Origin of the sequence: Kitasatospora sp. NPDC089509 (assembly GCF_044749365.1) — a bacterium.
Classification (GTDB): domain Bacteria; phylum Actinomycetota; class Actinomycetes; order Streptomycetales; family Streptomycetaceae; genus Kitasatospora.
In genome coordinates, this window is the sequence record NZ_JBIVHS010000021.1 from 1 (window position 1) to 56692 (window position 56692).

The 56692-nt window shown below is 74.6% G+C and carries 49 protein-coding genes (1 of these 49 cut by a window edge); 20 read left to right on the forward strand and 29 right to left on the reverse strand.

Translation table 11 applies throughout. The features are described from left to right. The first annotated feature begins 370 nt into the window (after positions 1–370). On the forward strand, positions 371–1798 hold the full coding sequence (locus tag ACIP4P_RS32740; protein ID WP_400924704.1) for an ABC1 kinase family protein: 1428 nt from the start codon (positions 371–373) through the stop codon (positions 1796–1798). Between the two features lie 145 nt (positions 1799–1943). Here the strand turns inward: ACIP4P_RS32740 and ACIP4P_RS32745 are convergent, their stop codons facing one another. The 4 genes from ACIP4P_RS32745 to ACIP4P_RS32760 form a co-directional block, all read right to left on the reverse strand. Beyond that, positions 1944–2345, reverse strand: coding sequence for a hypothetical protein (locus ACIP4P_RS32745; RefSeq protein WP_400924706.1), 402 nt, complete (start codon positions 2343–2345; stop codon positions 1944–1946). Next, entirely contained in the window at positions 2342–2710 is a 369-nt protein-coding gene (locus ACIP4P_RS32750; protein WP_396243565.1) for a WhiB family transcriptional regulator, read from the reverse strand. Before ACIP4P_RS32750 ends, ACIP4P_RS32745 begins: the two co-directional genes overlap by 4 nt. Positions 2711–2879: 169 nt before the next feature. After that, a complete protein-coding gene (locus tag ACIP4P_RS32755) occupies positions 2880–3338 on the reverse strand; it encodes a hypothetical protein (RefSeq protein WP_350511890.1) in 459 nt (152 codons plus the stop codon). 306 nt (positions 3339–3644) lie between these two features. Continuing rightward, positions 3645–5912: an ATP-dependent DNA helicase UvrD2 gene (locus ACIP4P_RS32760; RefSeq protein ID WP_400924709.1), complete on the reverse strand. Its 2268-nt coding sequence runs from the start codon at positions 5910–5912 to the stop codon at positions 3645–3647. 232 nt (positions 5913–6144) lie between these two features. Here ACIP4P_RS32760 and ACIP4P_RS32765 point away from each other — a divergent pair, with 232 nt between their 5' ends. Beyond that, positions 6145–6402: a mycoredoxin gene (locus ACIP4P_RS32765; RefSeq protein ID WP_350506166.1), complete on the forward strand. Its 258-nt coding sequence runs from the start codon at positions 6145–6147 to the stop codon at positions 6400–6402. Positions 6403–6427: 25 nt separating this feature from the next. On the opposite strand, the gene ACIP4P_RS32770 is transcribed toward ACIP4P_RS32765, so the two are convergent. The 6 genes from ACIP4P_RS32770 to ACIP4P_RS32795 form a co-directional block, all read right to left on the reverse strand. Continuing rightward, on the reverse strand, positions 6428–7267 hold the full coding sequence (locus tag ACIP4P_RS32770) for a GntR family transcriptional regulator (protein WP_350511889.1): 840 nt from the start codon (positions 7265–7267) through the stop codon (positions 6428–6430). 302 nt (positions 7268–7569) lie between these two features. After that, complete coding sequence (gene nudC / locus ACIP4P_RS32775) at positions 7570–8511, reverse strand: NAD(+) diphosphatase (protein ID WP_350511888.1); 942 nt, start codon at positions 8509–8511, stop codon at positions 7570–7572. A gap of 91 nt (positions 8512–8602) precedes the next feature. Beyond that, positions 8603–10006, reverse strand: a complete 1404-nt coding sequence (locus ACIP4P_RS32780) for a dipeptidase (RefSeq protein WP_400924713.1) — start codon at positions 10004–10006, stop codon at positions 8603–8605. Between the two features lie 229 nt (positions 10007–10235). Beyond that, the gene (locus tag ACIP4P_RS32785; protein ID WP_400924715.1) at positions 10236–13160 is read right to left on the reverse strand and encodes an FtsX-like permease family protein; all 2925 of its coding nucleotides are present in this window, start codon (positions 13158–13160) and stop codon (positions 10236–10238) included. After that, positions 13157–13921, reverse strand: coding sequence for an ABC transporter ATP-binding protein (locus ACIP4P_RS32790; protein WP_400924717.1), 765 nt, complete (start codon positions 13919–13921; stop codon positions 13157–13159). Before ACIP4P_RS32790 ends, ACIP4P_RS32785 begins: the two co-directional genes overlap by 4 nt. A gap of 176 nt (positions 13922–14097) precedes the next feature. Then, positions 14098–14727 carry a PadR family transcriptional regulator gene (locus ACIP4P_RS32795; protein WP_350511884.1) on the reverse strand — a complete coding sequence of 210 codons (630 nt, stop codon included), beginning with the start codon at positions 14725–14727 and terminating at the stop codon, positions 14098–14100. Between the two features lie 67 nt (positions 14728–14794). Here ACIP4P_RS32795 and ACIP4P_RS32800 point away from each other — a divergent pair, with 67 nt between their 5' ends. Beyond that, a complete protein-coding gene (locus tag ACIP4P_RS32800; protein ID WP_400924719.1) occupies positions 14795–15766 on the forward strand; it encodes an endonuclease/exonuclease/phosphatase family protein in 972 nt (323 codons plus the stop codon). A 19-nt stretch (positions 15767–15785) separates the two neighbouring features. Here the strand turns inward: ACIP4P_RS32800 and ACIP4P_RS32805 are convergent, their stop codons facing one another. The 4 genes from ACIP4P_RS32805 to ACIP4P_RS32820 form a co-directional block, all read right to left on the reverse strand. Continuing rightward, positions 15786–16973 carry a PP2C family protein-serine/threonine phosphatase gene (locus ACIP4P_RS32805; protein WP_400924721.1) on the reverse strand — a complete coding sequence of 396 codons (1188 nt, stop codon included), beginning with the start codon at positions 16971–16973 and terminating at the stop codon, positions 15786–15788. A gap of 193 nt (positions 16974–17166) precedes the next feature. After that, the gene (locus ACIP4P_RS32810; RefSeq protein WP_400924723.1) at positions 17167–20379 is read right to left on the reverse strand and encodes a UvrD-helicase domain-containing protein; all 3213 of its coding nucleotides are present in this window, start codon (positions 20377–20379) and stop codon (positions 17167–17169) included. 32 nt (positions 20380–20411) lie between these two features. Continuing rightward, positions 20412–23789: an ATP-dependent helicase gene (locus tag ACIP4P_RS32815; protein WP_400924725.1), complete on the reverse strand. Its 3378-nt coding sequence runs from the start codon at positions 23787–23789 to the stop codon at positions 20412–20414. Positions 23790–23842: 53 nt separating this feature from the next. Continuing rightward, the gene (locus tag ACIP4P_RS32820; RefSeq protein ID WP_400924727.1) at positions 23843–24220 is read right to left on the reverse strand and encodes an MGMT family protein; all 378 of its coding nucleotides are present in this window, start codon (positions 24218–24220) and stop codon (positions 23843–23845) included. A 134-nt stretch (positions 24221–24354) separates the two neighbouring features. On the opposite strand from ACIP4P_RS32820, the gene ACIP4P_RS32825 reads away from it, so the two are divergent. Next, on the forward strand, positions 24355–27102 hold the full coding sequence (locus ACIP4P_RS32825) for a flippase-like domain-containing protein (RefSeq protein WP_400924729.1): 2748 nt from the start codon (positions 24355–24357) through the stop codon (positions 27100–27102). A gap of 91 nt (positions 27103–27193) precedes the next feature. Here the strand turns inward: ACIP4P_RS32825 and moeZ are convergent, their stop codons facing one another. The 5 genes from moeZ to ACIP4P_RS32850 form a co-directional block, all read right to left on the reverse strand. Further along, positions 27194–28372 (reverse strand): adenylyltransferase/sulfurtransferase MoeZ, encoded by a 1179-nt coding sequence (gene moeZ / locus ACIP4P_RS32830; RefSeq protein WP_400924731.1) that lies wholly within the window; start codon positions 28370–28372, stop codon positions 27194–27196. A 231-nt stretch (positions 28373–28603) separates the two neighbouring features. After that, the gene (locus tag ACIP4P_RS32835) at positions 28604–29611 is read right to left on the reverse strand and encodes an NAD-dependent epimerase/dehydratase family protein (RefSeq protein ID WP_400924733.1); all 1008 of its coding nucleotides are present in this window, start codon (positions 29609–29611) and stop codon (positions 28604–28606) included. A gap of 93 nt (positions 29612–29704) precedes the next feature. Continuing rightward, the gene (locus tag ACIP4P_RS32840; protein WP_400924735.1) at positions 29705–30787 is read right to left on the reverse strand and encodes a hypothetical protein; all 1083 of its coding nucleotides are present in this window, start codon (positions 30785–30787) and stop codon (positions 29705–29707) included. Then, a complete protein-coding gene (locus tag ACIP4P_RS32845) occupies positions 30787–32463 on the reverse strand; it encodes a glycosyltransferase (RefSeq protein ID WP_400924737.1) in 1677 nt (558 codons plus the stop codon). The genes ACIP4P_RS32840 and ACIP4P_RS32845 overlap by 1 nt, the downstream gene beginning before the upstream one ends. 344 nt (positions 32464–32807) lie before the next feature. Beyond that, positions 32808–33710, reverse strand: coding sequence for an alpha/beta fold hydrolase (locus ACIP4P_RS32850; RefSeq protein WP_400924739.1), 903 nt, complete (start codon positions 33708–33710; stop codon positions 32808–32810). A 221-nt stretch (positions 33711–33931) separates the two neighbouring features. Here ACIP4P_RS32850 and ACIP4P_RS32855 point away from each other — a divergent pair, with 221 nt between their 5' ends. The 3 genes from ACIP4P_RS32855 to ACIP4P_RS32865 all read left to right on the forward strand — a co-directional run bounded on the left by ACIP4P_RS32855 (position 33932) and on the right by ACIP4P_RS32865 (position 35427). Continuing rightward, positions 33932–34591 (forward strand): TetR/AcrR family transcriptional regulator, encoded by a 660-nt coding sequence (locus ACIP4P_RS32855; protein WP_350511872.1) that lies wholly within the window; start codon positions 33932–33934, stop codon positions 34589–34591. Positions 34592–34725: 134 nt separating this feature from the next. Continuing rightward, positions 34726–34953 carry a DUF3107 domain-containing protein gene (locus ACIP4P_RS32860; protein ID WP_350511870.1) on the forward strand — a complete coding sequence of 76 codons (228 nt, stop codon included), beginning with the start codon at positions 34726–34728 and terminating at the stop codon, positions 34951–34953. A 147-nt stretch (positions 34954–35100) separates the two neighbouring features. Beyond that, on the forward strand, positions 35101–35427 hold the full coding sequence (locus ACIP4P_RS32865; RefSeq protein ID WP_400924742.1) for a hypothetical protein: 327 nt from the start codon (positions 35101–35103) through the stop codon (positions 35425–35427). Positions 35428–35438: 11 nt separating this feature from the next. On the opposite strand, the gene ACIP4P_RS32870 is transcribed toward ACIP4P_RS32865, so the two are convergent. Continuing rightward, on the reverse strand, positions 35439–36167 hold the full coding sequence (locus tag ACIP4P_RS32870) for a ferritin-like fold-containing protein (protein ID WP_350511868.1): 729 nt from the start codon (positions 36165–36167) through the stop codon (positions 35439–35441). Positions 36168–36864: 697 nt separating this feature from the next. On the opposite strand from ACIP4P_RS32870, the gene ACIP4P_RS32875 reads away from it, so the two are divergent. From ACIP4P_RS32875 to ACIP4P_RS32895, 5 genes are all read left to right on the forward strand, one after another. Beyond that, positions 36865–38958, forward strand: a complete 2094-nt coding sequence (locus ACIP4P_RS32875; protein WP_400924744.1) for a DEAD/DEAH box helicase — start codon at positions 36865–36867, stop codon at positions 38956–38958. 156 nt (positions 38959–39114) lie between these two features. Further along, a complete protein-coding gene (locus tag ACIP4P_RS32880) occupies positions 39115–39993 on the forward strand; it encodes an alpha/beta fold hydrolase (protein ID WP_400924746.1) in 879 nt (292 codons plus the stop codon). Between the two features lie 360 nt (positions 39994–40353). Beyond that, on the forward strand, positions 40354–40512 hold the full coding sequence (locus tag ACIP4P_RS32885; protein WP_350512075.1) for a hypothetical protein: 159 nt from the start codon (positions 40354–40356) through the stop codon (positions 40510–40512). A gap of 320 nt (positions 40513–40832) precedes the next feature. Then, entirely contained in the window at positions 40833–41471 is a 639-nt protein-coding gene (locus ACIP4P_RS32890; protein ID WP_350511866.1) for a DUF6758 family protein, read from the forward strand. Between the two features lie 57 nt (positions 41472–41528). Continuing rightward, positions 41529–42389 (forward strand): PHP domain-containing protein, encoded by an 861-nt coding sequence (locus ACIP4P_RS32895; RefSeq protein WP_400924748.1) that lies wholly within the window; start codon positions 41529–41531, stop codon positions 42387–42389. A gap of 71 nt (positions 42390–42460) precedes the next feature. Here the strand turns inward: ACIP4P_RS32895 and ACIP4P_RS32900 are convergent, their stop codons facing one another. After that, positions 42461–43102, reverse strand: coding sequence for a suppressor of fused domain protein (locus ACIP4P_RS32900; protein ID WP_400924750.1), 642 nt, complete (start codon positions 43100–43102; stop codon positions 42461–42463). Between the two features lie 503 nt (positions 43103–43605). Between ACIP4P_RS32900 and corA the strand changes: the two genes are divergently transcribed. After that, entirely contained in the window at positions 43606–44727 is a 1122-nt protein-coding gene (corA, locus tag ACIP4P_RS32905; RefSeq protein WP_400924752.1) for a magnesium/cobalt transporter CorA, read from the forward strand. Between the two features lie 13 nt (positions 44728–44740). On the opposite strand, the gene ACIP4P_RS32910 is transcribed toward corA, so the two are convergent. After that, positions 44741–45670 carry a DMT family transporter gene (locus ACIP4P_RS32910; protein ID WP_400924754.1) on the reverse strand — a complete coding sequence of 310 codons (930 nt, stop codon included), beginning with the start codon at positions 45668–45670 and terminating at the stop codon, positions 44741–44743. A gap of 138 nt (positions 45671–45808) precedes the next feature. On the opposite strand from ACIP4P_RS32910, the gene ACIP4P_RS32915 reads away from it, so the two are divergent. The 4 genes from ACIP4P_RS32915 (at position 45809) to ACIP4P_RS32930 (ending at position 49641) form a co-directional block, all read left to right on the forward strand. Beyond that, complete coding sequence (locus ACIP4P_RS32915) at positions 45809–46348, forward strand: hypothetical protein (RefSeq protein WP_400924756.1); 540 nt, start codon at positions 45809–45811, stop codon at positions 46346–46348. 147 nt (positions 46349–46495) lie between these two features. After that, complete coding sequence (locus ACIP4P_RS32920; protein ID WP_400924758.1) at positions 46496–47785, forward strand: magnesium transporter MgtE N-terminal domain-containing protein; 1290 nt, start codon at positions 46496–46498, stop codon at positions 47783–47785. Between the two features lie 90 nt (positions 47786–47875). Further along, complete coding sequence (locus tag ACIP4P_RS32925; protein WP_400924936.1) at positions 47876–48424, forward strand: DUF1003 domain-containing protein; 549 nt, start codon at positions 47876–47878, stop codon at positions 48422–48424. Between the two features lie 56 nt (positions 48425–48480). Next, positions 48481–49641 (forward strand): Mrp/NBP35 family ATP-binding protein, encoded by a 1161-nt coding sequence (locus ACIP4P_RS32930; protein WP_350511859.1) that lies wholly within the window; start codon positions 48481–48483, stop codon positions 49639–49641. Between the two features lie 64 nt (positions 49642–49705). Here the strand turns inward: ACIP4P_RS32930 and ACIP4P_RS32935 are convergent, their stop codons facing one another. The 4 genes from ACIP4P_RS32935 to sigE form a co-directional block, all read right to left on the reverse strand. After that, positions 49706–50383, reverse strand: coding sequence for a hypothetical protein (locus tag ACIP4P_RS32935; protein ID WP_350511858.1), 678 nt, complete (start codon positions 50381–50383; stop codon positions 49706–49708). Positions 50384–50583: 200 nt separating this feature from the next. Then, a complete protein-coding gene (locus ACIP4P_RS32940; RefSeq protein WP_400924761.1) occupies positions 50584–51018 on the reverse strand; it encodes a sec-independent translocase in 435 nt (144 codons plus the stop codon). Between the two features lie 119 nt (positions 51019–51137). Continuing rightward, positions 51138–52058, reverse strand: a complete 921-nt coding sequence (locus ACIP4P_RS32945) for an anti-sigma factor family protein (protein WP_400924763.1) — start codon at positions 52056–52058, stop codon at positions 51138–51140. A gap of 101 nt (positions 52059–52159) precedes the next feature. Further along, positions 52160–52888, reverse strand: a complete 729-nt coding sequence (sigE, locus tag ACIP4P_RS32950) for an RNA polymerase sigma factor SigE (RefSeq protein WP_400924765.1) — start codon at positions 52886–52888, stop codon at positions 52160–52162. Positions 52889–53176: 288 nt separating this feature from the next. Between sigE and ACIP4P_RS32955 the strand changes: the two genes are divergently transcribed. After that, positions 53177–53809 (forward strand): O-methyltransferase, encoded by a 633-nt coding sequence (locus ACIP4P_RS32955; protein ID WP_030287423.1) that lies wholly within the window; start codon positions 53177–53179, stop codon positions 53807–53809. Between the two features lie 93 nt (positions 53810–53902). Here ACIP4P_RS32955 and ACIP4P_RS32960 read toward each other — a convergent pair whose 3' ends face one another. After that, positions 53903–54070 (reverse strand): DUF3117 domain-containing protein, encoded by a 168-nt coding sequence (locus ACIP4P_RS32960; RefSeq protein ID WP_188303543.1) that lies wholly within the window; start codon positions 54068–54070, stop codon positions 53903–53905. Between the two features lie 295 nt (positions 54071–54365). On the opposite strand from ACIP4P_RS32960, the gene ACIP4P_RS32965 reads away from it, so the two are divergent. After that, positions 54366–55166 (forward strand): enoyl-CoA hydratase-related protein, encoded by an 801-nt coding sequence (locus ACIP4P_RS32965; protein ID WP_400924767.1) that lies wholly within the window; start codon positions 54366–54368, stop codon positions 55164–55166. A 55-nt stretch (positions 55167–55221) separates the two neighbouring features. Here the strand turns inward: ACIP4P_RS32965 and ACIP4P_RS32970 are convergent, their stop codons facing one another. After that, positions 55222–55824: a DNA-3-methyladenine glycosylase I gene (locus ACIP4P_RS32970; protein WP_400924769.1), complete on the reverse strand. Its 603-nt coding sequence runs from the start codon at positions 55822–55824 to the stop codon at positions 55222–55224. After that, positions 55821–56231, reverse strand: coding sequence for a DivIVA domain-containing protein (locus tag ACIP4P_RS32975; protein ID WP_400924771.1), 411 nt, complete (start codon positions 56229–56231; stop codon positions 55821–55823). Before ACIP4P_RS32975 ends, ACIP4P_RS32970 begins: the two co-directional genes overlap by 4 nt. Before the next feature lie 180 nt (positions 56232–56411). Between ACIP4P_RS32975 and folP the strand changes: the two genes are divergently transcribed. Then, positions 56412–56692: the beginning of a dihydropteroate synthase gene (folP, locus tag ACIP4P_RS32980; RefSeq protein ID WP_400924938.1), read on the forward strand. The gene runs 532 nt beyond the window's last position; the window shows 281 of its 813 coding nt (coding positions 1–281); the start codon lies at positions 56412–56414; its stop codon lies beyond the right edge, outside the window.

A 56692-nucleotide genomic window follows, 5' to 3' on the forward strand; every position in this document is an offset into this window, starting at 1 on the left:
ATCGGCCGCTGGGGGGGGTGCCGGGGCCCTGGCACCGGGGGCCCGGGCGGGGGGGGGTTGGGGGGGGGCGGGCCGGGCGCCGGGGGGGCCCCCCGGGCCCCCCCCGGGGGGGGGCCCCCCCCCCGGGCCGGGAGGAGCGGGAGCCGCGGTTCCGGAAGGTGCGGGCACGTGAGGTGGGTGCGTGGGCGGCGGGTGAGGTGGGAGGAGGAGGGCGGGTGGGGGGTGGGGGGGGGAGGGGCGGGCCCCCGGAACGTCAACAGCGCGGCCCGGCCCCCGTGAAATACCGGCGGACGCAGCCCGCGAAGCGGGCACAATGGCCTAGTGATGGTGAGCCGTCCGGTGTCGGGGGGCCAGGGGAATGGAGGCCCGGGTGAGCGATCTTCCGCGCAAGGCAGTGACCCGCACGGCACGGCTCGCCGCCCTGCCGCTGGGGATAGCCGGTCGTGCCACGCTCGGGCTGGGCAAGCGCATCGGCGGCCGGTCGGCCGAGGTGGTGACGGCCGAGCTGCAGCAGGCCACCGCCGATCAGCTGTTCAAGGTCCTCGGTGAGCTCAAGGGCGGCGCAATGAAGTTCGGGCAGGTGCTGTCCGTCTTCGAGGCCGCACTGCCCGAGGAGGTCGCCGGCCCGTACCGGGCCGCACTCACCAAGCTGCAGGACGCCGCTCCCCCGATGCCCGCTGCCAAGGTGCACACCGCGCTCGCCCAGCGGCTCGGCGACAGTTGGCGCGAGCTGTTCCTGGAGTTCGACGACCGTCCGGCGGCGGCCGCATCGATCGGCCAGGTGCACCGGGCGGTCTGGCACGACGGCAGGCAGGTCGCGGTCAAGGTGCAGTACCCGGGAGCGGGCGACGCACTGCTCGCCGACCTCTCCCAGCTGAGTCGGGTCGCCTGGCTGCTCGGCCCGCTGATCCCCGGGCTGGACATCAAGCCGCTGATCACCGAGCTGCGCGAGCGCGTCTCGGAGGAGCTGGACTACGAGCTGGAGGCCCAGGCCCAGCGTCGGCACGCCGAGGAGTTCGCGGGCGACCCGGACATCGTGGTGCCTGGCGTGGTGGCGCAGGCCGACCAGGTGCTGGTCACCGAGTGGATGGACGGCACCCCGCTGGCCGAGGTGATCGCGAACGGCACCCAGGAGGAGCGTGACCGCGCCGGCCGGCTGCTGGCCCGCTTCCTGTTCGCCGGCCCGTCCCGGACCGGTCTGCTGCACGCGGACCCGCACCCGGGCAACTTCCGGCTGCTGAAGGACGAAGGCCCGGCCGAGGGCTGGCGGCTGGGCGTGCTGGACTTCGGCACCGTGGACCGGCTGCCGGGCGGGCTGCCCGCCCCGATCGGGGCCTCGCTGCGGATGGCCCTGGACGGGGACGCGGCGGGCGTGCTGAAGATGCTGCGCGAGGAGGGCTTCGTGAAGCCCTCGATCCAGTTGGACCCGGCCGCGGTGCTCGACTACCTGCGGCCGATCATCGAGCCGGCCGCGGTGGACAACTTCCACTTCACCCGGACGTGGATGCGCGCCCAGGCGGCCCGGATCGCGGATCCGCGTTCGCCCGCCTACAACCTGGGCAAGCAGCTGAACCTGCCGCCCGCGTACCTGCTGATCCACCGGGTGACGCTGAGCACCATCGGGGTGCTGTGCCAGTTGGGCGCCAAGGCGCCGTTCCGCGCCGAGATGCTGGACTGGCTGCCCGAGTTCTCCGGCGAACGGCCGACGAAGCCGACGAAGCCGGCGAAGGCCCCCCGGCAGGCCACGGCGGCCAAGCAGGCCAAGTCGGCGACGCAGGCCAAGCCCGCCCGCCCCTGACCCACCGACCGTCGCTCCCCGCCGGGGCCCACCCGGCACCCACCGACGACAACGGCCGCAGGCCGCTCCCCGCGAACGGGGGGCGGCCTGCGGCACGACGGGGGTCAGTCGGATCAGCGCGCTGACGCGCCTGCTGCGGGAGCGGCTACATCAACGCGACGGCGATCGCCTTGCGGGCCCGCAGCGAGGCCCGCTCGGCCCGCTGCCGGAGCTTGCGCGCCCGGGCGACCCGGCTGACGAGGCGTTGTTCCTCGGCCTCGTGGAGCCTGTCTTGCATATGGGCACGGGCCAGGGATTCATGCAGAAGTTGCATTTCGAGGGTCCTGTTCTGGATCTGAAGTTCGGTGGTCTGCTCAGCGCGGACGGTGGGATCGATGGCGGCGGGGGTCATGTGGTGGTCCTGCTCGTGGTGCGTGCTCGGGAATGGGATGGTGCGGGCTGCTGCGTCGGCCTTGGCGGCGGCGAGCTGTACGGATCGGCGGAGGGCGCTGTCCAGCGGGGGCTGCTCTCCCCGGCGGACGGCCCTGGCTTCGTGGGCCGGGTTCACGCCATGACCTCGGTCTTGCGCGGACGCCCACGCGGCCGCTTGCGGGCCACGACGACACCCTGGACGAACAGCTCGCCACCCCAGACGCCCCACGGCTCGCGACGCTCGAGGGCGCCGGCCAGGCAGACCTCCTTCACCGGGCAGGTGCCGCAGAGGGACTTCGCGTACTCGACGTCGGCGGGCGTCTCGGCGAAGAAGACCTCGGGGTCGAAGGCGCGGCAGGGGATGGGGAGACCAAGCGCCTCGGCCTGCTCGATCGAGTTGAGCTGCATGAACGGAACCTCCGGGGGGTCGGCCTGGTCGGCCTTGGTGATCTGGCTTGTCGGCGGTACGGACGGGATGGGCGGCGTGATGACCGTGGACACTGTGGGCGTCTTCTCTCGTCTTCTCAGTGGTTCCGGCCCAGTGGACTGGTGGTGCTGGGCCGGAGGCCCCGGAGGGCCTGGGTGGTCTTGCGTACCGGACAAAACAGAAGGGCCGCGGATCCCGGTGTGACGGGTTCCGCGGCCCTGGAGGTGCCGACCTGAGGCTGACTCAGGTTCGTTCTCTCCAGGGTTCAGGCCCGCGGAAGGCCCGCATCCGGACGGCCTTGGCGCCGTTGAAGGCGGCCATGGCCTGGTTAATCTGCTGCTCGTTCTGCTTCTGGGCGTTTCCGGCACCGAGGGCCTGCGCATAGTCGCCATGCATGGCGGCGATTACGACTGACTTCGGTGCCTGGAGCGGTCGCTCATCGCACTCGGGACGCGACGCGGCGACCGACACCCAGCCACGGGACAGACCGGTCTCGACAACGGAGCCTTCGACACTCCTGCCGTCCGTGAGGCACAGATCAGTGTGTCCAAGACCACTGACAACGGAGGCGACGGAGACACCGGTGGCGTCGAGACCCAGACCGGTTCCACCGAGCTCGGCGAGCGCCCGCAGACGGGCGGCACGCAGGGAGGCAGCGACAACGGTCTGGCCAGTCATTTTGGTGATCATGATGTTTCCCACTGTCTTCGCCTCCTCTCGGCGTCTCGCGGAGCCTGGTTCCCCTGGCTCCGAATGTTCGGATGTCTGTCTCGGTATAGCTGTGTGGCGAGGGGGATCGGCACAGGTTTCACCCCGTGCGACCGCGTCCCCTTGACCGCTCCGGCAGGCTATTGCGCTCCCGGTACGCCGCGCAAACTATTTTTCACGCGAGTTCACGCGACGCCATCGACGGTACGGTCCGCGCGGTGTCGCACGGCCGTCGCCGCGACGTTCCGCAGCGGCTGTTGAAGTACCCCGAGCAGTCCCCTGGACCGCGCCCGTGCCGGCTCACGCCGGATCGACCGGACCGTCGTCCTCGACACCGTCCGGACCCTCCTCGGGCTCCTCCCCCGCACACAACGAGAGCACGGCTGCCCCGTACTTGTCCAGCTTCATGGCACCGACCCCCGAGATCAGGGCCAGTTCCTGGCGGCTGGCGGGCACGTCCTCGGCGATCGCCATCAGCGTCGCGTCGGTGAACACCACGTACGCCGGGGCGCCCTGTTCCTTGGCCTGCCGGGCCCGCCATTCGCGCAGCCGTTCGTACAGTCCCTCGTCCATGGTGGACGGGCAGCCCTCGCAGCGGCGCAGTTTGCGTTCGACGGCATCGGTGAGCGCCCGGTCGCAGACCCGGCACTTGACCGGGCCGCGGACCCGTCGGGCGGCCGAGCGCTCGCCGGACTCGACGCTCCCCCGGCCGCCGCGCGCGCCGATGCGTGCGCCGGGGGCGGCGGAACCGGGGCGCAGTCCGTCCATGAAGCGGCTGGGCTTGCGGGAGGCGCGGCCGCCCGGGGAGCGGGAGAGGGCCCAGGAGAGGCTGAGGTGTTTGCGGGCGCGGGTGACGCCGACGTAGAGGAGGCGGCGCTCCTCCTCGATCTGTTCGTCGGTCTTGGCGTAGATGATCGGCATGGTGCCCTCGGTGAGGCCGACCAGGAAGACGGCGTCCCATTCGAGGCCCTTGGCCGCGTGCAGGGAGGCGAGGGTGACGCCTTCGACGGCGGGGGCGTGCTGGGCCGCGGCGCGGGCGTCGAGCTCGGCGACGTAGGCGGCGAGGTCGGTGGTCAGGCCCTCGGCGGTGCGGGTGCGCTCGAACTCCTCGGCGAGCCGGACGAGGGCGGCGAGGGATTCCCAGCGGTCCCGGACGGCGCCGGAGCCGGCCGGCGGTTCGGGGGTGAAGCCGCGGCTGGCGAGGACGGCGCGGACCTGGCCGGCGAGGTCGGGGGCGCCGGCGGTGAGCGGGTCGTCGGCGGCGCGGGCGGCGCCGCGCAGCAGGACGCCGGCGTCGCGGACCTCGGGGCGTTCGAAGAACCGTTCGGCGCCCTTGAGCTGGTAGGGCACGCCGAGGTCGGCGAGGGCCTGTTCGTAGACCTCGGACTGGCCGTTGGTGCGGAACAGGACGGCGATCTCGCTGGCGCGCACGCCGGCGGCGAGGAGGTCCTTGATCCGGCGGCCGGTGGTCTCGGCCTCGGTGGGTTCGTCCTCGTACTCGGTGTAGACCGGTTCGGGGCCGGCCTCGCGCTGGGAGACGAGTTCGAGGCGGTGCCGGGCGGCCTCGCCGCGGGCCTGGGCGAGGAGTCCGTTGGCGAGGTGGACGACCTGGGGGGTGGAGCGGTAGTCGCGGACGAGCTTGACCACGGTGGCCTGGGCGTGGCGGCTGCGGAAGTTGAGCAGGTAGTCGGGGGTGGCGCCGGTGAAGGAGTAGATGGTCTGGCTGGCGTCGCCGACGACGCAGAGGCTGGCGCCGCCGTCGGGGCCGGTCCACTGGTCGAGCAGGCGCTGCTGGAGCGGGGAGACGTCCTGGTACTCGTCGACGGTGAAGTGCCGGTACTGGCTGCGGACCTGCTCGGCGATGTCCGGGCGGTCCTCCAGGATGGCGGCGGTGAGGAGCAGGACGTCCTCGAAGTCGATGCTGCCGCGGCGGGTCTTGGTCTCCTCGTAGACGCGGTAGACCTGGGCCGTCTCGGCGGGGTCGCGGGGGGCTTCGCGGCCGGACTTGGCGACGGCGGCGGGGTAGTCCTCGGGAGCGGTCTGGGTGACCTTGGCCCATTCGATCTCGGCGGTGAGGTCGCGCAGTTCGGTGCGCTGGACGCGCAGCCCGCAGCGGCCGGCGGCTTCGGCGACCAGCTGGACCTTGCGTTCGAGGAGCTGGGGCACCGGACCGCCGACGGCGCGGGGCCAGAAGTACTGGAGCTGGCGCAGGGCGGCGGAGTGGAAGGTGCGGGCCTGGACGCCCTCGGCGCCGAGCTGGCGCAGTCGGCCGCGCATCTCGCCGGCGGCGCGGGCGGTGAAGGTGACGGCGAGGACCTGGGCCGGGTGGTAGACGCCGCTGCGCACGCCGTAGGCGATGCGGTGGGTGATGGCGCGGGTCTTGCCGGTTCCGGCGCCGGCGAGGACGCAGACCGGGCCGTGCAGGGCGGTGGCCACGGCGCGCTGTTCGGGGTCGAGCCCGGCGAGCACGGCGTCGGGGCCGGTGGCGGCGACGGGGTCGGCCCAGGGGGAGCCGTGGGGACCGTCGTACGGGCTGCCGCTCAAGAGGTCTTCCTGCATGCGTTCCATCCTCTCAGCCCGGGCGGACAACCGGGGCTGGGTTGTCCACAGGCCCGGTGTGATCGCAGGATGATCGCTCCGCATGCTGTCCGGCCACGCCCCGCAGGGGCCGGCCGACCGTGGTCCGAAGTGCTGCCCGGTCGCGGCTCGAACCTTCCGACGGCATGCCGGAATGCCTGCCGCGCGGTGGACGTTGCGGCTGTGAGAACGTACGAACCCCTCTTCCGAAGGAGCCCCCTCGATGTCCGGCACCGTGACGATGTACAGCACGACCTGGTGTGGTTACTGCAACCGGCTCAAGAGTCAGCTGGACCGTGAAGGCATCGGCTACACCGAGATCAACATCGAGGAGGACCCGGCGTCGGCGGCGTTCGTCGAGTCGGTGAACGGCGGCAACCAGACGGTGCCGACGGTGCTGGTCCAGCCTGTGGGCGGCGGCGAGCAGGTCGTGATGACCAACCCGAGCCTGATCCAGGTCAAGAAGGCCCTGGCGGCCTGACGCGGCGGTACGGGGTCGGCGTGCCTCACGGCGCGTCGGCCCGGGCGGGGTCCACGGGGGTGGCGGGGGCGGGCAGGGTGGTGCGCGCGCCGAGGTCGCCGATGCCGTAGACGAGCCGGCTGCGGTCGGCGGAGTAGCGGGTCTCGATGACCCGGACGGGGCCGCGCCGGTCGTAGGTGACCCGGGTCTGGACCACCAGCGGGACGCCGGGGCCGCCCTGGAACCACTGGGCCTCCTCGGGGCCGGGCATCCGGGCGACGAGGTGGTCGACGGCGCCGATCTCGGTGCGGCCGAGGGTGGCGAGGACGGCTTCGTCGCCGCCGTCGACGGGGTCGGGTTCCATCAGCGGGGTGCCGGCGGCGAGTCCGGCCCGGTAGTGGCTCTCCTCGATGGAGTACGGCTCCCGGTCGAGCAGGCGCAGCTGGCGGCGGACGACGATGGCCTCGCCGGGGCGCAGTCCGAGGCGTTCGGCGATGTCCACCCGGGCCCGGACGATCATCATCTCGAAGTCGGTGCTGAGTTCGCGTCCGGCGTCGGCGGCTTCGCCGAGGTAGACGGCGGCGGGTGCGGCGAGGCAGTCGCGCGGTGCGGGGGGCAGGGTGGGCCCGTAGGCGCGGTGGTCGAGCACGGGGTGTTCGCGCAGGTAGGTGCCCTTGCCCTGGAGGCGGACCAGGCGGCCTTCGTTGACCAGGACGTCGACGGCGAGCCGGACGGTGTTGCGGGCGACGCCGTACTGGCGTTCCAGTTCGCTCTCGACCGGCAGGGCGGCGTCGGCGGTGAACTCGCCCTCGGCGATCCGGCGGCGCAGGTCGGCGGCGAGGCGCTGGTATTTGGGGGATTGGGCGGTGCCCCGGGGGATTGTCACCCGAGTGAATGTAGCGAGCGCGGTGACACGGTTTCAGCCGTTTCCGGCAATGTCGTCCGGGCGGGTCGGCGGTGGGGGTTCCGGGGTGCGCTGCGGTAGCAGAACTGGCCCGTCCGGCCACGAACAGCTGGTCGTGAGGGGTTCGGGAAGGGCTTGGAAAGGAATTCGGGGGCGCGCGGCATAAACCACGCGCCCCCGATGTCGCGGAACCGCCCGGACCGGCCGGTAAACGTCCGGGCGGACCGGTAAAACGCCCGAACCGGCCGGGAAACCTCCGGATCGGCCGGGAAATTCGTACAGGATTACCAGCGCGCCGCCGCGGGCAGCGGTTCGCCGTACCAGAGTTCGACCAGGTGGCGGGCGATCGAGATGCCGGAGGGCGGCAGGATCTCGCCGGCCTCCATCCCGGCCCGCAGTTCCTCGCGGGAGAACCAGCGCGCCTCGGCCAGTTCCTCGCCGTCCACGGTGATCTCGGTGCCGCCGGGCACCGCCTTGCCGGTGAAACCGAGCATCAGGCTGGACGGGAACGGCCAGGGCTGGCTGGCGACGTAGCGGACCTCGCCGACCCGCACCCCCGCCTCCTCCTGCACCTCGCGGGCGACCGCCTGCTCGATCGACTCCCCCGGCTCGACGAAGCCGGCCAGGGTGGACCAGCGGCCCTCCGGCCAGAGCGCCTGGCGGCCGAGCAGGCAGCGGTCCTGCTCGTCGGTGATCACCATGATCACCGCCGGGTCGGTGCGCGGGTAGTGCTCGGCCGCGCAGGAGGTGCAGCGCCGCACGTGCCCGGCGCCGGCCTTCTCGGTCGGGTGGCCGCAGCGCGAGCAGAAGCTGTGCAGCCGGTGCCAGTGCTCCAGGGCGACGGCGTGCACCAGCAGCCCGGCGTCGCGGTCGGACAGCAGCGCGCCGACCTCGCGCAGTCCGGCCGGGCGGGCGTCGCCGTCCAGTCGGCCGGGCAGGCTCTCGCCGGCCAGCGCGAAGTAGGAGACGCCGTCCTGGTCGGTGCCGAGGAAGTAGCGGTCCCCGGTCTGCGGCGCCTCGAAGGAGGGCAGCAGGACGAGTTCGGTGCCCTCGGCGGTGTCGACCACGAAGGCCTCGCCGCCGGCGATCGGCAGCACCCGGGTGGTGGGGTGGCTCCAGGCGGCGGCCAGCCAGGGCTCGTCGAAGCGGTGCTCGGCCGCCCGGTCCACCCCGGCCCTGGCGAGGGCCAGGGCCCGCGGACGCTCGGTCTCAGGCACGGTGCTCACGTCGTTCCATCCCCACGTGGTGAATCATCCGGATGAGTGATCTGACTGCCATGGTGCGAAAGCGGGCGCGCGAACGGGCTCGGAAGCCCGCTCACGCGCCGGGCCGGAAGTTCTCGGCCAGGTCGCCCCACAGGTAGGCGGCGGTCTCGACGCCCTTGGCCAGCAGGTCCAGTTCGACCTTCTCGTTGACCGAGTGCCAGCCGTCCGAGGGCACCGAGACGCCGAGGAACAGCACCGGCGCGCCGAGCACGTCCTGCAGGTCGGCCGCGGGGCCGGAGCCGCCCTCGCGGGTGAAGAGGATCTTCTGTTCGAAGGCCCGGCCCATCGCGCGGACGACGGACTCCAGTGCCGGGTGGTCCAGCGGGGTCAGGCAGGGCCGGGTGACCCCCGGGAAGACCAGCTCGTACCGGACGCCCTCGGGGACCCGCTCGGCGATCCAGGCCCGGACCGCCTCGCGGACCTGCTCCACCTCCTGCCCGGCGACCAGCCGGAAGGACAGCTTGAGGTGGGCCGAGGACGGCACGATGGTCTTGCCGCCGGGGCCGGTGTAGCCGCCCCAGATGCCGTTGACCTCGGCGGTCGGCCGGGCCCAGACCCGCTCCAGGGTGGAGTACCCGGCCTCGCCGCGGGTGCCGTACGACTTGGCGACGCGCAGCCACTGCGCCTCGTCGAAGGGCAGTTCGGCGAAGAGTTCGCGCTCGCGCTCGGTGAGCTCCACGACCCCGTCGTAGAAGCCCGGGATGGCGACCCGGCGGTCGGCGTCGTGCAGGCCGGCGGCCAGCTCGGCCGCGACCTGGGCCGGGTTGGGGACGGCGCCGCCGAAGGAGCCGGAGTGGATGTCGCTGTCCGGCCCGTACAGGTCGAGCTGGGCGTCGGCGAGGCCGCGCATGCCGGTGCACACGGTCGGCGTGGTCTCGGACCACATGCCGGTGTCGGAGATGACGACCACGTCGGCGGCCAGTCGGGCGGCCTCGCGCCGGACCAGGTCGGCGAAGTTCGGCGAGCCGGACTCCTCCTCGCCCTCGATCAGCAGCTTGAGGTTGACGGCCGGCGCGGTGCGGCCGGTGGCGTCCAGGTGGGCGCGCACGCCGAGGGTGTGGAAGAACACCTGGCCCTTGTCGTCGGCCGCGCCGCGCGCGTACAGCCGGCCGTCGACCACGGTGGGGGTGAACGGCTCGGTGTCCCAGCCGTCCTCCTTGGCGGCGGGCTGCACGTCGTGGTGCCCGTAGACGAGGACGGTCGGCGCGGACGGGTCCCCGGACGGCCACTCGGCGAACACCGCCGGCAGCCCGTCGGTCTCCCACACCTCGGCCACCGGGAAGCCGGTGTCGCGCAGCTTGGCGGCCAGCCAGTCGGCGGAGCGGCGCACGTCGCCGGCCCGCTCCGGGTCGGCGGAGACCGACGGGATGGCCAGCCATTCGCCCAGGTCGGCGAGGAAGGCGGCCTGGTGGCGGCCGATGAAGGAGCGGACGGCGCTGTCCGGGGTTCTCGTCATACCGACGACTGTAGTTCGCCCGTGCGGGTGCCCGCCCCGGCCGTCCGCTTGCCGGGCGCGGTCGGGGCTGTAACCTCCATCACCCCCGCCGACCTCCGCCACCCCCGCCGACCTCCGGCAACGTCCCGCGCCCCGCCACTGTCACCGCCACCGCCACCACCGACAGCCGACGGCCGGCACCCCCGCCACCGCGGAACGGCGGGCGGGGGTGCCGGGGGGCCGGTGCCGCTCAGCCGGTGCGGCGCAGCAGCGAGATCCGCGAGCGGGTGAGCACCGCCGCCAGGCCCGCCGCGATCAGCGGCAGCACCACGACGGTGGCGGCGACGGTGGGCCAGGGGAAGACCACGGACGACTTCAGGGCGATCTCCTCCGGGGACATCCCGGGGAAGCTGGCCGCCTGGCCCTGGACCTTGCGCAGGGCCACCGCCGGCAGGACGCCGCAGACGGCGCCGAGCACGGTCCCCATGGCGGCGATCACCCCGCACTGGAAGCCGGAGAGCGAGCGCCGGATGCGCGGTTCGGCGCCGACCGCGGCGAGGGTGGTCAGGTCGCGCTGGGAGTCGGCGGCGGCCAGTCCGGTGGCGATGCCGGCGGCGCCGAGGGCGACCAGGGCGGCGAAGCCGGACAGGCCGAGGCCGATCAGGCCGGCCCGGGACTGGTAGCCGCGCTCGACCGTGAACCGAACCTGCTCGCTGACCTTGGACAGCGCGCCGTTGGTCTTCTGCTCGGCGCCGTCGGTGGGCGCGCTCTCGGGCAGCCAGACCGAGCCGGCCGGGCGGGTGCCCAAGCCGAGCCGGGTGGCGGTGTCCGGGCTGAGCACGGCCTGGCCGGAGGCCGGGACGGTGGCGGACGCGAGGACGGCGTCGACGGCGTGCTCGGTGCGCACCTGCTTGGGCCTGGTGGCGCTGGGCGCGTTGTAGTCGACCGGGTCGTCGGTCTCGACGATGACCTTGCCGTCCTTGATGTAGCGGGGGTCGAAGACGACGGCCTTGCCGGCGGCGAGGGCCTGGCCGACGGCCGGGTCGGTGACGCCGAACAGGTTGTGCAGCAGGGTGGCGTCGCCGACCGTGAGGGAGCTGAAGTGGTTGCCCCCGCGCGCGTGGGTCTGGCAGCGCTGGTCGGCCTTCATCATCCGGGTGATCTCCTCCTCGGAGCGTGCCGGGTCGCCGTCGAAGGCGGGGCAGCGCAGTTCCTTGGGGAGTTCGATCTGGACGAAGCCGCAGGGCGCCCCGCCGGAGCAGTCGCCCTTGTAGGTGACCCGGGAGACGTCGGCGCGCGGGCCGATGTTCGGCATGGTGCGTTCGACGGTGTCGCGCAGCTGGGGCAGCAGCTTGCTGTCGGCGTCGGCCATCCAGCCGCCGAGCATGACGGCTCCGGCGGGGCCGGAGGCGACGTACTCCTGGCGCTGCTGGTCGTCGTAGCTGGCCAGGTAGATGCTGACCGCGACGGAGCCGGCGACGGCGGCCATCACGGCGGCGACGGCGGGCGCGGTGCGGCCGCGGTGGCGGACGGAGTCGCGCAGGGCGAGCCGGGGGCCGAGCGAGAGCCAGCGGCCGAGCTTGCCGAACAGGCCGACCAGGTACGGGGTGAGGGCGACCATGCCGAGTTCGGCGACGGCGGAGCCGCCGAGGACCGCGAGGCTGCGGCTGGCGAAGCCGCTGGTGGCACCGAGCAGGGCGAGGGCGGTGCCTCCGGCGAGCATCAGCAGGCCGAGCAGGGCGAGCTTGCGGCTCGGGGGCTTGAGCGAGTCGCGGCCGGTGAGCGCGGAGACGACGTCCTGGCGGGAGGCCTGGACGGCGGGGACGACGGCGGCGAGCAGTCCGGTGACCAGGCCGACCAGGAGCACGCCGAGCAGGTCGAGGGGCTGCAGGTTGAAGTGGCCGAAGCGCTGGCCGGCGTAGTCCTCGGCCTGGGTGCGCAACAGGGCGACCAGGACGACGCCGAGGGCCAGGCCGATGGCGGCGCCGGTGACGCCGAGGACGATGCCGCCGCCGAGGACGACCGCGCGGACGTTGCCGCGGTCACCGCCGGCCGCGGCGAGCAGGCCGAGCTGCCGCCGGGAGCGCCGGGCCCCGACGGCGAAGGCGGGGCCCGCGAGGAGCACGATCTCCAGCAGGGCCATGCCGGCGACGGTGGCGAGGATGACGACGGAGGTGCGGTCGAAGAAGGAGGTCCCGGAGCCGCCGAAGCGCTTGTCCACTTCGACGTAGTAGGGGACGTCGGCGCGGGCGGGCGGGTCGAGCAGGACGGTGCGGGAGGCGACGGTGAAGCCGTAGCCGTTGAACTCGGTGACCTTGGCCCAGTCGAGGGTGGTGCCGGCGGGGAGCTTGACCAGCCAGCGGGTGGCGGTGTCGGGGGTCGCGGCGGGGTTGCGGCCCTGGTTGGCGGCGGTGGTGCGGCCCTCGCCCTGGCCGGGGTCGGCGGCCGGGTTGCTGGCCTGGCCGGCGGCGAGCGGTGCGACCAGGGCGCCGGGGCGGGCGATGAGTTCGGTGCTCTTGAGGTCGCCGGGGTGCTCGACGGCGCCGGTGATGGTGAAGGGGGTGGATTCCAGTCCGCGCACGGTGGTGCGGTCGCCGACCTTGAGGCCGGACCGGTTGAGGAACTCGCGGGTGACGGCGACCTCGTGGTCGTCGGCGGGGGCGCGGCCCTGGACCAGGTCGACCCGGCCGTTCCAGATCGGGTCGGTCAGGTCGGCTTCGCTGGTCTGGGTGGTGAGCAGTCCCTCGGTGCTGCTGGCGGCGGTGCTGGGACCGGTGTGTTCGGGTATCAGCGTGGCGCCGGGCGGGAGCAGCTCTTGGACCAGCTTGAGCGGGTCGGTGTCGAGGGAGCGCTGCTGGGCGGGGTTGTAGACGGGGGCGGCGCCGTCCTTGGCCGTGTACTTGGGGTTGTCGGTGAGGGTGCCGTCGTCGGGGTTGGGGGCCTGCTTGACGGTGGAGCCGCGTTCGTTCAGGTCGATCTCGGCGTCGGCCCGGCCCATGATCCGCACGACGCGTTCGGCGGGTTCGAGGGTGGAGCTGCGGTAGAACACGTCGGCGCCGGTGACGCCGAGGACGGGCAGGGCGACCATGGCGATCACCAGGGCGCTGCGGCCCTTGGCGCGCAGGGCGTCACGGCGGGCGATGCGCAGGGCGACCCGCCAGGCGCTGAGCTTCACTCGTCCACCTTCGCGCTGTTGGTGGCGGCGGTGACGAGCAGGCTGGCGGCGTCCTGGCTGACGGACTCGTCGACCATCCGGCCGTCGCGCAGGAAGACCACGCGGTCGGCCCAGGCGGCGTGCCGGGCCTCGTGGGTGACCATCATCGCGGCGGCGCCGGCGTCGCAGCGGGCGCGCAGCACGGCGAGGACGGCCTCGCCGGTGGTGGAGTCGAGGGCGCCGGTGGGTTCGTCGGCGAGGACGAGGCGGCGGTCGCCGATCAGGGCGCGGGCGATGGCGACGCGCTGCTGCTGGCCGCCGGACATGTCGTCGGGGAAGCGGTCGGCGAGCTCGGGGATGCCGAGCTCCTCCAGGGCGGCGAGGGCTTCGCGGCGGGCGGCGCGGGCGGACAGGCCGTCGAGTTCGCGCGGCAGCGAGATGTTCTCGGCGGCGGTGAGGGCCGGGATCAGGTTGTAGTCCTGGAAGACGTAGCCGACGGAACGGCGGCGGACCTGGGCGAGCTTCTTGCGGGAGAGTCCGCCGATGGCGACGCCCTCGACCAGGACCTGTCCGGTGGTCGGGGTGTCGAGGCCGCCGGCGAGGGTGAGCAGGGTGGACTTGCCGGAGCCGGACGGGCCCATGACGGCGACGAACTCGCCGGGGTGGACCTTGAGGTCGACGCCGCGCAGGGCCTGGACCTCGGCGGCCCCCTGGCCGTGGACGCGGGTGACGTTCTCCAGGTGCAACACCGGTGTCTGCCGGGGCTGTTGGGTGTGGGACACGGTTCCCCCCTCAGTGCTGGGTACGGGTGCGGCGCCGCGGCGCCGACCGGGTGCGGTGGCGCGGTCGCGACGGCGGGTGGTTCGGGTGGCCGGTGGCGGCCGGTGCGGGTTCCGGGCGTGGCCGGGAACGGCCGGTGCGGGTTCCGCGGTGCCCTGCCGGGCCCGCGGGGTGCGGGTCAGGCGTTGCTGCGGCGGCCGAGCCGCTTGGGTTTCGCGGCGCCGTCGCGGGCGGCCTCGGCGGCGCGGGCCTGCTGGAGTTCGGCCTGTTGGGCGAGCCGGGTCTCGCAGTGGTCGAGCCAGCGGATCTCGGCCTCGGTCTGGAAGATCAGCTGGTCGAGGACGAGCAGCCAGGCGAGTTCGTTGCTCTCGGAGGGCACCGTGCCGGGTCTGGTCTCGCCGGCCAGGGCGCGGCCCTTGAGCCGGGTGTAGTCCTGGAGGGCCTTGATGCTGTGCCGGCGCTGGCCCTGGACGACGGCGGAGACGTCGACCCCGGGGACGGTCACCGCCATGGCGAGTTTGATCGCCAGTTCGTCGCGCGGGGGGTTGGTCCGGGGCACCGGGGTGTCGAACCAGGAGCGCAGTTCGCTGCGGCCGGCGTCGGTGGCGGCGTAGAACTGGTGGCCCTCCTCGTCCTCACCGGCGGGCTCGACCAGGCCGTCGCGCTCCAGTCGGGACAGGGTGGTGTAGACCTGCCCGACGTTGAGCGGCCAGGTGGCGCCGGTGCGCGCCTCGAACTCGGTGCGCAGCTGGTAGCCGTAGCGGGGGCCCTGGTCGAGCAGGGCGAGCAGACCGTGGCGGATGGACATACTCAGTATGTATACCCGGTATGCCCCACGGCCTCAAGCCGCGCGTCCTCCGGTACCGTCGTGCGGTGTGAGCCAGCTGCGCATCGCCACCTTCAACCTGTTGCACGGTCAGCCGCTCGGCCCGGACGGGGCGCCGCGGCCCTACCCGGCGGACCCGGGCGCGCCGTTGGCGCAGGCGGTGGCCGCGCTGGACGCCGACGTGCTGGCCCTCCAGGAGGTGGACCGGTACCAGCCGCGCTCGGGCGGCACCGACCAGGCGGCGGTGGCGGCCGCGGCGATGGGCGCGACCGACTGGCGCTTCGCCGCCGCGCTGCACGGACGCCCCGCGCCGGTGGCCGGCTGGGTGCCGGAGCCGTCCGGGCCGAGCGGGCTGCGGGTGTACGGGCCGGGCGAGGTGGGCGACGACGCCCCGCCCTCGTACGGGACGGCGCTGCTGACCCGGCTGCCGGTGCGGCACTGGCGGGCCCGGCGGTTCGCCCCGGCGCCGTTCGGGCTGCCGCTGCGGGTGGCCGGGCGGCGCGGGCTGACCCCGGTGCCGGACGAGCCGCGGGCGGCGCTGGCGGCGGTGCTGGAGGGCGAGCGCGGGCCGTTCACCGTGGTGGCCGCGCACCTGTCCTTCGTGCCGGGCTGGAACATGGCGCAGCTGGCCGGGATCCGGCGCTGGATCGCCGACCTGCCGCAGCCCTACCTGGTGCTGGGGGACTTCAACCTGATCGGCGCGGTGCCGCGCACGGTGCTGGGCGGGGCGACGGCGCTGGAGCGCACCGCGCCGCGGGCGCGGGTGCGGGAGCTGCGGGCGGCCCGGCGGGCCCGGCCGGTGCTGGCGGAGCCGCGCCGGCGGCGGGTGCGCGAGCCGCGGGCCCGGCTGCAGGGCTGGTACGACCTGGCGCGGACGCCGACCTACCCCGCGCACCGGCCGGCGGTGCAGTTCGACCACGTGCTGGCGGTGGGGGTCCCGCGCGCGGCGGTGGGCCCGGCGGCGGCGCCGCACGCCGGGGTGTCGGACCACCGGCCGCTGCTGGTCCGGGTGTCGCTGTGACACCGAAGGGTGCCGGCGGCTAGCGGTTCGTCAGGACACCGGCCTGCTGGGGCAGATGGGCGATGGCGGGCGGGGTCGGGTCGTACTGCAGGAGCAGCATCGCCGCGTCGTCGCCGAGTTGGCGGCCGACGTGGCGCACCACGTCCTCGTGCAGGCGCTGGAGGACGTCCGCGGGGCGGCCGTCGGCGCAGCGCGGGAAGCGTTCGGCGAGCGGGTAGAAGGCGCCGGAGCGGTTCCGGGCCTCGATCACCCCGTCGGTGAACAGCAGGATCCGGTCGCCGCCGTGCAGCGGCACCCGGTGCACCGGGGGGCGTACGTCGGCCGGGTCGAGGACGCCCAACGGCGGTACGGTCTCGGCGAGTTCGAGCGGGTGGACGGCGCCGCCGCGGAGCAGCAGCGGCGCCGGGTGGCCGCAGTTGACGAGTTCGGCGGTGCCGTCCGGTCCGACGCCGATCAGGACGAGGGTGACGAACTCCTCCTCCACGCCCGGGTGCTCGTTCTCGTGCAGGGCGCGGTCGAGGCTGACGGCCAGCCAGCCGGCCACCCGGTCGAGGGCGGGTTCCTGGTGGGCGGCCTCGCGGAAGGCGCCGAGCACGGCGGCGGCGGTCTCGACCGCGCCGAGGCCCTTGCCGCGCACGTCCCCGACCACGGCCCGGACGCCGTGCCGGGTGTTGACGACCTCGTACAGGTCGCCGCCGATCCGGGCGTGGGCGGCGGCGGCCTCGTAGTGGACGGCGGCGCGCACGCTGCCGACCCGTTCGGGGACGGGCCGCAGCAGCACCCGGCGGGCGATCGAGGCGACCAGCTGGGCGTCGGCCAGGGCGCGTTCCTGACGCAGCCGCAGGGTGGCGCTGACCCAGCCGATCGTGGCGACCAGCAGGATCGCGATCACGCTGGCGGCGTGCACGGACTCGCCGAGGGCGTCGCTGCGGAAGGCCATCAGGAAGGCGGCCGCCTCGGTGCACAGGCCGATGGCGAGCGGGTACCAGGTGCGGTGGCTGACCACGGCGGCCAGCGCGGGTACGGCGGTGAGGGCGGGTTCGACCGTCACCTCGGTGCCGCTGAGGAAGTCGAGGACGACGATCAGCGCCATGCCGATGAAGGGCAGCGCGAGCGCCGTCCTCGGCCAGGTGCCGGTCGTGCCCGGAGCGGGTCGTCCCGGGGTCGGCCCGGTGAACCGCTCTCTGATCCATCCGGTCGCGCTCAACGTCGGTCTCTCCAGCAGAAGACGCCGGTGCCGTGGGCACCTGCGGCGATGACTGAGGGTTAGGGAATGCGGGCCTCGCTGGCGGCCGGAGCACGGGGGTTGACCGGTTACCGACCCCACAATAGGCGCGAAACGTGCACGACGCACAGGTTTCGGGCGTCGGCGCGATGACTTGGGTGCTCTGGGTGACTCATTAGTCACTGTTCCCGATCAGGAGCCGTTCCAACTCTTTTCGGCCGGGAAGTCCTGCCGGACGCACGATCCGTCCGCTGCGGACGTACAGGAACGACGCCGTGACCTGCTCGGGATCAACGCCCGCCTGCTCGGCCCAGGCCAGCCGGTAGACCGCGAGCTGCAGCGGGTCGGCGGTCTCCTCCCGATGGGTCTTCCAGTCCACCACTTCGTAGCGTGACGCACCACCGGATTCCGTCAGCCCGTCACCCTCGCGGTAGACCGCGTCGATCCGGCCGCGCACCACCCGCCCCGCGAGCACCAGTTGGAACGGCGCCTCGACCCGGTGCGGCCGGCGGTGGGCGTACGGGGTGCGCAGGAACGCCTCCTTGAGCCGTTCCAGGTCCTGCTCGTCCTCGATGCCGTCGTCGTCGGCGCCGGGCAGCGCGCCGGGTTCGATCAGCAGCAGCGGCTCGATCCGGGACTGCACCCAGGCGTGGAAGCGGGTGCCGCGCCGGGCGGCGGGCTGCGGGGGGCGCGGCATCGGGCGGGCCAGGTCGTGCGCGAAGCCGTCCGGATCGGCGGCCAGCCGCAGCAGTTGGGTGGCGGACAGCGCGGGCGGCAGCGGCACCTCGCGGGCGGTGCGCCGGGAGCGCTCCAACTCGCCGAGCAGCGCGGTCAGGTCGCGGTCCCAGGAGGCGACCTGGCGCTGGTCCTCGGCGGCCATCGGCTCCGGTTCGGGGGCGGGCGATCCGGCCAGGCGGGCGCGCACCACCTCGGCGACCCGGCGGCGGGCGTGCTGGGCGGCCGGGTCCAGCGGCAGCGGCCAGGGGCGTTCGACGGCGGCGGCCAGCGCCGGGTTCTCGGCGCCCTGCTCCGGCCGCCCGGCCCAGTGCTCGACCTCGCCGGCGCCGGGCTGCTCGCAGTGGGCGCGCAGCTGCTCCAGGAAGACGGACGGGCCGCGGACGCTCTTCTGGCTCGGTCCCCACCAGTGCCCGGAGGCCAGCAGCAGCGACCGGGGGCGGGTGAACGCGACGTAGCCGAGCCGCAGTTCCTCGGTGCCGGAGTGCTCGGCCAGCTCCTTCTTGAACGCGGCCATGGACTTGGCGTTCCAGCCGCCGCGCACGTCGGGCAGGGTGGCGGCGTCGCCGCGCAGCGCGTGCGGGAGCACCCGCTTGGTGCTGGTCCAGCGTTCGCGCGCGGTGCCGGACGGGAAGGCGCCCTTGACCAGGCCGGGGACGGCCACCACGTCCCACTCCAGGCCCTTGGACTTGTGGGCGGTGAGCACCTTCACGGTGTCCTCGCCGCCGGGCAGGCTGCTGTCCAGGCCGCGCTCGTACTCCTGGGCGGCGCGCAGGAAGCCGAGGAAGGCGGCCAGGCCCGGGTCGCCGTCCAGGTCGGCGAAGGAGGCGGCGACGTCCAGGAAGGCGTGCAGGGTCTCCCGCCGGCGGGCGGCCAGCGCCTGCGGGGAGGCGGCGAGTTCGACCTCCAGGCCGGTGACGGTGAGCACCCGGTGCAGCACGTCCATCAGCGGGTCGGCGAGCGAGCGGCGCAGGTCACGCAGTTCGGCGGCGAGCCGGGCGAAGCGCACCCGGGCCTCGGCGGAGAACGGCAGGTCGTCGTCGCTCTTCTCGGAGTCGAGGAAGGTCTCCAGCGCGTCGGCCAGCGAGACCACCTCGGTGGGGTCGGCCTCGGCGACGGCCGCGGCCAGCGCCTCCACGCCCTCGGGCCGTTCGGTGCGCACCAGTTCGGCGGCGCGGCGGCCGAGCAGGGCGAGGTCGCGCGGGCCGATCCGCCAGCGCGGGCCGATCAGCAGCCGCACCAGGGCGGCGTTGGCGGTCGGGTCCTGGAGCACCTCGCAGACCGCCACCAGGTCGGCCACCTCGGGCAGTTGCAGCAGCCCGCCGAGGCCGACCACCTCGACCGGCACCTCGCGGGCGACCAGCGCGGCGTGGATGTCCGGGAAGGCCGCGCCGCCCCGGCACAGGACGGCGATCCGGCCGGGCGCGGTGCCGGTGCGCACCAGGTGGGCGATCGAGTCGGCGAGCCAGTCGACCTCCTCGGCGTGGGTGGGCAGCAGCGCGGCCCGCACGAAGCCGTCGAGTTCGGCGCCGGGGGCCGGGCGCAGCGCCTCGACGCCCTCGTGCACGGCGCGCAGCGGGGCGGCGAGCTCGTTGGCGAAGGCGAGCAGCCGGCCGCCGCTGCGGCGGTTCTCGCTGAGCGCGTAGCGGTCGGCGGGGCGGCCGTCGGCCTTCGGGAAGTGCCGGGGGAAGTCGTCGAGGTTGGCGACGGAGGCGCCGCGCCAGCCGTAGATGGCCTGGCAGGGGTCGCCGACGGCGGTGACCGGGTGGCCCGGGCCGGGCTGGTCCGGGCCCGCGCCGAACAGGCCGGCCAGCATCAGGCGCTGGGCGACCGAGGTGTCCTGGTACTCGTCCAGCAGGACGACCCGGAACTGGCCGCGGAGCAGTTCGCCGACCTCGGGGCGCTGCTGGGCGAGGCGGGCGGCAGCGGCTATCTGGTCGCCGAAGTCCATCAGTCCGGCGGCCCGCTTGCGGCGGCGGTAGTCCTCGACCAGGCGCAGCAGTTCCAGCCGGGCGCGGGCGGTGGCGGGGACGGCCCGCAGGTCGTCGTTGGTGAGCTTGACGCCGGCGAGGGTGTCGAGCAGTTCCTCGTCGTGGGCGCGCAGGGTGGCGGGTTCGACCAGGTGCTCGGCGAGTTCGCCGTCCAGGGCGGTCAGGTCGGCGACCAGGTTGGCGAAGGTGCCGGTGAGGGCGGGGAAGGGGCCGCGGGCGGTGCGCAGCACCTTGGCGGCGAGCTGGAAGCGGGTGGCGTCGGCGAGCAGCCGGACGTCGGGTTCGATGCCGATCCGCAGGCCGTGTTCCTTGAGCAGGCGGCCGGCGAAGGCGTGGTAGGTGGAGATCTCGGGTTCACCGAGCGGTTCGGCCTCGTCCCGGTCGGCGACGCCGGCCCTCAGCAGGGCGGTGCGGACGCGTTCGGCGAGTTCGCCGGCGGCCTTGTTGGTGAAGGTGAGGCCGAGCACCTCCTCGGGGCGTACGGCGCCGGAGCCGACCAGCCAGACCACCCGGGCGGCCATCACGGTGGTCTTGCCGGAGCCGGCGCCGGCCACGATCACGGCCGGGGCGAGGGGGGCGCCGATGGCCGCCATCTGCTCCCGGTTGAACGGGATGCCCAGCAGCTCCTTGAGCTGGTCGGGATGGCTGAGCACGGCGGTCACCCTGCAACCGTAACCGGAGCGACGGACAGGCTTCACTCCACGAGCTGCCCCCCGTCACGCTGGGCGGAGCAGCTGCGGCGGAAGGAGCAGCGGTCGCAGCCGCCGCCGGTCTGCGGGACGAAGCGTTCGGCGAGGACCTTGCCGGCGGCGTCGGCGAGCAGGTTCTCGATCCACGGTTCGCCCTCGGGCGGTTCCTGGCGCTGCACCTTGGGGGCGTCCGGGTCGGCCTTGGCGGCGGCCTCGCGCAGGTGGACGAGTTCGGCGCCGCCGGTGGCCGGGGGGTGCTCGGTGAAGCCGGGCAGCTCGTTGAGGGCGCCGGCCCGGACGGCGAGCTGGTAGACGGCGAGCTGCTTGTGCTCGGGCAGCGACTTGTCGGTGGGGATCTGCTTGCCGGTCTTGAAGTCGACCACGTAGGCGCGTCCGGCCCGGTCCTTCTCGACCCGGTCCATCGAGCCGCGGATGCGCACCGAGACGCCGCCGACGTCGAGGGTGACGTCGAAGCCGTGCTCGGTGGCGACCAGGTCGCGGCCGCGTTCCAGGACGTGCCAGTTGAGGAAGCGCTCCAGGGCGGTGCGGGCCTCGGTCTTCTCCTGGTGGGACTTCCAGGGGGCGTCGAAGGCGAGGGCGTCCCAGACGGTGTCCAGGCGGGCCATCAGCACGGCGAGGTCGGCGGGGGTGCGGCCGGAGCCGACCTCGTCGGCGAGGGCGTGCACCACGTTGCCGAAGCCCTGGGCGGCGGTGCCGGGGGCCCGGGCCTTGACCTCCTTGTCCAGGAACCACTGCAGCGAGCAGTTCTCCAGCTGTTCCAGGCCGCTGCCGGACAGCCGGACGGGCGCGTCGGCGCTGCGCAGCGGCTCGGGGGCGGCGGTCGGGTCGTCCAGGCCCCACCAGCGTTCGGGGTGGGCGGCGGGCACCAGCGGCAGCCCGTCCTGGTCGGCGGCGGTGGCCAGGACGGCGAGGCGTTCGGCGGCGGCGCGGCGCAGTTCGGGCGAGCGGGCGGGGTCGACGGTGACGGCGCGCAGTTCGGCGACCAGGGCGGCGACCGACAGCGGGCGGCGCGGGCGGTGGGTGACGTCCTCGACGGTGACCGGCGGGGTGCGGCGCACGACGCGGCCGGTCCTGGGGTCGACGTCCTCGCGGTAGAGCTCACGCAGGAAGCGGGAGGGTTCGTCGCCGTCGTCGGCGGGCGCCTTGACGGCGGTGACGATCAGCCGTTCCTTGGCGCGGGTGGCGGCGACGTAGAAGAGCCGGCGCTCCTCGCCGAGCAGGGCGGCCGGGGAGAGCGGTTCGGCGAGGCCGTCGCGGCCGATCCGGTCGGCCTCCAACAGGGAGCCGCGGCGGCGCAGGTCGGGCCAGAGGCCGTCCTGGACGCCGGCGACGACGACCAGGCGCCACTCCAGGCCCTTGGAGCGGTGGGCGGTCATCAGCCGGACGGCCTCGGGGCGGACGGTGCGCACGGTGAGGGTGTCGGCGGCGATGTCCTGGGCTTCGAGTTCGGCGAGCAGGTCGAGGGCGCTGCGGTGGCCGGTGACCTGTTCCTCGGCGCGGGCGGCGGTCTCGAACAGGGCGCACAGCGCGTCCAGGTCGCGGTCGGCGTTGCGGCCGGCGGCGCCGCCGCGCAGGGCGGCCCGCTCCAGGCGTTCGCGCCAGCGGCGGCTGCCGTCCCAGAGCTCCCACAGGGCGTCCTCGGCGGTGCAGCCGCCGGCCAGCAGTTCGCGGACCTTGCGCAGCAGGGTGCCGAGGTCGCGGGCGCGGCGGGCGGTGGCCGGGTCGAGGGCGATCAGGCGTTCGGGTTCGGCGAGGGCTTCGCGGATGAGTTCGCCGGCCGGGCGCGGGGCGGCGGCGGGGCCCGCGGCGGTGCGCAGCGCGGCGCGTTCCTCCTCGCGCAGGGCGCGGCCCAGGCGGCGCAGGTCGGAGCCGTCGAGGCCGCCGAGCGGGCCGGTGAGCAGGGCGTGGGCCAGTTCGACGGTCAGGGGTTCGGCGGGAGGCGGGCCGTCGCCCACCTGCTGCTCGTCCTGGTCGTCGCGCTTGTCGCGGGCTGCCTGCTCGGCGCAGGCCCGCAGGGCGAGCAGCAGCTGGGCGACGGCGGGTTCCTCGCGCAGCGGCAGGTCGTCGCCGTCGATCTCCAGCGGGACGCCGGCCGCGCCGAGGGCCCGCCGCACGCCGGGGATGGAGCGGGCGCCGGCCCGCACCAGCACGGCCATCTCGCCCCAGGGCACGCCGTCCTCCAGGTGGGCGCGGCGCAGCAGGTCGGCGATCGAGTCGAGTTCGGCGCCGGGGGTGGGGTAGGTGTAGACCTCGGCCCGGCCGCCCTCGCGGGAGGGCAGCAGGGCGCGGTGCTGGGCGAGTTTGTCGGCGGGCAGCCGGCCCATCGGCATCCGGCGGGCGAGTTCCCGGGAGGCGGCGAGCAGGACGGCGCCGGAGCGGCGGGAGACCCGCAGCACCTTGACCTCGGCGGGGGTGCCGTCGGGGTGGCGGAAGGTCTGCGGGAAGTCGAGGATGCCGTTGATGTCGGCGCCGCGGAAGGCGTAGATCGACTGGTCGGGGTCGCCGACGGCGACCAGGTCGCGTCCGCCGCCGGCGAGTTGGCGCAGCAGCCGGACCTGGGAGGGGTCGGTGTCCTGGTACTCGTCGACGTAGACGACGTCGTAGCGCCGGCGCAGTTCGTCGCCGGTGCCGGGGCGTTCGGCGAGCAGGACGGCGCGGTGGACGAGTTCGGCGTAGTCGAGGACGCCGCGCAGGTCGAGCACGTCGAGGTAGTCGGCGAGGAAGTGCGCGGCGGCGGCCCAGTCGGGGCGCTGGACGCCCTGGGCGAAGCGTTCGAGTTCGGCCTCGCCGAGGCCGAGTTCGCGGCTGCGGGCGAGGACGGCGCGGACTTCGTCGGCGAAGCCGCGGGTGGTCAGGCAGGCCCGCAGGTCGAGCGGCCAGGCGATCCGGCCGCGGCCGTCGCGGGCGTCCTCGGCGCCGCCGGCCAGCAGTTCGCGGACCATCACGTCCTGTTCGGGGCCGGAGAGCAGCCGCAGCGGTTCGGCGTAGTCCTCCGGGTCCTGGTGGGCGCGCAGCAGGGCGTAGCAGAAGGAGTGGAAGGTGGTGGCCTGGGGGGCGGCGGCGGAGCTGCCGAGCCGGCCGGACATCCGGTCGCGCAGTTCCATGGCGGCCTTGCGGCTGAAGGTGAGGACGAGGATCCGCTCGGGGTCGGTGCCGTCCTGGATCCGCCGGGCGACGGCCTCGACGAGGGTGGTGGTCTTGCCCGTGCCCGGGCCGGCCAGGACGAGCAGCGGGCCGCCGGTGTGCTCGACCACGGCGCGCTGGTAGGCGTCCAGCGCGGGCGGGTCGGGCTGGACGAGCGGGCTGCGCACGAGCCGGTAGGGGGAACTCACGAACGTCGGTCCTGGGTGGTGCGGGGGCATGGCGGGGGCGGGCCGGTGGGGCCCGCCCGTATCGAGCCTACGATCCTGCCCCGTCATTCCCGTCCGCGTGGCGGTTTCGCCGAAGTCTCCGTCCCGTCCCAGCGGGCCCGCCCGAGGTCGACCCGGGGCGGGTCGGCGAGTTCGCGCAGCGGGGTGCCCTCGTCCCCGTAGTGGGCGAGGGCGCGGTGCTCGTGCCCGGGCAGGAGGCGCCCGTCCGCGCGGATCACCCGCCACCAGGGCACCGAGCCGCCGTACAGGGCCATCACCCGGCCGACCTGCCGGGGGCCGCCCTGGCCGAGGTACTCGGCGACGTCGCCGTAGGTCATCACCCGGCCGGGTGGAATCCGCTCGGTCAGATCGAGCACCAGTTCGGCGAACGGTGGTAGGGCGTCCGGGACGCCGTCGTCTGTTACGTCCGTCACCTGCGGCATTCTTCCTCACGGGGACGCGTGTGCGGCCCCGTACGAACGACCCGCCGCGCCCGATCCGGCCCCTGTCCAGCACGGGGGGCCGGGGCATGCCACCATCTTCGGGGCGGTGAGTGGTGATACGAGGACAAGACCAGATGACCGGGACGGCTGACGTGGGCGTGGACAGGGACTCCGACGAGTCCGGCTCCGCCGTGCCCCCGGCCGGTTCCGGTGACGAGTCCGAAGGGCGGCCCGTGCCCGGGCCGACGCCGGAAGTCTCCCTGATCAAGGACCCGACGATCAAGACCCCCACGCCAGCACAGGCCGCCGGCCCCGCTCCCGTGTCCGGCCCGGAGCCGGCCAGTCCCGAACCGCCCGCCCCGGTGCCGCCGGCCCCGCGGGCCGAGTACCACGACCCGCTGGAGGACGCCCCCCACCTGGACGTCGACGAGCCGCTGCTCGCCGCCCGCGCGCACCGCCCGTCCGACCTGATCCGCTTCCTGGCCGGGGTCTTCGGGATAGTCGCGGTCTTCGTCCTGGCCGGCATCGCCACCTCGACCACCACCGGCATCGAGCAGGACATCGCCACCAACGCGCCGCACTTCTCCGCGGTGCTGTCCACCATCACCGGCCTGGTCTCCAGCGTCGCGGTGCTCGCCGTGCCGCTGGCCTTCGCCGTCGAGCGGCTGATAAAACGCGACGGCCTGCGGGTCGCCGACGGCGTGCTCGCCTCGGTGCTCGCGTACGGCGTCTCGCTGGGCATCGACTGGTGGGTGGCCGAGGGCGCCTCCGAGCACATCCGGACGGCGCTGACCAGGCTGCCGCTGGACAGCAACGGCAGCCTCACCGACCCGGTGCACGGCTACCTCGCCCCGGTGATCGCCTACATGACGGCCGTCGGCATGTCGAGCAGACCGCGCTGGCGGGTGGCCCTGTGGGTGGTGGTGGTCTTCAGCGGGATCACCGAGCTGCTCGGCGGCTACACCACCCCGCTGTCGCTGCTGCTCACCGTGCTGATCGGCTGGTCCGTCGCCTACGGCACGCTGTACGCGATCGGCTCCCCCAACATCCGGCCCACCGGCCAGCACCTGATGATCGGCCTGCGCAAGGTCGGGTTCACCCCGGACGGCGCCCACCGCGCCCCGGACGCCCCCGGCGGCACCCGCCGCTACTACGTCACCCAGCAGGACGGCCCGCCGCTGGACGTCCACATCATCGACCGCGAGCAGCAGGCCTCCGGCTTCTTCTACCGGGCCTGGCGCCGGCTGCGGCTGCGCTCGGTGGCCGTCCGCCGCAGCCCCCAGTCGCTGCGCCAGGCGCTGGAGCAGGAGGCGCTGATCGCGTACGCGGCGGCCGCCTCGGGCGCCCGCGCGCCGCAGCTGGTGGCCACCTCCGAGCTGGGCCCGGACGCCGCGATCCTGGTGTACGAGAACGTCGAGGGCCGCACCCTGGACGAGCTCGCCGACGAGGAGGTCACCGACCGGGTGATGGCCTCGCTGTGGCAGTCGGTGGCCGCCCTGCACGAGCGCCGGATCGCCCACCGCCGACTGACCGGCGAGTCGCTGCTGGTGGTGGACGACGGGACCGCCTGCCTGGTCAACCTGTCCGGCGGCGACATCGCCGCCACCGACCTGACCCTGCGCATCGACGTCGCCCAGCTGCTCACCACCTTCGCGCTGCGGATCGGCCCCGAGCGGGCCGTCGCCACCGCCAACGCGGTGCTCGGCGCCGACCGGGTCGCCCAGGCCCTGCCTCTGCTGCAGCCCGTCGGGATGAGCCGCTCCACCCGGGTCGACCTGGCCAAGCTCACCAAGGAACGCAAGACCGCCGCCCGGGCCAGGGCACTGGAGCAGGTCGCGGCCGGCGAGCGCACCCAGCAGCAGGCCGAGGAGGACATCGCGGCGGCCGGCGAGGACCTGCTCAGCCGGATCCGCGGCCAGATCCTGCAGATCGCCCCCGAGGCGCCGATGCAGCCCGCCAAGCTGGAACGGCTGAAGCCGAAGAGCCTGATCATGGTGATCGCGCTCACCTTCGCCGCCTACCTGGCGCTGACCACCATCAAGCCGGCCCAGCTCAAGCTCTCCCAGATGAACTGGGCCTGGGCCGCGGCGGCCCTGCTGGCGGCCGCGTTCAGCTACGTCGCCGCCTCGATGAGCCTGACCGGCTTCGTCCCCGAGAAGCTGCCGTTCCGGCGCACGGTGGCCGCCCAGCTGGCCGGCTCCTTCGTCAAGCTGGTCGCCCCCGCCGCGATCGGCGGCATCGCGCTCAACACCCGCTACCTGCAGAAGGCCGGCATCCGCCCCGGCCAGGCGGTCGCCTCGGTCGGCGCCTCCCAGCTCGCGGGCCTGGCCGGGCACCTGCTGCTGCTGTTCAGCTTCGGCCTGATCACCGGCAGCCAGACCAACGGCGACCTCTCCGCCTCCCGGGCGGTGATCATCGGGGTGCTGACCGCCGCGGTGCTCGCCCTGGTGGTGGCCGCGGTCGCGCCGCTGCGCCGCTTCGTGCTGGGCCGGCTGCGCTCGCTGTTCTTCGGCGTGGTGCCGCGCATGCTCGACCTGATGCAGACGCCCAGCAAGCTGGTCACCGGCTTCGGCGGCATCCTGCTGCTGACCCTGTCCTTCACCGCCTGCCTGGACTTCTCGGTGCAGGCCTTCGGCGGCGACATCTCCTTCTCGGCCGTCGCGGTGGTCTTCCTGACCGCCAACGCGGCCGGCTCGGCGATCCCCACCCCGGGCGGCATCGGCCCGGTCGAGGTCGCCCTGATCGGCGCCCTGACCGTCGCGGACGTCTCCCCCGCGGTCGCCACCCCGGCGGTGTTCCTCTACCGGGCGCTCACCTTCTGGCTGCCCGTGGTGCCGGGCTGGATCGCCTACAACGTGCTGCAGCGCAAGCAGGCGCTCTGACCGTACGGAACCCGACCGTACGGACGGGAACGGCAGGAAACGCCGAGGAGGGGCCCGCCGGATCGGCGGGCCCCTCCTCGGGTGTCGTGTCCTAGTAGACCGGCTTGTGCGGCTCGATCTGGCTCACCCAGCCGAGCACCCCGCCGCCCAGGTGGACGGCGTTGGCGAAGCCCGCGGCCTTGACCACGGCCAGCACCTCGGCCGAGCGCACGCCCGACTTGCAGTGCAGCACGATCTTCCGGTCCTGCGGCAGCTTCTCCAGGGCGTCGCCCATCAGGAACTCGTTCTTCGGGATCAGCACCGCACCGGGGATGTTGACGATCTCGTACTCGCCGGGCTCCCGGACGTCGATGAGGTAGATGTCCTCCTCGTCGTCCTGCCACTGCTTGAGCTGCTTCGAGGTGATCGTCGAACCGGCGGCCGCGGCCTGGGCCTCCTCCGACACGACGCCGCAGAAGGCCTCGTAGTCGATCAGCTCGGTGACCGTCGGGTTCTCGCCGCAGACCGCGCAGTTCGGGTCCTTGCGGACCTTCACCTGGCGGTAGTTCATCTCCAGGGCGTCGTAGATCATCAGCCGGCCGACCAGCGGGTCCCCGATGCCGGCCAGCAGCTTGATCGCCTCGTTCACCTGGATCGAGCCGATGGACGCGCACAGCACGCCCAGCACGCCGCCCTCGGCGCAGGACGGGACCATGCCCGGCGGCGGGGCCTCCGGGTAGAGGCAGCGGTAGCAGGGGCCGTGCTCGGCCCAGAACACGCTGGCCTGGCCGTCGAAGCGGTAGATCGAGCCCCACACGTACGGCTTGCCGAGCAGCACCGCGGCGTCGTTCACCAGGTAGCGGGTGGCGAAGTTGTCGGTGCCGTCCACGATCAGGTCGTAGCCGGCGAAGATCTCCATCACGTTGGAGTTGTCGAGGCGCTCCTCGTGCAGCACCACGTCGACGTACGGGTTGATCTCCTTGACCGAGTCCCGCGCCGACTCCGCCTTGGAGCGGCCGATGTCGGCCTGGCCGTGGATGATCTGGCGCTGCAGGTTGGACTCGTCGACCACGTCGAACTCGACGATGCCCAGCGTGCCGACACCGGCCGCCGCCAGGTACATCAGCGCGGGCGAACCCAGGCCACCGGCACCGACGCACAGCACCTTGGCGTTCTTCAGCCGCTTCTGCCCGGCCATCCCGACGTCCGGGATGATCAGGTGGCGGGAGTACCTGCGGACCTCGTCGACGGTGAGCTCGTCGGCCGGCTCGACCAGGGGTGGCAACGACACGGGGACTCCGATGGGTCTCTGGTTCAGGTGGCCCGGGCCACCCTCGGACGGGGTTGTTGCACCGCCACCGGGGTGGCTCTCTAGGCCAACAGTGTCACGCCCCTCCGGTATTCCGAGACAGCCCGTCCGATGGGCGAGACGGGCCGCGCCGGATGGTGGAACCGCCCACCGGACCCCCGCGGGTGCCCCCGGGCCCGGAATCACGGGCCCGGGCGCACCCCGCGGCGGAACTCACACCCGGCAGGCCGTCTCCAGCCAGACGTCCCCGAGCGACTCCTCCAGCGGCACCTGTGTCCGCCAGCCGAGACGGTCCCGGGCGGTGCGCACGTCCGCCTGCCGCCACGGCACCGGCTCGCCCGGGGCGGGCCGGCCCTCCGGCCGCCGCTCCTCCACCCGGTGGCCCGGCAGGTACGGCCCGGACTGGTGGCCGTGGCCCGGCAGGTGGTCCCCGCCCGGCCCGCCGACCTGCGCGGGCAGCAGCACCGGCCGGTTCTCCTCCACGATCGAGCCCTCGAAGCCGGAGGCCCGGACCAGCAGCTGGGCCGCGTCCCGGGCCCGCACCGCGTGCCCGCTGCCGACGTTGATCACCCCGGTGGCGGCCGACACCGCCGCCGCCTGGATCGCCCGGGCGACGTCCCGCACGTCCACGAAATCCCGGTATCCGGACAGGTCCGGCATCCGCACCTGGCTCTCGTCCCGCTCCAGCGCCCGCCGCAGGCCCTCGGCCAGCCGCCCGAACAGCGAGGCGGTCGGCGCCCCCGGCCCCACCACGTCGAACACCCGCAGCACCGCCGCGTCCAGCCCGGAGGCCAGCACCAGCTCCGTCCCGGCCAGCTTGGACACCCCGTACGGGCCGACCGGCCGCGGCTCGGCCTGCTCCGACACCGGCACCCCGCCGGGCACCGGCCCGTACTCGGCGGCCGAGCCGACGTGCACCAGCCGGGCCGGCTCCCGGCTACGCCGGATCGCCTCGCAGACGGTCGCGACGGCCAGCGTGTTCGACCGGATCAGGGTGCGCGAGCTGCCGTAGGTGGCGCCCGCGCAGTTGATCACCACCTGCGGCGCGACCGCGTCCAGGAAGCGGGCCAGCGCGCCCGGACTCCCGGTGGTCAGGTCGAAGCGGATGTCGGCCGAGTCGCGCCGGCCGAGCACCGTCACCTGCAACTCCTGGTCCATCAGCAGACGATCGGTCACCCGGCGGCCGATGAAGCCGTCGGCGCCCAGCAGCAGCACCCTCATCGGGGGCGTCCTTCCACGAAGCGAGGTCGGGGACGACCTGGCGGACTGAAATACAGCGGAAACAGCGAACGAGATCCGAGGTCCGGGAGCGGCTCAGCGGTGCGAACCGGCCCGGCCGAGCACGGCCCAGCCGTGCACCAGCAGCACCGCCGCGACCGCGCCGCCGCCCAGCAGGACGGCCGACGGCCAGGGACGGCCCAGCGCCAGCGGCACCGCCGCCGCGACCGGTCCGGCCACCGCGCCCAGCGCGGCCGCCCTCCCCCGGCCGCAGCGCGCCAGCAGCGCGGGCAGCACCAGCAGCAGGCCCAGCACGCCCTGCGCCGCCCACGCGGCGGTGCCGGCCCGCTCGGCGGCCAGGTGCAGCAGGCCGCCGCCGTGGCCCGGCCCGGGGCGCGGCGCGACCACCGCGAGGACGGCCAGCGCGGCGTAGGTCAGCACCGCGAGCACCGCCAGGTGCAGCGCCACCGCCACCGGCAGCACCGGCCGCATCCGGGCCCGGAACTCGGCCAGCGTGCGGGCCGACCCGAGGTGCCCCCGGCCGACCTGCCGGTACCAGCGGGCCGCCCGCTCCGCCGAGCCCGCCGACACCGCGGCCGCCAGCACCAGCGCGGCGGCCAGCGGCCGGTCCCGGCCCGGCGCCGCCAGCGGGAGCAGCAGCAGCGCGGCCAGACCCAGCCCGTGCCCGAGCGCCGCGGGGCGCAGCCGGGAGCCGGCCGGACGGGGCGGGGTGCGGGCCGGGCCGAGCTCCGTCGGGCAGGCCGGGCCGCACGGCGGGGGTCCGGCCTCGGCCGGGGCCCCGCCGGTCAGCGCGGGCAGCAGCACCAGCGGTACGGCCGCGATCGGCAGCACGGCCGGGCGGGTGCCGAACGCCACCACGGCGGCGCAGGGCAGCACGGCGAGCGCGGCGGCGGTCAGCGCCGCCCGGGCGGCGGCCGCGCAGCGCCGGGGTTCGGGCGGTTCGGGCGCGGGCGGGCGGCGGGGCACCCGGGCGTACAGCTCCTCGGCCAGCGAGAACAGGTCGGCGTGCCGGCAGCGCGCGGCGGTGTCCGGGCCGAGCCCGGCCTCCTCCAGCCCGGCGGCGATCTCCAGCGGGTCGACGGCGCGCTCGCACAGCTCCCGGTGCTCGGCCATCAGCTCGCGCACCGGGTCGGCGCTGACCCCCACCGGGCCGGACATCAGACGGCCTCCGCGAGGGCCGGGCCGGCGGCGGCCGCGGCGGCGTCGGGGTGCCCGGGGCCACCGTCGGGGTGCCCGGGGCGGTCCGGGCGGTCCCGGTCCTCCCGGGCGCCGCGCGGCCGCTCGCCGAGCCAGTACTCGGCGGGGCGGGCGAAGGGCCGCGGCGCCGGCCCGCCCGGGTCGGCGCCGCCGCCCCCGGGGTAGGCGGGGTACTGCGAGACCAGTTCCAGGTAGATCTCCCGGAAGGCGCCGATCACCGGCTCGACGGCGAAGCGTTCCTGCGCCCGCAGCCGCCCCGCCAGGCCGAGCCGGGAGCGCCGCTCCTCGTCGCGCAGCAGCGCCAGGCAGGCCCCGGCCAGGGCGCGCGGGTCGCGGGCGGGCACCAGCAGCCCGGTCGGGCCGAGCACCTCGCGGGCCACCCCGACGTCGGTGGAGACCACCGCCCGGCCGCTGAGCATGGCGTCGGCGAGCAGCCGGGGGCTGCGCTGGGAGAGCGCCGAGAACACCACCACCGTGCCGCCCTGCCAGAGTTCGGCGAGCGCGCCGGGGGCGGGCCGGCCGGCGAAGTCCACCGCGCCGGTGATCCCCAGCCGTTCGGCGACCGCGGCGCAGTGCGCCCGGTGGCCGGGGGCGGCCTCCGCGCCGTGCACCACCAGCCGGGCCCGGGGCAGTTCGGCCCGGACCCGGGCGAAGGCGTGCAGCATCAGTTCGGGGTCCCGGCCCGGCTCCAGCGCGCCCGCCCAGACCAGGGTCGGCCGCCCCGGCTCCGGCCCGGCCGCCGGACGGTCCACCGCCGGGGTGCCCTCGTACACCACCCGGGTGCGCGCCGGGTCGGCCCCGCAGCGGCGCTGCCACTGCTGGTCGTGGGCGCTGCCCGGGGTCAGCACCGCGGCCTGCCGGTAGGTCTCCTCGGTGAGCGCCCGGAAGAAGGACAGCAGCAGCGCCCGCACCGGCCAGCAGTACGGCGCCTCGTGAACCGCCCGCCCGCCTCCGGGCGCCAGGGGCGGGCGGCCGAGGTACTGCTCGCGCAGGTGCGGGCCGTGCTCGGTGACCACGAACGGCACCCCGTGCAGCTGCCGGGCGACCAGGGCGGGCAGCGCGGCGGGGCCGCCGCCGACCACGTGGCACAGGTCGGCGCCGCCCAGGCCACCGGGGCCGGTGCCGTACCAGGGTGCGGACAGCGGGCGCAGGCACTGCTCCAGCAGGTCGGCGGCGGCCAGGACGTCGCGGACCAGCGGCCGGCCGGCCGGGGTGTCCGCGCCGGGCAGCCGCCAGGTCCGTTCCAGCACCCGGCGGGCGTGGGCGGAGGCGAGGAAGGCCGGCAGTGTGCCGTCCTCCCGGGCCAGCGCCGCCAGCCGGTACAGTCCGGCGCCGAAGCCGGCCCGCTCGCCCGGCAGCACCAGCGCCCGCAGCAGGTCCTCGTACGCCCGGGCGTACTGGCGTCTGCGCAGCGCCCCGGGGGCCCGGCCGCGCGGCCGGCCGCCCCACAGGACCAGGTCGTGGGCGCCGTGCCAGGCGGGCGACAGCCGGGCGACGGCGCCGAGCCCGTCCGGGCCGGTCAGCAGGTACAGCTCGAACCCGTGCTCCGGCAGGCCCTCGGCCAGCCGGTCGCACCAGGCTCCGGCGCCACGTTCGGGATGCGATCGGGCACCCTCGGTGAGCAGGGCGACGCGCACGGGAGACCTCCTTCTGCCTCGGAACGGGCACGGTGACGGCGGCCTCGGCCGGGGCCGGCCGTCCCCCCGCACCCCTTGGACGCCCCCGGGCAGGGGCCGTCGGGAGCCGCGGGGCCGTACGCCGGGACGCTTGCTCGGGCCGTGCGCCGTGTGCTCCGGCGCCGGCGGCCCTCCCCCACACCTGTTCGGTCCGGCAGCAGAAAGGTAGGACCGGCCCGGGGCGATCCATCGGTCACATGCCTGGCTGCCACCTGAACGAGTGAACCGCCGTGACCTCGCCCCGAACCGGGCCGTTAGCGGGCGCTATACGCGCTCCGCCCGCGCGCTCCGCCCGCGCGTGACGGTCAGCCGGCGGTGTCCGCGATCAGCTCGCGCACGGCCCGGGCGACCTCGTCGGGGTGCTCCATCATCGCGACGTGCCCGGACTCCGGCAGCACCAGCAGCCGGACGTCCGCGAAGGCCGCGAAGGCCCGGCGGGCGGAGCGGTAGGAGACCAACCGGTCGCGCCGTCCGTACACCAGCAGCACCGGCGCCGCCACCTGCTCGGCCTGCCGCCACAGCGCCTGGTCGCCGCGCTCGGTGTACGCGGAGACGATGCCGCGGGCCGAGCCGACCAGCGCCGGCAGCGCGTGCGGCAGGTCCAACCGGCTCCGGTACTCGGCCACCGCCTCGGCCCGGGCGGCCGGGCTCACGGCGGCCGGGTCGCCGTAGACCAGCCGCAGCAGGTCGTCGGTGGCGGCCTCGGCGTCCCGCCGGCCGGCCGACAGCCGGCTCAGCAGCGCGGGCAGGCCGGGCAGGGCGAGCAGGCCGGTGGGCCAGGCGGAGCGCTGCGGGGGCAGTTCGGGCAGGGCGGGCGAGACCAGGGTGAGGCTGCGGACCAGGTCGGGGCGCAGCGCCGCGAGCCGGACGGCGACGGCGCCGCCGAGCGAGTTGCCGAAGAGGTGGACGGGGCCGCGGTCGGAGGCCTCCAGGTAGCCGATGACGGCGCGGACGTGGCCGGAGAGGCTGAGGTTGCCGTCGGCGGGCGGGCCGGAGCGGCCGAAGCCGGGCAGGTCCAGGGCCTCGCCGTCGACCAGGCCGGAGAGCCGGTCCATCAGGGCCGTCCAGTTGCCGGCCGAGCCGCCCAGGCCGTGCACGAAGAGCCCGGGCTCGCGCCCGTCGGGGGCCGCTCCGGCGGTGGGCCGGTGCACCGCGAGCACCGCGCCGGGAACCTCGACCGTACGTACCTGCTGCTCAGCGCTGCTCATGGTGGACGATGGTAGTGAGCCCCGGTGGGGGCCGGTGGGGGTGGTCCGGCCGTCCCGTCTCCTAGGTCTCGGCACTGCCGAGGCCGAGGTCAGCGCCGTATTGTGGGCTCCTGACAACGGTCCGAGCAGCTTTTCTCGCCTTCGCCTGGGGCGCGCGCGGTTACCGAAAAGTAGAATCGGCCCTCTTGCCAGCCCCGAACAACCCCGAAGTGAGGAGCGCCGTGACGGCCATCCAAGAGGCGCAGGAGCGCCCGCGCGGTGCCCGCCTGCCGCGAAGCGCCCGCCGTGAACAACTGCTCGGTGCCGCCCAGGAGGTGTTCGTCGCGCAGGGTTACCACGCGGCCGCCATGGACGACATCGCCGATCGTGCCGGGGTGAGCAAGCCGGTGCTCTACCAGCACTTCCCCGGGAAGCTGGACCTCTACCTGGCGCTGCTGGACAAGCACTGCGACGCCCTGGTCGAGTCGACCCGCGAGGCGCTGGGCACCACCACCGACAACAAGCTGCGGGTGGCCGCGACGATGGAGGCGTACTTCAACTACGTCTCCAGCGAGTCCGGTGCCTTCCGGCTGGTCTTCGAGTCGGACCTGACCAACGAGCCCGCCGTGCGCGAGCGGGTGGAGCGGGCCTCCGAGGCGAGCGCGACGCTGGTCAGCAAGGTCATCCAGGAGGACACCGACCTGCCGGAGGCGGAGTCCAAGCTGCTGGCCGCCGGGGTCTGCGGGCTGGCCCAGATCACCGCCCGGTACTGGCTGTCGCAGGGGTTGGAGATCCCGCGCGACGAGGCGGTGCGGCTGGTCGCCAGCCTGGCCTGGCGGGGCCTGAAGGGCTTCCCGATGCACCCGTCCGACCTCGCGCCGGAGGGTTCCGCTCAGCGCTGACGATCCGCTGACCATCGCCTGGGCGGTGATCGGGTGCTCTATGGTGAAGCCGTACGGCGCGGTCGCCGCGGTCGCTTGTCCCAGGCGGTCCGGTTCCCGCGCGTGGAGGCTGCAAACCCGGAGGGACGGAAGCCGTGGAGGTCAAGATCGGCGTGCAGAACGCGCCGCGCGAGATCGTGATCGAGAGCTCGCAGACTGCCGATGAGGTCGAGAGCGCGATCGCGAAGGCGCTGGAGGGCCCCACCAAGCTCTTCACGCTCACCGACGAGCACGGCCGTCGCATCATCGTCCCGGCCGAGCGCCTGGCGTACGTGGAGATCGGCGAGCAGGCCGCCCGCAAGGTCGGTTTCGGCACTCTCTGAGGCGCCGCCCGAACCGGGTGTCCGGTGCCCCGTTCCCTCCGGGAGCGGGGCACCGTCGTATGTGGAGGTCGTGTGTGGGGCCGGGCCGGCCGGGGTAGGGCGACAGGGACGGCGCCGGTGCCGTACGCCCGCCCCCGGGAGGCCGCCTTGCTGGTCGAATCCATCGTCTTCGCCCTGGTCGGCCTGGCCGCGGCCGCGGCCGCGCTGTTCGGTCTGCCCTCGTACTTCCGGGCGTCCCGCCCGATGGTGACGGGGACGGCGCTGGCCGCCGCGCTGCTCGGCGGGGCGGTCGCGCACTTCTGTCTGGCCGGGCGCTACCCGGTGATCGCGGTGGCCTGCTCGGCGCTGGCCGCGGGGGTGATCACCTCGCTGCTGGCCCGGCCGGACCTCGCCGCCGGGCGGGCCCCGGCGCACCGGCACCACCCGCACCGGGCCGGCGCCCACCGCGCGCCGCGGCGGCACCGGCCGGCCTGAGCGGCCCCGGCCTAACTGGCCAGGCCGAGGGCGGCCATCCGCCTGGTGTGCGCCTCGGTGATCCGGTTGAACATCTTGCCGACCTCGACCAGGTCGAAGCCCTGCACCTGGACGCCGCCGACCAGCAGGTTGGACAGCGCGTCCCGCTCGGCGACGACCCGCTGGGCCTGGCTGAGCGCCTCGCCCATCAGCCGCCGGCCCCACAGGGCGAGCCGGCCGCCGGCCCGCGGGTCGGCCTCGATGGCCTGGCGGACCTTGTCGACGGCGAACTGGCCGTGGCCGGTGTCGGACATGACGCCGAGGACCAGCTCGCGGGTGTCGTCGTCCAGTCGGACGGCCACCTCGCGGTAGAAGTCGGTCGCGATGGCGTCGCCGACGTAGGCCTTGACCAGGCCCTCCAGCCAGTCCGAGGGCGCCGTCATCCGGTGGAACAGCTCCAGCGGCTCGACGAAGGGGCGCATCGCCTCCTGCGGGTCGGCACCGATCTCGGCGAGCCGGTCGTGCAGCCGCTGGTAGTGCTGGAACTCGGCGGAGGCCATCCGGGCCAGGGCCGCCTTGTCGGCCAGGTCGGGCGCCAGCTTGGCGTCCTCGGCGAGCCGCTCGAAGGCGCTCAGCTCGCCGTACGCGAGTGCGCCGAGCAGGTCCAGCACCGCGGCGCGGTAGCCCGGCTCGGCCGAGCACGTGGCCCAGTCGCCGATCGAGCCGCCCGTGCCGTCCTGCGTCTCACCATGGGTCTCCATGACCCGTCACCTTAGTCCCGACCGGCCCGCTCCCCCACCACCCGGCGCCCCCGGTGACCTGCCGGATCGGCCCGGGACGGGCCGGTGCCCGGGGGCAATGTCAGACGCGTCACGTGTTCGAGTCGTCGCCTGACTGTATGGTGGTACGGAGCCCCGTCGTGCTCGCACGGTGCCACCGCCGTCTCGGTGGCCCGCACGAGTCCGCTCCTTAGCGGCACCGTCCCCTCGGACGTGTCCGCACCGGAGCCAGGGGTACTCACGTACGCGGATGCCCGGTCGGAGAGCCGATCGGCTCCGACCATGGCTTGGACCCCAAGCCTTGGCACCGCATCAGTGGCCGAGCGAGGGCCGCCGAGACCACGCCCACCTGGCGGAGGTCCCGCGCAGGTCCCTCACGGGAACTCTCCCCGACGCCGCCGGCGACGCGCCCCGCATCGGGCCGCGCGCACCGGCCGGCCGCAGGGACCGGCGCGGTTGTGCGTCCGCGCAGCTGTCATCAGGGCCGTCCAGGCCCGCACACAGCCGCGCGGCTGCCCGCCCGCCGCTCGCTCTCGGCCCCTCCGAAAACGGAAGAGGCAGCACCCTGTCCACCACCGCTGAACCCATCAAGACGACGTTCCGGGACCTCGGGATCCTCCCGGAGACCGCCGAGGCCCTGGAGGCCGTCGGCATCGTCCACCCCTTCCCCATCCAGGAGATGACCCTCCCGGTCGCGCTGACCGGCCACGACGTCATCGGCCAGGCCAAGACCGGCACCGGCAAGACCCTCGGCTTCGGCCTGCCGCTGATCGAGCGGGCCGTCGTTCGCGCCGACGTGGACGCCGGCCGGGCCACCGAGGAGCAGCTCTCCGACTTCCCGCAGGCGCTGATCGTCGTCCCGACCCGCGAGCTCTGCACCCAGGTCACCAACGACCTGCAGACCGCCGGCAAGGTCCGCAACGTCCGCGTGCTCGCGGTCTACGGCGGCCGGGCGTACGAGCCGCAGGTCGAGGCGCTCAACAAGGGCGTCGACATCGTGGTCGGCACCCCGGGCCGACTGCTGGACCTGGCCGGCCAGAAGAAGCTGAACCTCTCCAAGGTCCGCGCGCTGGTCCTGGACGAGGCCGACGAGATGCTCGACCTGGGCTTCCTGCCCGACGTCGAGAAGATCATCACCATGCTGCCGGCCAAGCGGCAGACCCTGCTGTTCTCGGCCACCATGCCGGGCCAGGTCATCAGCCTCGCCCGCCGGTACATGAGCCAGCCGACCCACATCCGGGCCACCGCCCCGGACGACACCGGCACGACCGTGGCCAACACCGAGCAGCACATCTTCCGTGCCCACTCGCTGGACAAGGTCGAGATGGTCTCCCGCATCCTGCAGGCCGACGGCCGCGGGCTGGCGATGATCTTCTGCCGCACCAAGCGCACCGCCGCCGACGTCTCCGACCAGCTGACCCAGCGCGGCTTCGCGGCCGGCGCCGTCCACGGCGACCTCGGCCAGGGCGCCCGCGAGCAGGCGCTGCGCGCCTTCCGCAACGGCAAGGTCGACGTGCTGGTCTGCACCGACGTGGCCGCCCGCGGCATCGACGTCGAGGGCGTCACCCACGTCATCAACTACCAGTGCCCCGAGGACGAGAAGACCTACCTCCACCGGATCGGCCGCACCGGCCGGGCCGGCGCCTCCGGCACCGCCGTCACCCTGGTCGACTGGGACGACATCCCGCGCTGGCAGCTGATCAACAAGGCGCTGGAGCTGTCGTTCAACGACCCGGAGGAGACCTACTCCACCTCGGCGCACCTGTACGAGCTGCTGAAGATCGCCCCGGGCACCAAGGGCGTGCTGCCGCGCTCCGAGCGCACCCGGGCCGGGCTCGGCGCCGAGGAGATCGAGGACCTCGGCGAGACTGGCGGGCGGGGCTCGCGCTCCGGTCGCGGCCGCGGCGGGAACGCCGGCGCCGGCAGCAGCGGCAACGGCAGCGCCGGCGGGCGGAACGGCTCGGGCCGGGCCGCCGCCGTCGAGACCCCGGCCGAAGAGAAGCCGCGCCGCACCCGTGAGCGCCGTCGCACCCGCCGTGGTGCCTCGCTCGGCGAGGGCGAGGCCGCTGCGGTCGCCGCCGCTCCGGTGACCGAGGCGGCTCCGGCCGTCGAGGGCACCGAGGGCGAGGCCGCGCCGCGCCGTCGTCGCCGCCGCTCGCGCGGGGGTGCCGGGGCCGGCGAGACCGCCGCGGTGGAGACCACCGTGGCGGCGGCCGAGGTCGTCGCCGAGGCCGCCGCGGTGGTCGAGGCCGCCGTGGTCGCGGTCGTCGCCGAGCCGGTGGCCGAGGAGAAGCCGCGTCGGACCCGCACCCGCAAGCCCAAGGCTGAGGCGGCGGAGGCCGTCGAGGCCGCTGCGGTGACCGAGGCCCCGGCCGAGGTTCCGGTCGAGGCTCCGGTGGAGAAGAAGCCGGCCCGCACCCGGACCCGCAAGCCCAAGGCGGAGGCCGCCGAGGCGGTCGAGGCCGCCGCGGTGATCGAGACCCCGGTCGAGGTTCCGGTCGAGGTTCCGGTCGAGGCTCCGGTGGAGAAGAAGCCGACCCGCACCCGGACCCGCAAGCCCAAGGCTGAGGCGGCGGAGACCGTCGAGGCCGCCGCGGTGACCGAGGCCCCGGCCGCGAAGAAGCCGGCCCGGACCCGCAAGCCGAAGGCCGTCGCCGAGACCGCCCCGGAGGCCCCGGCCGCCGAGGCGTCCGCCGAGGAGGCGCCGGCCCCGCGCAAGCGGACCCGCACCCGCAAGGCCGCGGCCACCCCGGAGACCACTCCGGAGGGCTGACCCGGCCCGCCCCGAGGGGGCGGACGGACCGCACCGGTCCGTCCGCCCCCTCGGGCGTTCCCGGCCCGGCGCCGATCGGGCATCCGGGCTGGTGGGGCGGGGTGCCGGGGACGGCATAGGCTGGGGCGTTCGCCAGTCGCGGGAGGGAATCCGTCCATGAGCACTCCGCCGTTCCTGACCCTGCCCGGCTGTGCCCGCGCCGAGCGGGTGGTGACCGCGCGCGGGGAGTTCGCGGCGCTGTGGGCGGAGCCGGCCGGGCCGGTGCGCGGGTCGGCGCTGCTGGTGCCGGGGTTCACGGGCAGCAAGGAGGACTTCATCGCGCTGCTCGAACCGCTCGCGGCCGCCGGGTACCGGGTGACGGCCGTGGACCAGCGGGGCCAGTACGAGACCGGTGGGCCGGACGACGAGGCGGCGTACGCCGCCGACGCGCTGGGCGCGGACGTCCGGGCCCTGACCGGGGTGCTGGCCGCGGAGGGCGGGCCGGTGCACCTGCTGGGGCACTCCTTCGGCGGCCAGGTGGTCCGGGAGGCGGTCCTCGCGGCCGCCGCCGAGGGCCCGCTGCCGTGGCGTTCGCTGACCCTGATGGCCACCGGGCCGGGGGCGATCGATCCGGCCGAGGCGGCCCGGACCGCGCTGCTGCTGGACGCCCTGTCGGTGCTGGACCTGGAGGAGATCTGGCAGGTGATGCGGCAGCTGGACGCGGACAGCGGGAAGCCGCAGCCCGTCCTGGCGCCGGGCGTCGCCGAGTTCCTGCACCGCCGCTGGGTGGCGAACGTGCCGCGGTCGCTGGCCGTGACCGGCGGGCACCTGATGGCCGCGCCGGACCGGGTGGCCGAGCTGGCCGCCGTGACCGCCGGGGCGCTGCCGGTGCTGGTGCTGTCCGGGGAGCAGGACTACGCCTGGCCGGTGCCGGAGCAGACCGGGATGGCGGAGCGGCTGGCCGCCCGCCGGGTGGTCGTCGAGGGTGCGGGCCACTCCCCCAACGCCGAGCGGCCGGCCGCCACGGCCGCGGCGCTGGCCGCCTTCTGGGCCTGATCCTCCCGGAGTGGTCTGAACCACTTCCGCATGTTCGATCGCGTTCGCACAGGACAAAAGTCGTTAGTTACGGTAATCTTTGATTCTGTCCGGGAATCATCGCCGGCCCTCACGAAGGCGCCAATCAGTCGAAACCCGGACGTTACGGGCGGGCAACGGCCCAGTAGCACCGCCACGGCACCGTGGTTGCACGAGGCATTGGACGCACCAGGCAAGCAGGGGGAGCCCTTGCCGCAGCAGACCGCCGCACGTACGACGCGCCCGATCCGGCCGCAGCGCCGGATCCGCAGGACCCCGGAAGGGCTGATACCGAATCAGCCGCAATCGCCCCGCCCGGCGGGGACAGGAAAGGAGACGCCCATGACCAAGCCCATGCGCTTCGAGATCCTCCGACTGGACGACACCAACGGCACCGCGACCGACCGCGTGATCGCCGACGCCGAGACCGTCCGCGAGCTCGTCCAGGACGCCGCCCGCACCGGCGAGCGCCTGCTCATCCGCCCGTGCCCGACCGTCTGATCCGGCGCGGCGCCTCCGACCGGGAGGCCCCACCCGCCGCCGACGAGCCGGGAGCGTCCGATCCGGACGTACCGATACCCGACTGACGCCCCGTCACCGCGATCGCCGATGACGGGGCGTCAGTGTGTCCGGCCCCGATCCGCGCCCCGGCCCCGGCGGACGTTTGCCGCCGCCCGCCACGGGACATCCCCCAACGGGAACCGCCCGCGCCGCACCCCACCCGCGCCGGCCGAACGTCCAGCACCGACAGGTGCCGCCGAGCCGTCCGTACGGGTGATCGTCCTTGACGCGGCGGTCCGGAGGGAGGAGCGTTGTCGGCTATGAGGGGCGAGCCAAGCTGCCCGAGGTGCGCCGGTCGGGTCCGCGCCCCCGGTCTTTTTTCGGACACCTGGCAGTGCGACCGGCACGGAGCAGTGCACCCGATGCAGCCCGTGCTGCCCCCGAGCGTGGAAGCCCTGGGCGTCGCCGTCGCCCGCTCGCAGGTCCCCGTCTGGCTGCCCTGGCCGCTCCCGGTCGGCTGGCTCTACACCGGCATCGCCCACGTCGGCGACGACGTCTCGGGCGCCCGGGCCACCGCCGTCGCCTGCTCCGGACCCGCCCCGCTCGGCGGCTTCGGCGAACTGGTGCTGGTCGCCGAGGAGCTGGGCGTCGGCCTCGGCGCCCGCTACGCCGGGCTGCCCGGCCCCGATCCGGGCGACTCCGTCGGCCTGTACAAGCCCGCCGACGCCAAGCTGATGGCCGCCGGGCGGCCCACCCCGATGTTCCACGTCCCGGACGCCCCGCCCGACCGCGCGGTGTTCGTCGGCGAGGCCCGCGGGCTCTGGCTGTGGGCGATCGCCTGGCCCGAGCAGTCCGCCCTGGTGATGTACGACGAACTGGTGCTCACCGACCTGCGCGAGGCCGGCGCCGAACTGGACCTGCTGCCCTGCGGCGCCCTCTCCCCCCGACTGCTGGGCTGACCGACCCCCGAACGGCCTATCCTGGGCGGCACCCACGAGCACTCAGGAGTCCGCCCCGTGCGCATCGACCTGCACGCCCACAGCAACGCCTCCGACGGCACCGACAGCCCGGCCGAGCTGGTCGCGGCGGCGGTCGCGGCCGGCCTGGACGTGGTCGCGCTCACCGACCACGACACCGTGGCCGGCCACGACGAGGCGGCGCGGGCGGTCCGGGCGCTTCCGGACGGCGCCCGGCTGACCCTCGTCCCGGGGGCCGAGCTGTCCTGCTCGGTCGAGGGCGTCAGCCTGCACCTGCTGGCGTACCTGTTCGACCCGGCCGAGCCGGAGTTCGCGGCCGAACGGGAGCTGGTGCGCACCGACCGGTTCCGGCGCGGGCGCGCGGTCGTGGAGCACTGCCGGGAGCTCGGGGCGGACATCAGCTGGGAGCAGGTGCAGCGGATCGCCGGGGACGGCTCGGTCGGCCGGCCGCACATCGCCAGCGCGCTGGTCGAGGCGGGCGTGGTGGCCACCGTGTCGGACGCCTTCACCGCGGACTGGCTGGCCAACGGCGGCCGGGCGGACGTCCGCAAGCACGAGACCGACCCGGTGCGCGCGGTCCGGCTGGTCCGGGCGGCCGGCGGGGTGCCGGTGTTCGCCCACCCCGGCGCGGTCAAGCGCGGCCGGACGGTCTCGGACCAGGTGATCGCCGACCTCGCGGCGGCCGGGCTGGCCGCGCTGGAGGTCGACCACACCGACCACGACGAGGAGGCCAGGCGGCGGCTGCGCGGACTGGCCGGCGACCTCGGCCTGCTGGTCACCGGCTCCAGCGACTACCACGGCAGCCGCAAGACCGTCCGGCTCGGCGAGCACACCACCGACCCCGAGGTGTACGAGGCGCTGCTGGCCCAGGCCACCGGGGCGAAGCCGATCGAGCGCTGACGGCGGGTCGCGCCGCGCGCCGGAGCGCGACCGGGCGCGGGCGCGGACCGTACGCCCCGGCCGCGCTCCGGTCAGTCGAGCGTGACGCCGCGCCGCTGCGGGTCGCGCAGGTCGGTGCCGTGGTTCAGCCAGCGCTCCTGGAGCGCGGCCGCGCCGTGCACCCGCTTCCAGCCCGCCTCGTTGGGCGTCATCGGCAGCAGCGGCAGGAAGCGCACCGGCTCGGCGGGCTCGGCCAGTTCGAGGTCCTCGACCAGGCCGCCCGGCTCGGCGGCCAGCACCGAGGTGAAGGGGGCGCCGTCCCAGAGCGGGGCGCCGAGGTCCAGCGAGCCGCCCGGGGCCACCACCAGGCCCTCGACCTGCGGGGTCGCGGCGAAGGTGGCGAGGCTGCGCAGCACGCCGTCGCGCCCGCCGCGCACCGTCAGCACCAGTTCGGCGCGCGGTCCGCGCAGCTGGTCGGCGACCGGCGAGGTCGGGTCGGCCATCGGGGCGGCGGACATCCCGAGCGTCGCGTAGCGGACCAGGTCCTCGGCGTCCGGGCCGAAGCGCAGCACCTCGATCCGGTCGGTGCCGAGGAAGGTGACGGCGGCGCGGCCGCTCGGCTCGCCGAAGGTGGAGATCAGCCGGGCCTCGACGGCGGCCAGCACCGCCGCCCGGGTGAGTTCCGGGGAGCTGCCGCCGTGGGGGTCGCCGAAGGACGGGAAGTCGTGCGCCATGCCGGTGAGCGTAACCCCGGGCGGGCGGCGGGTCCGCGCGGGGGCGTGCCGAGCGCCGGACGGGGGCGCGACGAGCGCGGGCGGCGGGTCCGCGCGGGGGCGCGACGAGGGCGTGCCGGGGGCCGGACGGGCGCGTGACGAGGGCTTACCGGCAACGGCCCGGGAAAGCCCGGGACACCGATGCCCGGTCAGATGTTAGGGTGAGCGACTGGCCACCGGGATCGTTCGTCCCGGGGCGGCGGCGCGAAGGAGGTGGTTGCGGTGGATACCGGCCGACCATGCAGTACCGGCAGCTCTGCCCGGCCCCGAACGCCCCGCACCCCTCGCCTCGCAGGCCTGAGCGGCTGATCCAGCCGTAGTGGCCCGAGCGCGGGCCCGCGGCGGACGGACCGGCCGGGAGAGCACCCTCGTCCTTCACCGGTGTTCCTCGCCGTCGCACCACGGCCCTGCCCGCGGCCCTTTCCGTGCCGCCGTGCGACGGCTCCTGCCCCAGGGAGCCTGCCATGTCGATGATCAACAGCCTGCGCGCCGCCGTCCGCACCAACCGCCGTCGGGGTGCCACCGGGACGTACGACGCCGTGCCCGAGGGCGCCGGCTCGGCGGTCGTGGACTGCGCGGTCTACCAGCACGGCCGGCGCAACGGTGAGGCCTGCAGCCCCCGTGAGGCCGCCCGCCGGGTCAAGGCGGCGCACCAACTCCCGGACACCTCGGGCTCGTTCAGCTGGATCGGGCTGCACGAGCCCACCGGGGCGGAGTTCGAGGGGATCGCCCAGCGGTTCGGCCTGCACCCGCTCGCGGTGGAGGACGCGGTGCACGCCCACCAGCGGCCCAAGGTGGAGCGCTACGACGACGTCCTGTTCGCCGTCTTCAAGACCATCCGCTACGTCGAGCACGACCAACTCACGCCCACCAGCGAGGTGGTGGAGACCGGCGAGCTGATGGTGTTCGCCGGGCGGGACTTCGTGATCACCGTGCGGCACGGCGGCCACGGCTCGCTGCAGGAGCTGCGGCACCGGCTGGAGGCCGACGCGGACGAGTCCGGGCTGCTCGCCAAGGGCCCGTCCGCGGTGCTGCACGCGATCGCCGACCACGTGGTGGACAACTACCTGCTGGTCGCCGAGCGGCTGCAGAACGACGTGGACGAGATCGAGTACGGGGTCTTCTCGGCCAAGGGCGCGCGCACCGCGGACGTCGGCCGGGTGTACCAACTCAAGCGCGAGGTGCTGGAGTTCAAGCGCGCGGTGGCGCCGCTGCTGCGTCCGATGCAGCAGCTGTCGGAGCCGTCGCAGGGCCTGGTGGACCCGGACATCCAGAAGTACTTCCGGGACGTCGCGGACCACCTGGCCCGGGTCACCGAGCAGGTGCACGGCTTCGACGAGCTGCTGAACTCGCTGCTCCAGGCCAACCTGGCGCAGGTCTCGGTGGCGCAGAACGAGGACATGCGCAAGATCACCGCCTGGGCGGCGATCTTCGCGGTGCCCACCATGATCACCGGCGTGTACGGGATGAACTTCGACTACATGCCCGAGCTGCACCACGCGTACGGCTATCCGCTGGTGCTCGGCTCGATCGCGCTGATCTGCGTCGGGATGTACCGGGGCTTCCGCCGCAACGGCTGGCTCTAGCCCCCACGGGCGCTCACCGCCGCCCGCCGCGGGCGACCAGGACCAGGCCGAGCAGGATCAGCGCCACCGCCGGGTAGGCGGCCGCCGGGGGCCACTGGCCGAGCCACAGGGCGGCGATCAGGGTCGCGCCCGGGGTCTCCAGCAGGATCGCGGTGGAGGTGATGGACGGGCCTAGGCCCTTCACCACCCGGTTGCTCAGCGAGTGCCCGAGCAGCTGGGCGGTGACCATCAGCAGCACGATCTGCCACCAGGCCCCGGTCGACCAGCCGGACAGCCGGGTCCCGGTGACCAGGCAGATCACCAGCAGGCCGACCGCGGTGGTGGCGTAGCAGACCAGGGTGTACGCGGTGGTGCTGACGGTCTTGCGGACCTCGGCGCCGAGCAGCATGTACCCGGCCGCGGCCAGGCCGGCGGCGAGCGCGAGACCGTCGCCGAGCAGGGCGCGCGGGGACATCGAGAGGTCCACCCCGGTCAGGACCAGCACCCCGGCGAAGGCGACGACGGTGCCGAGCCAGACCAGCCGCGGCGCCCGGACGCCGAACAGCCGCATCAGCAGGATCGTCCACAGCGGGGTGGTGGTGACCAGGGCGGTGGCGGAGGCCACCGAGGTCATCCGCAGGCTGGGCATCCAGAGCGCGAAGTGCACCGCGAGCAGCGCCCCGGCGGCGATCGCGAGCAGCAGCGCCCGGCGGCCGATCCCGCGCAGTTCGGCGCGGTGGCGTAGCAGCGCGTACGGGCCGAGGACGCCGACCGACATGACGTTGCGCCAGAAGGCGATGGCCAGTGCGGGCGCGGCGGTGGCGGAGATCAGCGGGCCGGAGAAGGAGATGCCGCCGATCGACACGGCGAGCAGCAGCAGGTCGAGGGTGGGCAGCGGGTGCGCGGGCCGCGGGTCGGCGGCGTTGGCGGGGGCGGGGGCGGTCGCGGGCCGGGCGGCGGGCACGGCGCTCCTTCGCTGGTCGCATGGCTGGGGCGCTCATACGGTAAGGCCCGTGGGCCGCTGATGGAACTGTCGCCCGGGGGCTGAGACGTCCGCCGGACGGAACGCGCGGCGGAACCCGCACCCCGTACGCTGTCCGCCATGGACCGCAACCCCGCCGCCGTGACCGCCGACGACTTCCTCGACCGGGCCCTGCTGGAGGAGGCCGCGAAGAAGTCCGGGCTGCTCTGGGTGCGCGCGGACGGCGAGACCCAGGCCCGCCCGCTGTGGCACGCCTGGCACGACGGCGCGGTGGTGGTGGTCGGCGGGGGCGGCGAGCAGCCGCTGCACGGCCTGACCGCGGGCGCCCGGGCCGTGGTCACCGTGCGCAGCAAGGACAAGGGCGGCCGACTGACCGGCTGGGCCGCCGAGGTGACGGAGTTGACGCCGAACGGCGAGGCCTGGCTGGGCGCCGTCGAGGAGCTCAAGGGCAAGCGGCTGAACGCGCCCGACACCGACACCATCACCGAGCGCTGGGCCCGCGAGTGCCGGGTGCTGCGGCTGCGGCCGCTCGGGGCGCTGACCGAGCGCCCGGGCGCCATGCCGGACGGCTCGCACGCCGCCGAGCCGATGCCCACCGCGGCCACCACCCGGCAGCCGATCCCGGCCGGGCTGCCCAAACTGCTGTTCAAGCGCCGCTAAAGGTTCACGCCCAGGACTCCTGCGGCCGTTACCGTGCCTCACCGGGCCGGGCGTACGCCACGCGGGTAGCCTGGGCCGGACGTGCGCCCCGGCACGCGCCGCGGTGCGGCCGGGGGACAGGGCAAGTCGAGCGAGTCGAGGGAGTTCATGGCAGGGCCAGGTACCCGGGTCTTCATCTCCCATCTCTCCGCCATCGCGGTCTTCGACCCGAACGGCGACCAGGTCGGACGGGTCCGGGACGTGGTCGTCTCGCTGCGTCTGGGCGGCCGTCCGCCGCGGGTGCTCGGCCTGGTGGTCGAGGTCGTCGCCCGGCGCCGGATCTTCCTGCCGATGACCAGGGTGACCAGCCTGGAGTCCGGCCAGGTGCTCACCACCGGCCTGATCAACCTGCGCCGCTTCGAGCAGCGCCCGGCCGAGACCCTGGTGCTCGCCGAGCTGCTGGACCGCACCCTCACCCGGTCCAAGACCGGCGAGGAGGTCACCGTGCTGGACGTCGGCATGGTGCAGACCCGGCTGCGGGAGTGGGAGGTCAGCAAGGTCTTCGTCCAGGTCGGCCGGACCACCCGGCTGCGCAAGGGCAAGGGCGAGCGGCTCACCCTGGACTGGCAGGACGTCACCGGCTTCTCGCTGCCCGAGCAGGACCAGGGCGCGGCCAACCTGCTCGCCACCTTCGAGCAGCTGCGCCCGGCCGACCTCGCCAGCGTGATGCACCACCTGTCCGCCAAGCGCCGCGCCGAGGTGGCCGCCGCGCTGCCCGACGAGCGGCTCGCGGACGTCCTGGAGGAGCTGCCCGAGGACGACCAGATCGAGATCATCGGCAAGCTCCAGGAGGAGCGGGCGGCCGACGTCCTGGAGGCGATGGACCCGGACGACGCCGCCGACCTGCTCTCCGAGCTGCCCGGCGACGAGGCCGAGCGGCTGCTCGGGCTGATGGAGCCGGAGGAGGCCGAGCCGGTCCGCCGTCTGCTGTCCTACGAGGAGGACACCGCGGGCGGTCTGATGACCACCGAGCCGATCGTGCTGGAGCCGGACGCGACGGTGGCCGAGGCGCTGGCCCGGATCCGGATCCGCGACCACAAGCCCGCGCTGGCCGCCCAGGTGTACGTCTGCCGGCCGCCGAACGAGACCCCGACCGGCAAGTACCTGGGCGCGGTGCACTTCCAGCGGCTGCTGCGCGAGCCCCCGTACGTGCTGGTCGGCGAGCTGGTGGACGACGACCTGGACGCGCTCCCGCCGGACACCCCGCTGCCGCTGGTCACCAGCTACCTGGCGACGTACAACCTGGTGGCCGCGCCGGTCGTGGACGAGGCCGACCACCTGCTCGGCGCGGTGACCGTCGACGACGTGCTCGACCACCTGCTGCCCGAGGACTGGCGCGACGCCGCCCTGCACGCCCGGGACGACGAGTCCACCCCGCACGACGAGACGGAGGAGTGACCGGTGGACGGTGACCGCAACGGACGGCCCGGCGACTCCGCGCGCCGGCGCCTGCAGGGCGAACTGCGGGAGCTGCGCCAGCTGCGCGAACTGCGCACCAGGGAGCGCGGTGGCCGGGACCGCCTGGAGACCTCGCCCATCACCGGCTCCAACCGCACCCGGCTCGACCAGCCGCGGACCGCCCGGCCCGGCCTGCTCACCCTGCCGTCCTACGACCCCGAGGCCTTCGGCGTGCTGTCGGAGCGGATCGCCCGCTTCCTCGGCACCGGGCGGTTCATCGTCTGGATGACGGTGGTGATCGTCGTCTGGGTGCTCTGGAACACCATGCTGCCGGCGGACGTGCGCTTCGACGAGTACCCGTTCATCTTCCTGACCCTGGTGCTGTCGCTGCAGGCCTCCTACGCGGCGCCGCTGATCCTGCTGGCGCAGAACCGGCAGGACAACCGGGACCGGGTCAACATGGAGCAGGACCGGGCCCGCAGCGACCGCAGCATCGCCGACACCGAGTACCTGGCCCGCGAGGTCGCGGCTCTGCGGCACGGGCTCGGCGAGGTGGCCACCCGTGACTTCATCCGCTCCGAGCTCCAGTCCCTGCTCAAGGAGATGGACGAACGCCGGGACGCCTCCGAGGCGTTGTGACCCGCGGCACGCTACCGGCCGGTTAAGCGGTTCGCCCGGAGCCGTACCATCAAGGCATGGCCAACGAGACAGAGGTCGCGGCCGGCGTCACGGAGGAGTCCGTACGCCAGGCGCTGGCGACCGTCAACGATCCGGAGATCAACCGTCCGATCACCGAGATCGGCATGGTGAAATCGGTCGCGATCGCCGCGGACGGCGCGGTGCACGTCGCGGTCTACCTGACCGTCTCCGGCTGTCCGATGCGCGACACCATCGTCACCCGGGTCCGCGAGGCGGTCGGCCGGGTCGCCGGCGTGACCGGCGTCGAGGTCGAGCTCGACGTGATGAGCGACGAGCAGCGCAAGGAGCTCTCCCAGCTGCTGCGCGGCGGCGCCCCCGAGCGGGAGATCCCGTTCGCCAAGCCGGGCACGCTGACCCGGGTCTACGCCGTCGCCTCCGGCAAGGGCGGCGTCGGCAAGTCCTCGGTCACCGTCAACCTGGCCGCCGCGATGGCCGCGGACGGGCTGAAGGTCGCCGTCGTGGACGCCGACATCTACGGCCACAGCGTGCCCCGGATGCTGGGTGTCGAGGGCCGGCCGACCCAGGTCCAGGACATGATCATGCCGCCGCAGGCGAACGGCGTGAAGGTCATCTCGATCGGCATGTTCACCCCGGGCAACGCCCCGGTGGTCTGGCGCGGCCCGATGCTGCACCGCGCGCTGCAGCAGTTCCTCGCCGACGTGTACTGGGGCGACCTGGACGTGCTGCTGCTGGACCTGCCGCCCGGCACCGGCGACATCGCGATCTCGGTGGCCCAGCTGGTGCCCAACGCCGAGATCCTGATCGTCACCACCCCGCAGATGGCCGCCGCCGAGGTGGCCGAGCGGGCCGGCACCATCGCGGTGCAGACCCACCAGAAGATCGTCGGCGTGATCGAGAACATGTCCGGCATGCCGTGCCCGCACTGCGACGAGATGATCGACGTCTTCGGCACCGGCGGCGGCCAGACCGTCGCGGACGCGCTCACCCGCACGGTCGGCGCGACCGTCCCGGTGCTCGGCTCGATCCCGATCGACGTCCGGCTGCGCGAGGGCGGCGACGACGGCCGCCCGGTCGTGCTCGCCGCCCCGGACTCCCCGGCCGGCGCGGCCCTGCGCGCGGTGGCCGGCAAGCTCGGCGGCCGCCAGCGCGGACTGTCCGGCATGTCGCTCGGACTGACGCCCAAGAACAAGTTCTGACCGGACGTCCAGGAGGGCCCGGGTGCGGATTCCGCGCCCGGGCCCTCCTCGTCCCCGCAGCTCCCTACGGGCGGGTGTAGCCGCCCAGGTCCGGGACGGTGGCGAAGCCGACGCCGTAGGCGCTGACGCCCCGGCCGAAGGCGCCCAGCAGCACGCCGGGGGCCTCGCCCGCCAGCACCCAGCCGTACTCGGACTCGCGGTAGCGGAACGGCTGCGGCAGGCCGTTGACCGGCAGGCTGAGGGTGGACCAGCCGGGGCCGGCCAGGTCGTCGGCGAGGTCCCAGGCCAGGTTGCTCTGCTGGTCCAGCCAGTCCTGGCGCAGCGCCCGGTCCAGCTGGCCGGGCCAGGTCGCGGCGAGCAGCCCGGAGCCGGCCAGCCAGGCGGCGGAGGAGGCGGAGGTCGCCTCCAGCGTGCCGGTGTTGTCGGCGCTGCGGCGGCTGTCCCGCCGGGCCACGGTGACCACCACGGCGAACTTCCGCATGTCGCGCGGCTCGTACTGCTTGGCGGGCTCGTCGCCGTGGCCGAGGGTGCCGTAGTCGACGCTGCCGGCCGCCCCGCCCCGGGGGCCGCCGGCGCCGGCCTGCATCAGGTAGCGGCGGCCGGTCCAGCCGTCGTCCAGGCCGTACCAGGGGAAGTCGGCGGACAGGTAGGGCACCAGCGGGTCCGCCGGGCCTGCCTGCCCGCCGACCACCGGGCCGCCGGCCGTGACCGTCGCCCCTCCCGCCTGACTCGTCGCGTCCATCCCCGGGCCTCCTCAAACGCACGTGTGCCTGCCGTGGCGCGCTCCCATGGTGGCGTACCTCGGCGTTCCCGGGGGCCGTTCCTGGTCCGCGCGGACGCGGATGTGACGGACGGCTCAACGGGAACAATCAGCACAATAGCGGCGCTCGCGCCGCCGCCCCGCTCAGCCGGGGGCCGGGCGGGGCGGTGGTGTCAGGGTCGCTACGTGGCATCGGGGTCGAACGGGGGGCGCTCGCCGGGCTGCAGCGGGGCGCCGGCGGAGGCCGGCGCGGGGGCGGCCTTGTCGAAACTCACGCCGCCCGCCCGGCCGTTCACCGGCGTCGCGGGCTTGTCGTCCAGGACCGAACGGATGTCGAGCGACTCCTTCATGTCCTTCAGGCCCAGCGGGTCCTGCTCGTCGCCCATCAGCTGCTTGCGCACGAAGGTCTTCGGGTTGAGGTCCTCGAACTCGAAGTCCTTGAACTCGGGCCCGAGCTCGCTGCGGATGTCCTCCTTCGCGGTATCGGCGAAGGAACGGATCTTCCGGATGAAGCCCATGGTGTCCTGGATCAGCTTCGGCAGCTTGTCGGGGCCGAAGATGATGATCGCCATCACGATCAGGGTCAGGATCTCCAGCCCACCTACGTCGCTGAACACCTTTGCTCCCTAGCTCGTCGGACGACGGTTCCTACAGGGTAATGGCCACCGGCGGGTCCCTGGTCCACGGCGGGATGAAGCCGTGGTAAAGACCAGCCGGTGGCCGGGGGCTGAGGAGGTCAGCGGATCTGCTGCCGCAGCGCGGCGATGTTACCGGGGTAGCGCTCCGGCGAGGAGGACGGCTCCGCGTCGCGGGTGGCGGCCACCGCACGGCCCGGGAAGTCCACCGGGACCTGCGCGGTCATCGGGACCAGGCCGGTGCGGCCGATCGTGCCGCTGCCGCCGGCCGGGCTGACCGTGGTGCCGTGCTGCTCCTCGCCCTGGGTGAGCCCGCCGACGCCGCCGAGGGTCACCGCGGCGACCGAGAAGGCGCCCGCGGCCGCGAACACCAGTCGGCGCCCGCGCGCCGCCGAGGGCCGCACGGCGGCCACGGCCGGCTGCGGCCGGGCGGGGGTGCGGTCGGCGGTCTCCGGACGGCCGGTGCGCCGGCCGATCAGCGGGCGCAGCACCGAGCCGCGGCCGAAGGCGCGCGGGTCGACGCCGGGGACGGGGGTGTCGGCGCCGAGCGCGCCCGCGCCGAAGGAGGCACCGGCGCCGCGGCCGAAGGAGCCGCCGGTGAGCCGGCTGCCGCCGAGCGTGCCGGTGGCGGTCACTCCGCCACCGGGGAGGTCGTCGTCGCCCCGGCCGCGGCCGCGGGGCCGGCCGGCGTCCGTCGGGGCGTCCTCGGGGAGGCTCCCGACGGCCATCAGGCGGGCCATCAGCGCGGTGGAGGGGCCGGGGGTGTCGGTGCGGGTCAGCAGGTGCTTCACGGACCGGCCCTCGTCGGCCTCGGCCTTGCACTGCGGACAGGTCGCCAGGTGGGACAGCACCCGCTCGCGGGAGTCGTGGCCGAGTTCGCCGTCCAGGAAGGCGGACAGCCGGTCGCCGAGGTGGTGTTCCTCGACCGGGGGTTCGGCGGGCCGTACGGGCACCGCGCGCAGTGCCGTGTCGGCGGGCAGCGGGACGGCGGGCAGCAGCGGGTCACCGGGTTCGCCCGGCACCGGATCCCCGGCACCTCGGCGGCCCGGCAGCCCCCAGCTCCGCCAGGTCGAGGACCGCTCGGACGCATCCGAACGATCCGGACCGGACCAGCTGGTTCCGCTCACGATCGCCTCCGTCCGCGCCCGCCCGGTGCGGCCGCGACCTCGGCGACGGCGCCGACCGGGACCGGCTCCTCCGAGCCGCCGCGGCGCTCGCGCCCCGGGGCCGAGCCGGGCGCGCGGTGCTTCAGCGCGGCGCGCAGGTGGGAGCGGCCGCGGTGGATGCGGCTGCGGACGGTGCCGAGCTTGACGCCCAGCGTGGCGGCGATCTCCTCGTAGGACAGGCCCTCGATGTCGCAGAGCACCACGGCGGCGCGGAACTCCGGGGCGAGGGTGTCCAGGGCCTGCTGCACGTCGGCGTCGAAGTGGGTGTCGCTGAAGTGCTGGGCCGGGCTGGGCTCGCGGGAGGCGAGCCGCTCGGCCGCGTCCTCGCCGAGCGCGTCGAAGCGGATGCGCTGGCGGCGGCGGACCATGTCCAGGAACAGGTTGGTGGTGATCCGGTGCAGCCAGCCCTCGAACGTGCCGGGGGTGTAGGTCGACAGCGAACGGAACACCCGGACGAAGACCTCCTGGGTGAGGTCCTCGGCGTCGTGCTGGTTGCCCGTCAGGCGGTACGCGAGGCGGTAGACGCGGGCGCTGTGCGCCTCGACGATCTCCTCCCACGTGGGCGGAGTCCAGCTCTGCGCGTCGGGACCCTCGGAGAAGGTCGCGAGGACAGGGGCCTCGGTGGTGCCGGCGGCCGACTGCTCGGCGGCGGGCTGGTCCAGGTCGGAGTGCGCAGGCTGGTTCATCACGGGCTTCGGCGTACGGGCCGACGCGGTGCCGCGGGAGTGCCGCCGCACAGGGACGTCGCCCTCGGCCACACCTCCTCGGTCGGCTCTTCTGCCCAGCAGGGCCACCACCATATCCACCTCACCCGTCAAGCCCGGATAAAAGTGCCCGGGAGGTCCTGCACACCCGGTCGTCAGTGACAACGGCCCGCCGCCGTACGCGGTTCCCGCCCGGCCAGTAATCTGTGCCAGGAAATATCGACATCCCCCGGCACCGGGCCGCCACCCGGGGCTCCGAAAGAGGCAGCCATCAGCGAGTTCGGGCCCGCGCGTGCGGCCCTCGCCGACACCTACGTGGGCGAGGACGCGGTGCTGACCTACGCCCGGGCCCAGTCCGCACGGACCGGCATACGGGCCATCGGACCGAGCGGCGGGGCCTGCCTGCGGCTCCTGGCCGCGGCCCTGGACGCCAAGGCGGTGGCCGAGATCGGCACCGGCACCGGGGTGTCCGGCGTCTACCTGCTGCGCGGGATGCGGCCGGACGGCGTGCTCACCACCGTCGACTCCGAGCCGGTGCGCCAGCAGCTGGCCCGCGAGGCCTACCAGGCCGCCGGGTTCGCGGCCAACCGCTCCCGGTTCATACCGGGCCGGGCACTGGAGGTGCTGCCCCGGCTCGCCGACGGCCAGTACGACCTGGTGTTCTGCGACGGGGACCCGGCCGAGTCGCGGGAGTACCTGCTGGAGTCGCTGCGGCTGCTGCGGCCGGGCGGGATGGTCTGCTTCGAGGGGGTCTTCCAGGAGGGCCGGCTCGCCGAGCCGGAGCTCCAGGACCCGCAGACCGGCGCGGTCCGGGACCTGGTCCGGGACGTCCGGGAGAGCGACGCGCTGCTGCCCGCGCTGCTGCCGGTCTCCGACGGGCTGCTCTGCGCCGTCAAACGCTGAACCGCCTCCGGGGAACGCACGGGCCCGGGCCGACGTGATGTCGTACCCGGGCCCGGCAGTACGTCTCCAGGAGACGACGAGCACCCGCTGAGGTCAGCCGGTGACCTTCTTCAGGGCATCGCCCAGGGCGTCGGCCTCGTCAGGCGTGAGCTCCACCACGAGGCGTCCGCCGCCTTCGAGCGGAACGCGCATGATGATGCCCCGCCCCTCTTTGGTGACTTCGAGCGGGCCGTCACCCGTCCGCGGCTTCATGGCCGCCATGCTCGTTCCCCTTCCTGCAACCGCTCAGCTACGCACCGGCAGTCCGTCCACCGCCGGTATCGAACGCATTGATCGGAAGCCATTATCCCGCATGCCACGGCCTGATGACCAACATCACTCTCGGTGCAACCACGGCCGGACCGGCCGCAACCACCGCAATTGGCGTGATAAGCCCCGGCGTGGCGGTGGTGACGGCACCGCCGGAAGGTGCGATACCTCACACTCCCGGCCCGCCCCGGGCTCCGGCATCCTGGCACGACCACCGACACGACGATCGTTGAGGGAGCCCTCACCCATGTCCGATTCCGTGCTGTACGAGCTGGACGGCGGCCTGGCCGTCATCACCGTCAACCGCCCGGAGGCGATGAACGCCCTGGACGTGGCCACCAAGGTGGCCCTGCGCGACGCCGTGACCGAGGCGGCCGGGGACCCGGCGGTGCGGGCCGTGCTGCTGACCGGGGCCGGCGACCGGGCGTTCTGCGTCGGGCAGGACCTCAACGAGCACCTGGCGCTGCTGAAGCGGTTCGAGGAGACCGGTGAGGGCGCGCTGCGGACCGTCGCCGAGCACTACAACCCGCTGACCCGGGCACTGGCCGGGATGCGCAAGCCGACCGTCGCCGCGGTCGGCGGGGTGGCGGCCGGCGCGGGCGCCTCGCTCGCCTTCGCCTGCGACTTCCGGATCCTCTCCGACCGGGCCGGCTTCAACACCGCCTTCGCCGGGATCGCCCTGACCGCCGACTCCGGCGCGTCCTGGACCCTGCCCCGACTGGTCGGCCACGCCAAGGCCACCGAGCTGCTGATGCTGCCCCGGACGGTCAAGGCCGCCGAGGCGATGGAGCTGGGCCTGGCCACCAAGGTCGTGCCGGCCGACGAACTCGCCACCACCGCACGGGCCTTCGCCCGCGAGCTGGCCGAGGGCCCGACGTTCGCCTACGGCGCCATCAAGGAGTCGCTGGCGTACGGCGCCTCCCACACGCTGGACGAACTGCTCGACAAGGAGGACGAGTTGCAGACCCTGGCCGGGGAGAGCGAGGACCACCGGATCGCGGTGCGCGCCTTCATCGCCAAGGAGAAGCCCACGTACCTGGGCCGATAGGGCCGACGGGGCCGGGGGCCCGGCGCCTGCGCGGGGCCAGGGGCCCGACGCCCGCCTAGCGCTTCCCCGGCTTCCGGCCGGTGCGGACGTGACAGTCCGCCAGGTGGTCGTCGACCAGGCCGCAGGCCTGCATCAGGGCGTATGCGGTGGTCGGGCCGACGAACCGGAAGCCGGCCTTCTTCAGCGTCTTCGCCAGCGCCGTCGACTCGGGGGTGACGGCCGGGACCTCGGCGAGGGTGCGGGGGGCCGGCCGGTCCGGGTCGGCGGCGAACTGCCAGATCAGCGCGGACAGGCCGCCGTCCAGGTCGCGGGCGACCCGGGCGTTGGCGATCGCCGCGTCGATCTTGGCCCGGTTGCGGATGATGCCGGTGTCGGCGAGCAGCCGCTCCCGGTCGGCCTCGCCGAACTCGGCGACCTTGCCGATCTCGAAGCCGGCGAAGGCGGCCCGGAAGCCCTCCCGGCGGCGCAGGATGGTCAGCCAGGACAGGCCGGACTGGAAGGCCTCCAGGCAGACCCGCTCGAACATCGCGTCGTCACCGTGCAGCGGACGGCCCCACTCGGTGTCGTGGTAGACCCGGTAGTCGTCGGTGGAGTCGCCCCAGCCGCAGCGGCGCAGGCCGTCCGCGCCGAGCACCGCGCCCTCGACCGCCCCGGTCACTTCTCCGCCCCGGGCTTCGCGTCCTCGGGGACGGCGGCCGGCCGGACCAGCTCGGCGAACCCCTCCAGGCCGGGCAGCGGCTCGGCGGCCGGGTCGGGGACGGTGCCGGCCTCGGCCGCGCCGTGCGGGTGGGCGGCGGCCTCCAGTTCGGCGATCCGCGCGTCGCGGTAGGCGAGTTCGGCGCCGAGGCGGTCCAGGACGTCGTCCACCTCGTCCATCCGGTAGCCGCGCACGGCCATCGGCAGGCGCAGGTCGTCCACGTCCGTCTTGTTCAGCGGGCGGTCCTGCGGCAGCCGGGCGGCGATCCGGTCCGGCACCGCCTCCGGCATCGAGCCGCCGCCGCCGAGCGCCACCAGCGCGGCACCGCCGACCACCACGGCCATGGCGACCACGATCACCCAGAACACGAGCTGTCCTCCCGAACTCCCGGTCGGCCTCCGCCAGGGGGCCAGGGAACCGGGCTGATCATGACAGCATGGTCCCTAGTGAGGCCGGGGGCCATCATCGCACCCGCAGGAGCTGTGGAGGAGACATCGGTGGCACTGCGCCTGGGACCGCGCGAATTCGGTGACGACGAGCTGGTGATCATGGCGATCGTGAACCGGACCCCGGACTCGTTCTTCGACAAAGGCGCGACGTTCGCGGACGAGGCCGCGTTCGCGGCCGCCGACCGGGCGATGGCCGAGGGTGCGGCGATCCTGGACATCGGCGGGGTGAAGGCCGGCCCGGGCGACGAGGTCACGGTCGAGGAGGAGTTGCGGCGCACCGTGCCGTTCGTGGCCGAGCTGCGCAAGCGCCACCCCGGGGCGGTGATCAGCGTGGACACCTGGCGGCACGAGGTCGGCGAGGCGGTCTGCGAGGTCGGCGC

Excerpts from the sequence above, each read along its gene's own strand:
- ACIP4P_RS32780 (WP_400924713.1), bottom strand. The coding sequence starts at position 10,006 with ATGACGAGAACCCCGGACAGCGCCGTCCGCTCCTTCATCGGCCGCCAC.
- ACIP4P_RS32825 (WP_400924729.1), top strand. The coding sequence starts at position 24,355 with ATGACCGGGACGGCTGACGTGGGCGTGGACAGGGACTCCGACGAGTCC.
- ACIP4P_RS32870 (WP_350511868.1), bottom strand. The coding sequence starts at position 36,167 with ATGGAGACCCATGGTGAGACGCAGGACGGCACGGGCGGCTCGATCGGC.
- ACIP4P_RS32820 (WP_400924727.1), bottom strand. The coding sequence starts at position 24,220 with ATGCCGCAGGTGACGGACGTAACAGACGACGGCGTCCCGGACGCCCTA.
- ACIP4P_RS32900 (WP_400924750.1), bottom strand. The coding sequence starts at position 43,102 with ATGGCGCACGACTTCCCGTCCTTCGGCGACCCCCACGGCGGCAGCTCC.
- corA (WP_400924752.1), top strand. The coding sequence starts at position 43,606 with ATGTCGATGATCAACAGCCTGCGCGCCGCCGTCCGCACCAACCGCCGT.
- ACIP4P_RS32840 (WP_400924735.1), bottom strand. The coding sequence starts at position 30,787 with ATGTCCGGCCCGGTGGGGGTCAGCGCCGACCCGGTGCGCGAGCTGATG.
- ACIP4P_RS32815 (WP_400924725.1), bottom strand. The coding sequence starts at position 23,789 with ATGCCCCCGCACCACCCAGGACCGACGTTCGTGAGTTCCCCCTACCGG.
- ACIP4P_RS32885 (WP_350512075.1), top strand. The coding sequence starts at position 40,354 with ATGACCAAGCCCATGCGCTTCGAGATCCTCCGACTGGACGACACCAAC.
- ACIP4P_RS32960 (WP_188303543.1), bottom strand. The coding sequence starts at position 54,070 with ATGGCGGCCATGAAGCCGCGGACGGGTGACGGCCCGCTCGAAGTCACC.
- ACIP4P_RS32915 (WP_400924756.1), top strand. The coding sequence starts at position 45,809 with ATGGACCGCAACCCCGCCGCCGTGACCGCCGACGACTTCCTCGACCGG.
- ACIP4P_RS32875 (WP_400924744.1), top strand. The coding sequence starts at position 36,865 with ATGACCCTCCCGGTCGCGCTGACCGGCCACGACGTCATCGGCCAGGCC.
- ACIP4P_RS32835 (WP_400924733.1), bottom strand. The coding sequence starts at position 29,611 with ATGAGGGTGCTGCTGCTGGGCGCCGACGGCTTCATCGGCCGCCGGGTG.
- ACIP4P_RS32850 (WP_400924739.1), bottom strand. The coding sequence starts at position 33,710 with ATGAGCAGCGCTGAGCAGCAGGTACGTACGGTCGAGGTTCCCGGCGCG.
- ACIP4P_RS32935 (WP_350511858.1), bottom strand. The coding sequence starts at position 50,383 with ATGGACGCGACGAGTCAGGCGGGAGGGGCGACGGTCACGGCCGGCGGC.
- ACIP4P_RS32890 (WP_350511866.1), top strand. The coding sequence starts at position 40,833 with ATGAGGGGCGAGCCAAGCTGCCCGAGGTGCGCCGGTCGGGTCCGCGCC.
- ACIP4P_RS32880 (WP_400924746.1), top strand. The coding sequence starts at position 39,115 with ATGAGCACTCCGCCGTTCCTGACCCTGCCCGGCTGTGCCCGCGCCGAG.
- ACIP4P_RS32965 (WP_400924767.1), top strand. The coding sequence starts at position 54,366 with ATGTCCGATTCCGTGCTGTACGAGCTGGACGGCGGCCTGGCCGTCATC.
- ACIP4P_RS32760 (WP_400924709.1), bottom strand. The coding sequence starts at position 5,912 with ATGGAACGCATGCAGGAAGACCTCTTGAGCGGCAGCCCGTACGACGGT.
- ACIP4P_RS32765 (WP_350506166.1), top strand. The coding sequence starts at position 6,145 with ATGTCCGGCACCGTGACGATGTACAGCACGACCTGGTGTGGTTACTGC.
- ACIP4P_RS32795 (WP_350511884.1), bottom strand. The coding sequence starts at position 14,727 with ATGTCCATCCGCCACGGTCTGCTCGCCCTGCTCGACCAGGGCCCCCGC.
- sigE (WP_400924765.1), bottom strand. The coding sequence starts at position 52,888 with ATGAACCAGCCTGCGCACTCCGACCTGGACCAGCCCGCCGCCGAGCAG.
- ACIP4P_RS32930 (WP_350511859.1), top strand. The coding sequence starts at position 48,481 with ATGGCCAACGAGACAGAGGTCGCGGCCGGCGTCACGGAGGAGTCCGTA.
- ACIP4P_RS32920 (WP_400924758.1), top strand. The coding sequence starts at position 46,496 with ATGGCAGGGCCAGGTACCCGGGTCTTCATCTCCCATCTCTCCGCCATC.